The following is a 57,494-nucleotide window of genomic DNA, read 5'->3' as shown; positions in this document are numbered from 1 at the left end:
TGTAGGTGATCAGACCAACGGTACCGCCGCCGACATCGATACCCTCATAAAGCTGCTGGGCAGTGCGCATGGTGCGATCTGTCGTCATCCCGAGCTTGCGTACCGCTTCCTGTTGCAGCGTGGAGGTGGTGAACGGAGCCGCGGCACTGCGTGACTTTTTGCGTTTTTCGACGCTGCTGACCCGTGCAGTCTGCCCACTTAGACCTGCCAGAATTTCCTGTTGGCGAGCCTCGTTGGGAATATCGAACTGCTCCAGCTTGCTGCCTTGCCAGTGCGAGAGACGTGCACCGAATTTCTGCCGGCCCTTGTGGGTGTCCAGATGCAGGGTCCAGTATTCTTGGGAAACAAAGGCACGGATCTCGTTTTCACGCTCGCAGATCAAGCGCAGAGCCGGGCTTTGTACCCGGCCAGCTGACAGCCCGGTACGGACCTTGCGCCACAGCAGCGGCGACAGATTGAAGCCAACCAGATAATCCAACGCACTGCGCGCCTGTTGGGCATTCACCAAATCGCTATCGATGTCACGCGGATTGGCAACCGCGGCTTTGACGGCGGCCTCGGTAATCTCGTGAAAAACGACTCGCTTGAAGGTTTTTTCCGCACTGACCAGCTTCTTGCCGCGCAGAATTTCCATGATATGCCAGGAAATGGCCTCGCCTTCACGGTCCGGGTCAGTCGCCAGATAGACATGGCTGACTTCCTTAACTGCGGCACAGATCGCGTCAACATGTTTCTTGTTCTTCTCGATGACCTGGTATTTCATCTTGAAGTCGTTTTCAGTGTCGACCGACCCATCCTTACGCACCAGTCCGCGTACGTGACCATACGAAGCAAGAATCTGAAAATCCTTGCCGAGGTATTTCTGGAGAGTTTTCGCCTTTGAGGGCGATTCGACGATCAGTAGATTGTCGGGCATTGTTCCCGGCTCACATTAAGGTTAAGGATTGGTCGTACAGAGCCATCAGTGCAAGGTGGCATCTTCACGGCCAAACAGGATCTCTTCGACCCATAGATTAGACAGCTGATCCTGCTTGCGCCAGACCAGCATCAGTACCAGCAGCTGCATTCGTTCCAGCGATACCTCACCATCAGGCTCCCGCATGACCCGCTCCAGCAGCTGTTCGCGTTCAATAGCATCCAGAACGCCACTCTGGATCAGTGCATACAGCAGACTGACCGCCTCGACACTCATGCGCTCCAGCTCTTGCGGATGCAGCACCCGCACACCAGCCGAACGGGCCGACTCAGACCAGAGCTGATCACACCCGAGCGATTTCGACTCTTCCATCCATTGCAATGCCTCACGAATATCTTCATCGGCAAAACCGGCAACATCAAGCTTGCGTGCCAGTTGTGCTGTGTCGGGATATTCGGTGCCATACAGCTCTTCAAACAGATACGCGAGTACTTCCAGCATTCAATCTCTTCATTATTTCGGATTTCCGGCGCGCTGATAGCGCGCCCCCGGCAATAGCAGAACTGCGCCTTGCAATTCCAAGCCAAGCAGAATCTCGCACAGTTCGCCATGAGTCAAGCCCGTCCGGAGAACCAGCGTATCCAGATCGACCGGATCCCACCCCACCGCAGCTAGCACGCCCCCGTCGTCAGGTGCTCGCGGCGAGGGTGTTAAGACCCCGTCCAGGACCGGCATCATGGTGCCAGGCAATTCATCCAGCACATCATTCACATCATCAACCAGCTTGGCCCCCTGCCGGATGAGCCAATGACACCCTTTGGCCAGCGGGGAATGAATCGAGCCCGGAATGGCATAGACTTCTCTACCCACATCGGCAGCTTGCCGGGCAGTAATCAGGGAGCCGCTTCCTAGCGCAGCCTCAACCACCAGACACCCAGCGCCCTGTGCAGCAATCAAGCGGTTGCGCTGGGGAAAGTTCTCGGCACGAGGCGGCATCCCTAAAGGGAACTCGGACAACAGCAAGCCCTGCTCGGCAATCGCTTGCGCCAAGGCATGATTTGCCGCCGGATAAACCCGGTCAAGCCCCGTCCCGACAATACCGATGGTTGCCCCAGACACCTCCAGCGCACCTCGGTGTGCGGCCGCATCAATGCCGGAAGCCATGCCGCTGACAATGACCAGCCCGTGGAGAGCCAGCTCAGCGGCAAACATCCGCGCATTATCGGCCCCTTGGGGTGTCGGATTACGACTTCCCACCACAGCCAGCCCACGTCGCAACAACAACGAGGGGTCACCATGGCAGTACAACAGGACCGGTGGGTCAGGCAAATCCAGCAGCGCGCGCGGGTATCCCGGATCTGCCAGAGTCAGCAATGAACGCCCGGGCATTTGCAGCCAGGAGAGGGTCTGTTCCAGTAACGGCCAGGACGGCCCCGTGATGCATTCATGCAATTTGCCCGTCAACGACTCGCCGAGCAGGCCGGCAATACGGGCCAAGACATCCGGCTCGCGCAGCGCATCAGGCGCGCCAGCCAGCTCCAGCACCTGCAAACGACGACGCGTGGAGAGGCCTGGCGTCAACGCCAGCCGCAACCACGCGTCCTGATCAGCGAGAGGCAGCAAACCGATTATTCGGCGGTTGTAGGCTCGCCTTTGACCACATCTCCATAAGTTACGGCATCAGTACTATCCATCACCAAGCCGTAGGAAATCGTCGGGAAAACACGATAGACAAAGACGCTGCCATTACGCAGTGGCGGGGTAAGCCGATCCGCCTCATCCTTGCTTTCTTTCTTGATCAGTTTTCCGGGCTTGTAGGCAAACAATACGGTTCCCAGATCAATGCCGTCATTTTCGCCACGATTCAGTACCACAGTCGACAAGGAACCCACATAGCGCTCGCCACCGTAGGACGCCAGAACCTTGGAGTCAATCGGCTGCAACGGCAGATGAGGAACATAATTGACGAAAGGCTTTTCTGGTGCCTTGACCAGACGCGCCCCAGGGGGAATTTCACGCACGGAACGGCTGACTCGCAGCACGGTCACCTCGCCTTCCTTCGTCACTACCGCGTCGCCAAGATAATGGGTCTCGACACCGATCTTTTTCTCTTTATTGTCCGGATCCAGTACGGTGTTACGCTTAAGGAACAGCTGGAAAACCTCACCCTGCTGCGCCGTAGGCATGTCGACCGCGTAGATCATGTCGCCTTCACCGAAGATCACGCGATTATCAGGGCCAGCACCCACACGTGGAGCAGACTGGTACTCAGCCTCGGTCATCAGCAGTGGCTTGTCGAGGAAAGGATCAATGGCCGCAGCAGGAATACTGGGGATGGCCATGCCATTGAGTTGCTCGATGCGCGCCTTGGGCGAGAGCTTGGCGGTTCCAGAGGAAGCCTTCTGATTCTTCAGCAGACGCAGGCAGGGTTTGCCATCACATTTTTCCAGCAGAATCACATCGCCTGGATAGATCCAGTGCGGGTTCTTGATTTCCGCCTTGTTCATCTGCCAGATTTCCGGCCAGCGCCAAGGCTGCTTGAGAAAACGACCGGAAATATCCCAGAGAGTATCTCCTTTGACCACGACATAACGGTCAGGAGCATCCTTTGCCAGCTGCAAGGTATCGGCGTGCACAACGGCGACGGAACCAAGCGACAAAAGAAGCGATATAATCTGTTTACGCATCATCGAACATGCCCTTTTTCAGCCAGTCGTAGTCACTACCCCACAAGGTAGACCAAGCTGGCCACAATTGCGATAGCCTCACCCATTCAGCTCGCAAACAGCAACCTGAATGCAACAGCCAATTTCACTGATTCTGCATACAAACTTTTTAGCCCGCAAGAAAATATGGCCCTCTTGAACATTTTGCACTACCCGGACGAACGCCTGCATACCGTCGCCAAACCGGTCGAGGTATTCGATGACACCCTGCAACGACTAATTGATGACATGGCCGAAACAATGTACGAAGCGCCCGGCATCGGACTGGCCGCCACTCAGGTCAACGTACACCGCCGCCTGATTGTCATCGACCTTTCCGAGACCAAGGATCAATTGCAGGTTCTGATCAATCCCGAGTTTCTGGAAAAGGATGGCGAAACGACCTACGAAGAAGGCTGTCTCTCGGTTCCAGGCATCTATGAAGAAGTAAAGCGGGCCGAACGCGTCAAGGTCCGCGCACTGGACCGGCATGGCAAGCCCTATGAACTCGAAGCAGACGGCTTGCTGGCCATCTGCATCCAGCATGAAATCGACCACCTGGATGGCAAGGTATTCGTTGAAAAGCTGTCCCGCCTGAAGCTCAATCGCATCGTCCAGAAGCTGAAAAAAAACCAGCGCAAGACGCTGTAATTGGAATACATACTACCGTATCACGCCCGACACCAAAAAAGACAGACTAGACAGGCCCATACACCATGAAGGTTGTTTTTGCCGGCACGCCGGACTTTGCGGCAAGCGCACTATCCGCCATTCACACAGCCGGACACGAAATCCCGCTGGTACTCACCCAGCCGGATCGCCCCTCGGGCCGCGGCATGAAGCTCACCCCTTCGGCGGTGAAGCTGCGCGCGGAGCAGTTGGGTCTGCCGGTCTATCAGCCGGAAAAATTGCGCACCCCGGAGCAGCAGGCTCCCCTAGCCGCACTGGATTGCGACGTTATGGTGGTCGCGGCTTATGGGATAATCCTGCCGCAAACGGTGCTGGATATACCCAAGCTGGGCTGCCTGAATATCCATGCATCACTCTTGCCGCGCTGGCGGGGGGCTGCACCAATCCAGCGCGCCATTCTGGCCGGCGACCCCCAAACCGGCATCACTATCATGCAAATGGATGCGGGACTGGACACCGGTGACATGCTCTCGATCCATAGCACAACGATCAGTGCGGACGACACCGCCACCAGTCTGCATGACAAACTGGCCGAACAAGGTGCAGCCGCTATTGTTGCGGCACTCGCCAACCTGCCGAACCTACAAGCGGCACGTCAGAAGCAACCCGAGTCCGGGGTTACCTACGCCGAAAAGCTTCGCAAGGACGAAGCGACCATTGACTGGCAACGCTCCTCTTGCGAACTGGATCGGATGATCCGAGCCTTCAACCCCTTTCCATCAGCTCAGACCCGTTATGCGGACGAAGTCATCAAGATCTGGAAGGGTGAGCCACTCCCCGGATCAGGCACTCCTGGCGAGGTACTCTCGGCCGGCAAGGAGGGTATTGTTATCGCGTGCGGCGAAGGTGCCATCCGCATAACCGAACTCCAGCGCGCCGGGAGCAAGCGGGTGAATGCGGCAGCCTTTTTGTCCGGTCTCCCCCTGCAGATCGGCAGCAAACTCGGGTAATTTTGCCGCTAGTGGGTAATTGAATCTTTTCCAGCCAAACATCATCTAAAGCACTGATTCGATTACCCGCGAGGAGACACTCATGTTCAATCTGATGAAAACCGCGCTACTGATGGCCGCCATCACGGCGCTGTTTGTACTGATCGGCGGCATGGTCGGCGGTCAGGCCGGCATGCTGCTGGCGCTGCTGTTTGCCGGAGGGATGAATGTCTTTGCCTACTGGAACTCCGACAAGATGGTGCTGCGCATGTATAACGCACGCCAGATTGATGCCCACAGCGCCCCAGAGTTTTACGGCATGATCGCCGAGCTGGCGCAAAAAGCCGGCCTGCCCATGCCCAAGGTTTACATCATCGATGAAGCGCAGCCCAATGCCTTTGCCACCGGACGCAACCCGGAACATGCTGCAGTGGCTGCCACCACCGGGATTCTGCGCCTGCTCACCCCGCGGGAAATCCGCGGGGTAATGGCTCACGAATTGGCGCACGTACAACACCGTGACATCCTGATTTCCACCATCTCGGCCACGATGGCCGGCGCAATTTCGGCATTGGCCAACTTCGCCATGTTTTTCGGGGGCCGCGATGAAAATGGCCAGCCGGTGAACCCGATTGCCGGTATCGCTCTCGCCCTGCTGGCTCCAATTGCTGCCAGCCTGATCCAGATGGCCATCTCCCGCTCTCGCGAATTCGAAGCCGACGCCGGAGGAGCCCGCATCAGTGGTGACCCGCATGCACTAGCGGATGCGCTGGCGAAGATCGAGGCTTACGCCCGCGGCATCCCCATGCATACCGCCGAAGCACATCCGGAAACAGCCCAGATGATGATCATGAATCCGCTCGCCGGCGCTGGCGGCTTGGCCGACCTGTTCCGCACACACCCGCGCACCGACGAGCGAATTGCCCGCCTGCGTGCCATGGCACGCTAATCAACAGGGTATGTTGCCACGGGCGTTATTCATTAAGGCCAGAAGACACATACCCGGCAGGAAACTATGTTCCAGACCCAGAAACTGGCCAGCCAGACCCTGCTGGCCGTCCTTGACGGCCAGAACCTCACCGACGCGCTGACGCGCGTGTGGCAACACCATCCGCAGCTCACACCCCAGCAACGCGGAGCCATTCAGGATGCCTGCTATTCCACCCTGCGCGAGCTGGAATTGTGGCGCGCGGTGCTCAAGCAACTGCTGCGAGCCCCCCTGAAAGAGGTGGAAATCGAAGCTCTGCTGCTGATCGCACTGCAGCAGTTGCACGCCGCGCGGGCTGCCAGTTATGCCGTGGTCGATCACGCCGTCAAGGTGGCAGCAAAAACCGGCAAGGGGCAAGCCAAAGGCCTGGTCAACGCCGTGCTGCGCAACTTCTTGCGTCAGCAGGATGAATTGCTTGCCGCCGCGCGCCGAACCCCTGCCGGCCGTCACAACCACCCGCAATGGTGGGTTACCCAGATGCGCACGTCTTACCCGCAGGACTGGCAGGCGGTGCTCGACGCGAACAATAGCCACCCGCCGATGACCCTGCGAATCAATCTGCGTCACGCCAGCGTTGCCGACTATCAGGCACTGCTGGCCGAGCGAGGCATAGAGTCGCGAATACTGGGGCAACAAGCACTGCAACTGGACAAACCCGTCAGCGTGGACAGCCTGCCGCACTTCATGGATGGCTGGGTTTCGGTGCAGGATTTGGGCGCCCAGTACGCAGCCCTGCTACTGGATGTGCAGGATGGGCAACGCGTGCTCGATGCCTGTGCCGCACCGGGTGGCAAGACCGGTCATTTGCTGGAGCTCGCCAGGCTCGAGCTGACCGCACTGGATAACAACCCTGAGCGCCTGCAGCGGGTCGCCGATAACCTGCAGCGCCTGCAACTCTCCGCCACCCTGCGTTGTGGCGATGCAGCCAAACCGCAGCAATGGTGGGATGGCAAACCCTTCGACCGCATCCTGGCCGACGTGCCGTGCTCGGCCAGCGGCGTCACACGCCGCCACCCGGATATCAAATGGCTGCGCCGCCCCGAGGATTTCGCGCGATTTGCAGCCCAGCAGGCACAAATCCTCGACGCGCTATGGCCCTTGCTGGCTGAGGGCGGGAAACTCCTGTACGCTACGTGCTCCGTTTTTCCGGTGGAAAACGCCGACTCTGCAGCGGAATTCGCCGTGCGCCATCCCGATGCGCGCCGTCTGCCGCTCCCGGAGTGGGCTGGTACCGCCGGACAGCTTTTGCCGTCACCGGATCACGATGGGTTTTACTACGCACTGTTCAGCAAGGAGACCACGCAGGCCTAGCCTGCTGCTGGCGCTCGGGCTGCTATTGCTTGGTGCATTTGCGCTGGCGGGGGAAATTGCCCCGCAGCGCGCCGAAGTCCGGCTGGGCAATGCCCAAATTGAAATCAGTGCCCGTTTCAGTATTACCCTCCCCCCCGGTGCTGAGGCCGCGCTGCAGAACGGTACATCACTACCCTTTACCTACCAGTTCCAGCTTAAAAAGCCACGCCTGCAGGCCTGGTACCAGCAAGTAAAAAGCGGATTCGGAGTCACATCAACCACGACCTACCGCTTAAGCTATCACCCCCTCACCCGCCAGTATCGCGTCGCCAGCAATGGCATTACACGCAACTTTGCCAGCCTGCACGAAGCACTGCAGGCCATTGGCACCATCGGCGGCTGGGTTGCCCTGAAAGACACCTCGGCGGCCGACGACCCCGACAGCTTTGCCGGACGGGTACGCCTGATTCTCGATTTTGACTTATTGCCCAAACCAATGCAGATCAGCGCGCTGGGCAACAATGACTGGCGCATCGAGCCGGAATGGCAAGACCTCAAACTGGCGGTGGAGAAGGACGAATGAAGCGCCTCCTGTTTGTTTTTGCGGCACTGGGCTCCGTGCTGCTCTTCCTTCTAGCACTGGCAGCAGGCAATGCCTCGGCATTCTCCGATTACTACGATCTCGTACTGGGACTGAATGTATTGTTACTGGGCGGAATGGCTGCGCTGGTAATCGGTCATTTATGGCGACTTCGCAAGCGGGTACGCAGCAAGGTCTTTGGCTCGCGACTGATGCTGCGGCTGGTGCTCATGTTCGGCTTGGTGGCCGTGCTGCCGGGTGCTCTGGTCTACACCTTGTCTGTACAGTTCCTGAACCGCTCGATCGAGACCTGGTTTGATGTAAAAGTGGACAAGGCGCTTGATCGCGGCTGGAGCTTGGGACAAAACGCGATTGACTTCCAGCAGGGCGAACTGGCACGCAAAGCACAGGTGATCGCCTGGGACATCCACGATAACTCTGATAGCACCCTGCTGCCACGGCTCAACAAGCTGCGCGATCAGACGGGTGTTCAGGAAATTACCATCTTCGATGAGCTGGGCAATACCGGGGCCCATATCGGTAACGAAAAAGCCAGCCTTTTCCCCCAGCAACCCGACCGCGCCAGCCTGCGCCGAGCCAGTTACGAACCGGTTAGCAAGCTTGAGGAAAACGCCGAACAAGGCCTGAACATGCGGGTGCTGGTCGTCATTCCCGGCACCAGCCTTGAAGACAAGCGCCGCTACCTGCAACTGATACAGCCCGTGCCACAACAACTGGCCCAGGATGCCGAGCTGGTCACTCAGGTTCGCAGTGAATACAAACAGCTCTCCAGCTCCCGGCAGGGATTGAAGACCATTTTCAGCATCACCCTCACCATTGCACTTCTCGTCAGCCTGCTGGGTGCACTCGTACTGGCACTGTATCTGTCCAACAAACTGGCAGCCCCTTTGTCGCTGCTTGCCGCCGGAACCCGCGCAGTCGCCCAGGGAGACTTCAGCCAGCAGCAACCGGTCGTCAGCCGCGATGAACTGGGCATCCTGACGCACTCCTTCAATCGCATGACTCGGCAACTGGCGGAAACACGCGCCAAGCTGGAACAGAACCAGGCCGAACAAGCTGCGGCCAAGGCCTATGTCGAAGCCATTCTTGGCTCGATTTCCGCAGGTGTACTCTCGTTCGATGAAGATTGTCTGCTGCAATCTACTAATCTCAGCGCCTTGCGCATCCTCGGCCTCGACCCCGCCAAAGTTGAAGGCCTGCCACTTGGCCGTTGGCATGAACCCTATCCCGTGCTGACTGGTTTCTGCGCTGAAATTCTGCGCGGGGTACTCTCTGATAATGATCACTGGCAAAGCCAAGTTGAGCTCAACGGCGACAAGCGCGTGATGCTGGTGCATGGCACGCGTCTGTCGGGAATGCCGGAAGACTTCACCATCATGGGTGGATTTGTCGTGGTGTTTGACGACATTACTGAATTGCTTTCGGCACAACGCGATGCCGCCTGGGGTGAGGTTGCCCGTCGGCTGGCGCATGAAATCAAGAACCCGCTCACTCCGATTCAGCTCGCAGCCGAACGGATGGAGCTCAAATTGGCCGACAAACTGGAACCCCAGGCCGCAGAGCTCCTCAGCCGCAACACCCAGACCATCGTCAAGCAGGTCGCCGCGCTCAAGCAGATGGTGGATGCCTTCCGCGATTATGCGCGCAAACCCTCGGGAAAACGCCAGGTACTCGACTTTGCCGAATTGCTGCGCGAAGTGCTGGTCCTCTACGAAGCGGCACCGATCGAACGCCATCTGCTGACCACCGAACCGCTTCCGATCAAAGGTGATGCGACGCATTTGCGCCAGGTCATCCACAACTTGCTGCAGAACGCGCAGGATGCCATTCGGGAAAGTACTGACCCAAAAGTTTGCATTCGTTGCGAAAAAGACGAAAAATGGCTGCGCTTCAGTATTGCGGACAATGGACCTGGGTTTTCCAGCGAGCTACTGCCACGGGTTTTCGAGCCTTACGTCACAACAAAAACCAAAGGAACCGGGCTGGGACTGGCCATCGTGAAAAAAATCATTGAAGAACATCACGGACGCATCCAGGTGGGCAATCAGCCCGAAGGTGGCGCGTTTGTGCGCATTGAACTGCCGCTGTGGGAGGAAGTTTAAGTGGCTAGTCAGGACATTCTGATTGTCGATGATGAAATCGGCATCCGGGAACTGCTCTCGGAAATTCTGCAAGACGAAGGTTATAGCGTGGCAGAGGCTGAAAATGCCGAAGCCGCACGCCGTTACCGCAACCAAGCCATTCCGAAAATGGTGTTGTTGGACATCTGGATGCCCGATACTGACGGCGTCACCCTGCTGAAAGAGTGGTCACGCAATGGCCAACTCACCATGCCGGTGGTCATGATGTCCGGGCACGCTACCATTGATACGGCCGTTGAAGCGACGCGCATCGGTGCTCTGGATTTTCTGGAGAAACCAATCGGACTGCAAAAACTTCTGGCCGTCGTAAAACGTGCCATGTCGCAACAGATCGCCCCCCCAAAAGCAGCGCAGGGCCTGCAGAGTCTCGGTAACAGCGCAGCGATTGCCGCGCTCCAGGAGACACTCGATCAGGTCGGGAAGCAGCCTCTGCCCATCCTGTTGACCGGCGAACCTGGTGCCGGTTATGAACTGTGCGCGCGCTACCTTACCCCCAGCGCCGGGCCGTTCATTGCCCCGAATGCCAATGACGATCTCGCCAGCGCCCCGCAGGATCTGGTCGCCCGAGCCGCAGGTGGCACACTGTTCCTGCGCGACATTGCCTGGCTGGAACGCAAGGCCCAGCAGGCACTACTGGCGATGCTGCCCAAACTGGAAAAGCAGAAAACACGTTTGGTATGCGTCAGCAGCCGTACGCTGGATCAACTGGTTCCGGTTTTTGACCCGGAGCTGCTGCGCCAGCTCACCCAAATCATCGTTCCTGTTCCTGCCCTGCGCGAACATGCGGAAGATATCCCGCAACTGGCCAGCCAGCTGCTTGCCCAGCTCCCCAGCCAGTGCGGGGAACGCCACTTCTCGAGGGCCGCTCTACAACTGCTGCAGCAGCAGAGCTGGCCGGGCAATCTGGATCAACTGGCCAATGTGGTCAAAAGCCTGGCGCTGACCTGCCGTACCCCGGAAATCGACGTGTTGCCTGCCAGTCGATTGCTGGCACAGATCGGACCGGCTCAGGGCTGCGATGCGGCGCCCGCGCCTGCGGCGACCATGCCGCTGCCGCAGCTTGATCTGGATCTACCGCTGCGCGAAGCGCGTGACCAGTTCGAGAAATTCTATCTTGAACGCCAAATCGAGCTGGCTCGCGGCAACATGAGCCGGGTTGCCGAAAAAATCGGCCTCGAGCGCACCCATCTGTACCGCAAGCTGAAACAGCTGGGTATCCAGATGCAGAAGAAAAATCGCAACCACGAAGAGGAATAACCTCATCCGGGTATATACCTCTAATGCCTGATTCACGAGATCTGCAAGAGCATACCCCACCAATAACACGACCGCAGCCGGATCGGCTTGCGGTCGTTTTTGCAGGATGAACCGATGTCGCGGATTCTTATTCTCGGAGCCGGCAGGGTCGGCTCCTCGGTCGCCGAACAACTGGTCCAGGAAAAATACGACGTCACCATCGTCGACAGCAATCCGGCGCTACTCAAACCACTGGCCGATCGCCTCGACCTGCGCACCATTGTCGGCGAGGCCGGTTCCCCGCTGACACTGCGCGAAGCGGGCGCGGCGGATTGCGACCTGATGCTGGCAGTCACGCCCAGCGACGAAGTCAACATGGTTGCCTGCAAGATTGCGCACGAACTGTTCAATGTGCCAACGCGGCTCGGGCGTATTCGCCAGAGCGATTACCTGCAGCAGCCACAGCTGTTCAGCGAAGCAAATTTCGCCATTGATCACGTCATCACCCCGGCCCAGATTGTCACCGACTATCTCGTCAGCCTGATCGAAACACCCGAAGCGCTACAGGTACTCGATTTCGGTGCCGGACGCGCCCTGATGGTCGCGGTGCGCATCCAGACCGGTGCGCCCATGGATGGCAAGGCCATCAGTGATCTGCAACAGGCATTGGGGAGCGCAGAATGCCGAGTGGTTTCGATCTATCGCAAAAACCAGCGCATTCGTCCCAACGGCGACAGCGTACTGCACGTCGGCGATGAAGTGTTCATCGTCGCGGCGCAGCGGTACATCCGTAAAGTCATCCGTGAATTCAGTGCGGGGGAAAAACCCATTCGTCGCGTCACCATCGCCGGCGGAGGCAATGTCGGCTTCAGGCTGGCGCATGCCATCCAGGGCGACTACCAGGTCAAGTTGGTCGAATGTGACCGCAGGCGTGCGCAATGGCTGGCCGAAGCACTACCTGCAACGCTGGTGCTGCACGGCGAAGCCACCAACGAGGATCTGCTCGAAACCGAGCAGATCGAACGCTGCGATCTCTTCCTGGCACTCACCAGCGATGATGAAGACAACATCATGTCATCGCTGCTGGCCAAGCAGATGGGCGCAGGTAAAACCATTGCGATCATCAACCGCAGCAGTTATGTCGATCTGCTGCAAGGTGGACGCATCGACGTCGCACTTTCGCCGGCACAAGCCACCATTGGGTCGCTGCTGGCCCACGTCCGCCGCGGCGACATTGTCGCCGTACACAGCTTGCGACGAGGCGCCGCCGAAGCGATCGAACTCATCATTCACGGCACCCAAGACACCTCGCGGGTCATCGGCCGGCGCATCGAGGAAATCAAGCTTCCCTCGGGCGTGGATCTTGCAGCCATCATCCGCGGCGATGCCGTCATCATGGCGCACCATGATACGGTGCTGGAAAGCAACGACCATCTGATTCTGTTCATCGACAACAAGACCCACATCCGCGAAGTGGAAAAGCTCTTCTCGGTCAAGCTGGGTTTCTTCTGAGCGACGCCATGGCTCTCTCCCGCCGGATTCTTCCCGTTGCCAATGTGCTGGCCCGTGTTGCCGGCATTTTCTCGCTTTCCCTGATCGCCCCTATCGCGCTGGCCTGGTATCACGATGAACGCGCACTGTGGCCCTTCATCGACGCACTGATTGGTCTGCAGCTTGCCTGCGCGCTGATCTTTCTTTTCACCCGCCGCTTCAAGCGTGAAATGCAGGCTCGTGACGGCTTCGTGCTGGTAGTCGGCTTATGGACGGTCCTGCCTGCCGTCGCCGCAGTGCCGCTCATGCTGTACAACCCGCAGTGGAATTTCACAGATACCTATTTCGAGGCCATGTCAGGGTTAACCACCACCGGGGCCACAGCATTCGCCGGACTTGACCAGCTGCCAGCCTCGATCAATCTCTGGCGTCATCTGCTGAACTGGCTCGGCGGCATGGGAATCATCGTATTGGCCGTCGCCATCATGCCGCTGCTCGGTGTCGGCGGGATGCAACTGTTCAAGGCGGAAACCCCCGGCCCGATGAAAGACGCCAAGCTCACTCCGCGCATCCATGAAACTGCACGCAATCTCTGGCTGGTCTATGCCGGCCTCACCCTGGCATGCACCCTCCTACTGAAATACGCCGGCCAGATGAGCTGGCTGGATGCGGTCTGCCATGCCTTTGCCGCGTTGTCGCTGGGCGGGTTTTCCACGCATGATGCCAGTGTCGGGTATTTCAATTCACCCGTGGTCGAAGGCATTCTGATTGTCTTCATGCTGCTGGCAGCAACCAACTTTGCAACGCACTATCTCGCACTCACCGGTCGCCGCCTGTCCATCTACTGGCGGGATAGCGAATTCAAATCAATGCTGCTGCTGGTAATCGCCAGCACTCTGCTGCTTGCAGTCTATCTGTTCTGGCACGGCACCTATCCTGCTTACCTCACATCGTTACGCCATGTTGCATTCAATCTGGTTTCAATTGCCACCGACAGCGGCTTTGCCAGCCAAGATTTCGGCCAGTGGCCCATTCTGGTGCCACTGTGCATGCTAATGCTGTCCTGCATCACCGCCTGCGCAGGCTCGACCGGCGGCGGGATCAAGATGGTTCGCACGCTGGTACTGTGGCGTGAATCGGGACGGCAGCTAACCAGCCTGGTTCATCCGCAGTCAGTACTCCCTGTTCGGGTAAACGGCAACGTCATTCCCGGTCAGGTGATTTTTGCTGTAATGGGATTCGTGTTTCTCTACATCGGCAGCATTATCATCATGACGCTGGCACTGCTGCTCACAGGACTGGACTTCATCTCGGCCTTCAGCGCCGTACTGGCCTGTATTAACAATGCCGGTCCCGGACTTGGTGTGGTCGGCCCAGCCAACAATTACGGAGCACTTAGCGACATCCAGATCTGGATCTGCAGCTTCACCATGCTGCTGGGACGGCTGGAAATCTTCTCGGTGCTGGTGCTGCTCACCCCCACCTTCTGGCGTAACTAAACAACAAAGCCGGAGAACTCCGGCTTTGTTTTGATCAATATGCCAATTCCCGTATTACACCGCAGGTGACGAATCCCAGCGACCGCCAAGAGAGAGCAGCAGGGAAATTCGCTGGTTTAATTGTGCGGTCTGTAGCTGGATCAAGCCCATCTCGGCAGCAAGAACACTTTGCTCACGCTGCAGTACACTGCGCGGATCCCGCGACCCTACCTTGACCCGTACCTGCTCTCTGGCGAGCAGTTGCCGCTGATCGGCCAGCTGAGTCTGCAGATAGCCGGCACGGCGCTTCATTGATTCCTCGGCCCGTAAACCGGACTCTACCTCCTGTAGTGCATCCAGTGCCTTGCTGCCATAGGCAAGTGCAGCCTCTTGCTGTACGGCTGAGTAGTAATCGGCTTGCCCCTGCAGCTGTCCACCGGTAAACAAAGGCGCAAGGAAGCTGGCGCTGATACCCTTGATTGGGTTATTGGCCTGATTAAGCAGAAACACATCACTGCTGATATCGGTAATGGCCGCAGATATCGATAGCTTGGGCAACCGCGCGGCTTCGGCGGATTGCTGCATATCAAAAGCAGCGGCGACCCTGCGCTCCGCAGCCACGAGGTCGGGGCGACGCTCCAGCAAATTGGCTGGCAAACCCGCCGGAGGTGCTGCAGGCAACTCGGGCAGGGCCGCCGAAGCAGTCAGCTCACCGGCCGGATAGCGTCCAAGCAGCACTTCCAGAGCCTGCGCGGCCTGCACCCGGGCCAATTGCAACTGTCCCAGCTTGTCGCGCTGCTGCTGCAGGGCGCTACTGACTTCCAGTAGCTCGCTTTCCGCACTGATACCGGTATGTACACGCTGGGTAGTAATTGTCAGCAAGGACTCTTGGCTAGCCACTAGCGCTTGCTGCCGCAGCTCCAGCTGCTGGTACTGCACCAGTGCCAGCCAAGCCCTGGCCGTAGCAGCTGCAATCAGCTGCTCGGCCCACTGACGGTCTGCATCACTGGCGGCCAGTGCATTTTCGGCAGAGCGCGCCTGCGCACGGACTCGCCCCCACAAGTCAATTTCCCAGCTCGCAGAGAGCGACAGGACTTCGGTATCACTTTTGCCAACGACTCCCGCAACACCAACTGCCGGATAAAGAGTTCCGCCGTTGACCGAAACCATCGCTCTCGCTTGTTCGACACGAACCGCCGCGAGTTTGAGATCCCGGTTATTGGCAACGGCCTCGGCGACCAGTGCGTGCAGTTGCGGATCGGCAAAATCAGCCAACCAGTTGCCCGCGACCTGCCCCGCCGTCGCTGATGCCGACCATGTGCTGCTGGCTTGCAGCGCAGGCAACTGCTGCTCACGCAAAGCTCTGGCATCCGGAGCAGGCTGCAAGGCGCAGCCGGCAAGCCCGGCCACCAGCATCAGCACCAGCAAACACCTGTTCTGAGGAGAATGATCCATGATTTCTCCTTAGTGCAGCTTGAGCACGAGATAATTCAGCTTGCTGTTCACGCGCATGATGACCTTGCGCAGGATGTGAATGGCCGCGACATGCTCGGTATAGATGGCTCCTGCCCCCATGGCGCCAGTGGGCAAGGACAAGGTCTTGGATGGGCCATCCAGCTTGAGCTTGACCGCGAAGCGATTGGGCGGCGGCGCATAAGGCCCGGTGTTAGGGACAGTTCCTCCAGTACCTGTCGCCGACATGCCAGCCTGCGGGACAACCCCCTGGGATTGTGCCCAGATCACCGAATCCACCCGGGCCTTGATGATTTCACCCGGATGCGTCTCCAGCGCCACCTCCGCCTCGTTACCGGGCGCCACACCATATAGCTCGTTCTGATGGTAAAAGGCGATCAGCTCCTGTTCGTCTTCAACAAAACTGAAAGCCGGCGCCATGGGCATCGGCACCAGCATCGTTCCGACGCGCACCTGCAGATTGATCACGCGGCCATTCGCTGGTGCGCGGTAAACCGTCTGATCCAGCTCCCATTGTGCATTGGCCAGCTGGCTTTCAGTCGCAGCGCGCTGAGCACGGGCAGCAGCGATCGCAACATACTCTCCCTCGCTGCGCGCGGACAGCTGTTCTTTGGCTTGGGTTTCAGCAGACTGGGCACTCACCAGCTCACCCTCCAGTTCGCGCACGCGTGTTTGTGCGTCTTCCAGGGCAAACTTGTCTCCCGCACCAGCGGCAACCAGCTCCTGATGCTCCTGTAGCCGCCTGCGAGCCAGATCAAGCTTTGCCTGGGCCGCCGACACCTTGCCCGCTGCGCCCTTGACCGATGCACTCAACTGGCGAGCTGCGGCCTCGGCATTGGCCACATTGGCATCATCGGCCTTGAGCTTTGCCTTGAGCTGCTTGACTGCGAATTCGTAATTGGTAGGATCAATGCGCAGTAGCACATCCCCCTTGCGGTAACTGCGGTTTCCCTCAACCGCCAGCTCGATCACCCGTCCTTTAACCTGCGGTACGACCTGCAATACCTTGTTCATGACGCGGACATCCGCAGACGACGGTGCGACCACGTTGAGTGTCAAAATCAGCGCGGCCATCCCCACGACTGGAATGGTGATCACGATAACCATGGAGACCTTGTTCCACGGCAGCCATTTGAATTTGAAAAAGATCAGCCAGACAAAGAATGCATAAATACCGAGCAGTATCGCTTCCATTTAAGCCTCTCCCTCATTGCGCTTGGTTGAGGCCAGTGCGGCCTTCAGTTCGGCAATCTCGGCACGCAGAGCAGCCAGCTCGCTGGCCTCCCCTGCAAGCTGCTGATCCAGCTTGGCCAGATGCGCTTCATCTTCCTGCAGTTTGTGTTCGTGCTCGTCGACGACCTTGTCGGTACCGTAGGCCAGCTTGTACATCACGGGTTTGGTGTAGGCCCAGAGCCAAGCCAGCGGCCACAGCAGCCCACCGAACACCAGTGACAACATGCACAATGTCTGGATCGCGTCTTTTTGCGGATGATGGCGCTTGTGAGCGATTTTCTCGGGCAGGATATGCACCATCCAGAACAGATAGATTCCTCCCACCGGCATGGCGATCAAGATGATCCAGGCCAGTGCATTCGCAAAGGCATCCAGCGTTTCGCCATGCATGAATGACGCATGCGCGGACTGGGCCAGCAGCAGCAAGGCCATGGCCGGCAAAGCAAAAAAGCGCTTCATATTTCCCCCGAAGTACCGCAGTAAATAGCTGAATCAGCCTGTTTGCGAGTAGGCACCTAGGGTATATCCCTGATGCAATCAGGGCAATTGCAACGCCCGTCGGCATACCGAAAGTACAACGTCCGCAGGAACCTTCGCCTGCGGGCGCAGTCAAGCGGGGCGTTACTTTCTTGCGAGTCACACCATGTCTTCAGCCAGTTTTGTTCTGTTTTCCCTGGGCATCGCCGGCCTGATCGTGATCAGCCAGTTCCTGCATGCGCGCCATGACAAGACGGACATTCGGATCATGGCGGTCTTCACCGCAGTCTGCCTCGGCGCCGCCGCTCTGCTTAGCCTGCCGGCACTGGAAACCCATGCGGCAGGCTAGCTCAATCACATCGCACGATAATTCGGTCCGCTGCCGCCTTCCGGCGTAACCCAGACAATATTCTGCGTAGGATCCTTGATGTCACAGGTTTTGCAATGCACGCAGTTCTGCGCATTGATCTGCAACGTGGCTGCACCGCTCTTATCGACGATCTCATACACGCCAGCGGGGCAGTAGCGCGTTTCCGGCGCGGCATACTGCGCCAGATTGATGGCAATCGGCACGGCCGAATCTTTGAGCGTCAGGTGATCGGGCTGGCGGTGATCGTGGCTCAGATTGGCCAGCACCAGCGAGCTCATGCGGTCAAAGCTCAGCACACCATCGGGCTTCGGATAGGCGATCGGCGCGTAATCGGCCGCCAGCCCGGTCGCGGCATGATCGGTTTTTCGGTGGCGCAGCGTCCATGGCAGACGCACGCCCAGCGTGGAGAGCCACAACTCCCCCCCCGCCAGCAGGGTTCCGCCCAGCGTACCGAAGCGTGACAGCATGGGCTTGATATTGCGTACCGACTCCAGCTCGCGACCAGTAGCTGATGTGCGCAGCGCCGCTTCGTAGTCCGCTAGGCAAGCACCACGCGCACCGCGTACCAGTGCGGCAGCAACGCTTTCTGCGGCCAGATGCCCCGAACGGATCGCATTGTGGATCCCCTTGATGCGCGGCACATTGACCATGCCGGCAGCACAGCCCAGCAGCAGCCCCCCCGCAAACGCCAGTTGCGGCAACGACTGCCAGCCGCCTTCACTAATCGCTCGCGCACCGTATTCCAACCGCTCTCCGTCCTTGAGCATGGCCTTGATACGGGTATGCGTCTTGAACCGTTGGAATTCCTCGAACGGCGACAGATACGGGTTAGCGTAATCCAGATGCACGACAAAGCCGATCGCTACCAGATTCTCGCCATAGTGATACACAAAACTGCCGCCGCCGGTATCGTTAGCCAGCGGCCACCCCAGCGTGTGCTGTACCAGTCCCGGCTGATGCTGGCTGGCCGGCACCCGCCAGACTTCCTTGATGCCGATGCCGTATTTCTGATGACCACAGGCTTTGCGCAAATCCAGTTGCGCTTCCAGCTCGCCGGTTAGCGAGCCACGTGTACCCTCGGCGACCAGCGTATAAGCCGCATGGATTTCCATGCCCGGTGCAAAGCTGGCGGTTTCATTGCCCTGTTTGTCACGTCCCATGTCACCGGTAATGACACCCAGCAGGCGCTTCTCGCCATCGAGAATCGGCGCCGCGGCACTAAACCCCGGATAGATTTCCACCCCCAGCGCTTCGGCCTCGCTCGCCAGCCAGCGGCACAACTCGCCGAGGCTGAGAATCACATTTCCCTCGTTATGCAGAACAGGCGGCTGACTCCAGTTCGGCAATTGCCAGCCACTATCCTCATCGAGCACCAGAAAGCGATCCTCGCTAACCGGCGTAAAATTCAAACCACTGCGAGCACGCCAGTTGGGCAGCAGCGCATCCAGTGCCGAAGGGTCAAGTACCGCGCCCGACAGGCTATGCGCACCGACTTCGGCCCCCTTTTCCAGCACGCAGACACTGGTATCGGGTGAGAGCTGTTTCAGACGGATTGCCGCGGCCAAGCCGGCTGGCCCTGCGCCGACAATCAGTACATCGTAATCCATCCGGTCGCGCTGCATGGCGGCTCCTTATTCACAAAATAGAATATTAAAATCAATTTAATCTGCTTTACAAATATTCTACGCCGGCGATATAGTGATTGCAACGTATCGAAAGGACTTGGCATGAAAGCACTCGTCGCCATCAAACGTGTACTGGATTACAGCATCCAGGTGCGCGTCAAACCCGACCAGACCGACGTTGATCTGGCCGGCAGCAAAATGAGCATCAACCCCTTTGACGAAGTCGCCATCGAAGAAGCGCTGCGCCTGAAAGAAGCCGGCATCGTCAGCGAAATTGTCACTGTTACCATCGGGGCCAGCGTCGCTCAAGATGTGCTGCGCCACGCACTGGCGATGGGCGTTGACCGCGTGACCCTGCTGGAAACCGACACCGCTCCCGATTCACTCGGCGTGGCCAAGCTGCTGGCCGCACTCGTCAAGGACGAGCAGCCGGGGCTGATTCTGCTGGGCAAGCAGGCGATCGACGATGATGCGGCACAAGCCGGGGCGATGTTGTCGGCGCTGCTGGGCTGGCCGCAGGCAAGTGCCGCATCGAAGATTGTGATTGCCGACGGCAAGGCGCTCGTCACCCGCGAAATCGATGGTGGTACGCAGACGGTGCAACTGACTCTGCCCGCCGTGATAAGCGCCGACCTGCGCCTGAATGACCCGCGCTTTGTGAAGCTGCCCAACCTGATGATGGCGAAGAAAAAGCCGATCAACACGGTCACCGCCAACAGCCTTGGCGTCCCCTTTGCCGCACGCCAGCAACAAGTACGTGTTTCCGAACCAGCCCAGCGCCCGGCCGGCGTGCTGGTGAAGTCTGTAGCGGAACTGGTCGCAGCACTAAAGGCGAAAGGAGCCCTGCAATGAGCACACTACTGCTGGCCGATCATGACGGCCACCAACTAAAAAAAGCCACCCTGCAAGCCATCACCGCCGCGCAGGCCTTTAACACTCCGGTTGACGTGCTGGTGCTCGGTTCTGATACTGCGGCCGTTGCCGCACAGGCCGCCAGCATCGCTGGTGTTGCCCGGGTGATTGCCGTATCGGCCCCGCATCTGGCACATCTACTGCCCGAAGATGCCGCCGCCATCATTCTCGGTCAACTCAATGCTGGGTATACGACGGTAATCGCTGCACATACTACGCTGGGCAAGGATACCCTTCCCCGTGTTGCCGCCCTGCGCGATGTCGGCATGGCCTCCGACGTGATTCGCATCCACGCCCGTGGCCAGTACGAGCGGCCGATTTACGCGGGCAATGCGATCGCCACCATCCATAGCGATGAGGCCATGCAGGTACTGACCATCCGCGCCACCAGCTACGCCGCAGCAGCAGCGGGCAACAGCGCCGAGATCATCAGCCGCAGCGCCCCGGCCGCACAGGCCGGCAGCCAGTGGCTGGCAGATGACCATAAAATTTCTGATCGCCCCGAATTGGCCACTGCACCGGTGGTGGTCTCCGGCGGGCGGTGCCTCGGCGAGCGTTTTGACGAAGTACTGGCGCCACTGGCCGCCAGGCTCGGTGCGGCACTGGGCGCCACCCGTGCCGCCGTCGATGCCGGCCTGGCGCCGAATGAAATCCAGGTCGGCCAGACCGGGACGATTGTCGCCCCCGAGCTGTATATCGCGGCCGGCATTTCCGGCGCGGCGCAGCATCTGGGCGGCATGAAGGACAGCAAGGTTATCGTCGCGATCAATACCGACCCGGACGCGCCGATTTTCAAGGTAGCCGACATCGGCATCGTCGCCGACCTGTTCGACGTGGTACCCGAACTGACCCGTCAACTCGGATAAAGCAGGTATACGGCCATAGCCCAATAATTAATTCGGCCGCATAGCAATACATATAAAGGTATAAAAATGAGCGCCTACAACATTCAGAAAGTGCTGTCCGTTCACCACTGGAACGACACGCTGTTCAGCTTCAAGGTGACGCGCGACCCGGGCCTGCGCTTCGAAAATGGCCAGTTCGTCATGATAGGGCTGATGGTCGATGGCAAGCCGCTGATGCGTGCCTACTCGGTCGCCAGCGCCAATTACGAGGAGGAGCTGGAGTTCTTCTCGATCAAGGTGCCCAACGGCCCGCTGACCTCGCGCCTGCAGAAAATCCAGGTTGGCGACGATCTGCTGGTGAGCAAGAAGCCGACTGGCACGCTGGTGCTCTCCGACCTGCTGCCCGGCCACAATCTCTATTACCTCAGCACCGGCACCGGGTTGGCGCCGTTCATGAGCCTGATCAAGGACCCGGAAGCCTACGAGCGTTTCGACAAGATCGTGCTGGTACACGGCGTGCGCTCGGTGAGCGAACTCGCTTACGCCGACTACATCGAAAACATACTGCCGAACGACGAATTCCTCGGCGAGATGGTCCGCGAGAAGCTGATCTACTACCCGACCGTGACGCGCGAACCCTTCCGCAATCAGGGCCGGCTCACCGATCTGATCACCTCGGGCAAGCTGTTCGACGATATCGGTCTGCCGCCGCTTGATCCGGCCACTGACCGCGCGATGCTGTGCGGCAGCCCCGCCATGCTGCACGACACCGCCGCGCTGCTGAACAAGCTGGGCTTCGAAGTCTCGCCGCGCACCGGAACGCCGGGTGATTATGTGATCGAACGGGCGTTTGTCGAGAAATAAGCGTTAGCACTTGTCAGAAATCCAGCCCATACTGAAAGCCCGCTACGTTTGCGCGGGCTTTTTCTTGGCAGGACACATGGATTTACTGCAACTCGATGGCCAGAACGACATCAGCACCCGGCCACTGGTGCTGATCATCGACGACAGCCAGCTCAATCAGCGCATTCTGCAGGCGCTGCTGGCTGACCTTGCCGATACCCTGTGCGCCGGTGACGGGGAAAGTGGGCTGCAACTCGCCCGCAGCAAGCGTCCCGATCTGATCCTGCTGGATGTGGAAATGCCAGGCATGGATGGCTACGCCGTCTGCCGCGCGCTCAAGGACAGCGAATTGACCGCTGAAAGCTCGGTGATTTTTGTCACCTCGCACAATGACACCGAACATGAACTGGCGGCGCTGTCTGCTGGTGCGGTCGATTTTGTCAGCAAGCCCTTCAATCAGGCCGTGGTGCGTGCCCGCGTGCAGACCCACCTGACCCTGCAGCGGCAAACCCAGTTCCTGCGGGGGCTGGCCAGCCGGGATGGCCTGACAGGCACCTACAACCGCCGCTACTTCGACCAGCAATGGCAAACCGAATACCGCCGCCATTACCGCCAAGGCGAATCACTGGGGCTGGCACTGATCGACATCGATTACTTCAAGCTGGTCAACGACACACAAGGCCACGCTGCCGGCGATGATGTACTGCGACTGGTGGCGCGCTGCCTGATCCAGTCACTGCGCCGGCCAGCAGAATTCATCGCCCGCTATGGTGGCGAAGAATTTGCCGCCGTGCTGCCCTGCTGTACCGCAGAGGAGGTGCTGGCTACCGGCGACTGGCTGCGCCAGCAGGTGCAATCGCTGCAATTGCCACACCAGAGCCCGACCGGGCTGGGCGTGGTGAGCATCAGCGTCGGTGTGTTTGCCGCCAAGCCTAGTGATGCCTTGCCTGCAGGAGCATACCTCCAGGCCGCCGATCATGCCCTGTATGAAGCCAAGCAACAGGGACGCAACCGGGTTATTGCCGGCGCCTCGCTGACCGGCTGATCAGTTGCTCACCGCTTGCAGCTTGGCATAGGCCACGGCCAGCCACTTGCTGCCGTGTTCAGCAAAATTGACCTGCACATTGCCGTTGGCGCCGCCTTCGTAATCCGTCACGACGCCAACGCCGAAGCGGTGATGCTGCACCGTCATGCCGATCGCCAGACCATGCTCGGGCGCAGCCTTGGGAGTTGAGGGGGTATGGGTCTCTTGCTTGCTGATATAGGCGGTTTGCGGAGCATACCCTCGGTTCAGATAGCGCAACACCTCGGGCGGAATTTCACCCAAGAAGCGGCTGCCCGGCGCATAGCGGGTCTGGCCGTGCAGCATGCGGCTTTGTGCCAGCGACAGATACAGCCGGCGGCGTGCGCGCGTAATAGCGACATACATCAGCCGGCGTTCTTCTTCGAGCGCCTTCGGGTCGCTCATGCTGTTTTCGTGCGGGAAGAGCCCCTCTTCCAGCCCGGTCAGGAACACCGAATGAAACTCCAGCCCCTTGGCGGCATGCACGGTCATTAGCTGGATTGCATCCTGCTGCGCATTGGCCTGATGATCTCCCGCTTCCAGGCTGGCGTGCGACAGAAAGGCGACGATGGTGTTCTCGTCCTCGGCAATAAAAGCCGCAGCCGCCGTCACCAGTTCCCCCAGGTTTTCCAGCCGGTCTTCGCCATCCTTGTCGGCGCGGTAATGAGCCGTCAACCCGGAGAGCTCCAGCATGATCGCCACAACTTCCGGCAGGGGCAGGCCTTGCGTTTGCGTGCGCATCACCTCAACCAGCTGCACGAACTTGCCGACCGCGGCACCACTGCGCCCCAGCCCGCCCGAGCACGCGACCTGCCACAGCGAGGTGCCGGCCAGTCGCGCGTTTTCCTGCAGCGTATCGACCGTGCGCGCTCCGATACCACGCGTGGGGAAATTGATCACGCGCAGCAGCGCATTGTCATCTTCCGGGCTGGCAATCAGACGCAGGTAGGCCAGTGCGTGCTTGATTTCCTGGCGCTCGAAAAAGCGCAGCCCGCCATACACGCGATAGGGCACACCGGCGGTAAAGAGCCCGTGCTCCAGCACGCGGGATTGCGCATTGCTGCGATACAGAATGGCAATGTCATTGGCTGGCACACCATCACGAATCAGTGCCTGCACTTCGCCAACAACAAATTCGCATTCGTCGAAATCACTCAGGCCTTCGAATACGCGCAGCAGTTCGCCGTCTTCGGAATCGGTCCACAATTGCTTGCCCAGCCGGTTGCGGTTGCAACTGATCACGGCATTGGCCGCCGTGAGAATATTGCTGTGCGAGCGGTAATTCTGCTCCAGCCGGATCACATGCTTCACCGCAAAGTCGCGCTGGAAGTCGTGCATATTGCCGACATTCGCGCCACGGAAAGCATAAATCGACTGATCATCATCCCCTACGGCAAACATCGCACTCTCAGGACCGACCAGCAGTTTCAGCCAGGCATATTGCAGGGTATTGGTATCCTGGAATTCATCGACAAGCACATGGCGGAAACGCTGCTGATAATGTGCGCGCAGACTGGCATTGCCATTGAGCAATTCATAACAGCGCAGCAGCAACTCAGCAAAATCGACCACGCCCTCACGCTGGCATTGCCGCTCGTATTCCTCATACACCGCCTTCATCACCCGGCTGTGCTCATCCCAGATCTGCAAGGCCGCAGAACGGATACCCGCTTCCTTGTTGCCGTTGATGAAATGCTGGCAGGATTTGGCCGGATAACGCTCATCGTCGATATTGAGCAGCTTCAAGACCCGCTTGATGGCGGACAACTGGTCCTGGCTATCGAGAATGGCGAATTGTTCCGGCAGGCCCGCATCACGGTGGTGCAAGCGGAGCATCCGGTTGCACAAGCCGTGAAAGGTGCCGATCCACAAGCCGCGCGGATTGAGCGGCAGCATGGCCGTCATGCGCGCCAGCATTTCCTTGGCGGCCTTGTTGGTAAAGGTGACGGCGAGAATGCCGGCCGGGCTGACCTGCCCCGTCGACAGCAACCACGCCATGCGGGTAGTGAGCACGCGGGTCTTGCCGGAGCCGGCGCCAGCCAGAATCAGCGCGTGCTCCGCTGGCAATTCGACCGCGGCGGCCTGTTGCGGATTAAGGTTGGCAGTCAGCGAGGCATTCATGGCGTGATGGTTCAGGCAAAACGCCATTTTACAGGAGCAATCCGCCCAGCGCTAAACCACGCCAGCCGGAAAAGCAAAACGGGATGGCATGCCATCCCGTTTTGCAATTGCAGTGCGAGTCCGGTCAGGCAATGCGCAGTGCTTCGATATCACCGCCATTGCCGAGGAAATCGATAACCCATTGCGGCTTGCGACCACGGCCAGTCCAGGTTTGCTCCGGATTGGCGGGATTGGCAAACTGGGCGACGCCGGCAGTCTTCTTGCCTGCAGCCGCCTTTTTACCGCCAGCGGCCAGCGCCAGCAATTCAGCCAGGGTATAGCCACTTTCGCTGGCCCGGGCTTCGATATCTTGCAGCAGTTGACGCTTTTCCTGATCCTTGCGGCGAACCAGTTCGACGTCCAGACGCTTGCGCAGTTCAACCAGTTCATTGTAATTCAGGCCGGACAGATCCATCAGGTGCACTCCGAATAATTAACAGTCAAATTGTGCTGGCATTATGGAACGCATAAACACGAAATGGCAAGAAATGATTATTGTGTATTTGCACTTTCAATCAGCCAGCCATTCACTTTCTGCAATACCGACTCATCCAGCGCACCCGTGGCTGCCGCCAGCTGTAATCCCGCATAAAGATAGGTGTATTTGGCGACCACCAACTGATAGCGGGTTTCGTAATAGCGCTGATTGGCATTGAGTACATCCACCATCGTGGATACACCGACCTCATAACCCAATTTGGTTGACTCCAGCAGCGACTGGCTGGAAACCAGCGATTGCTGCAACGCGCGTATTTGCGCGGCACCGGCAGTCACCCCGAGGAATGACTGGGTCGTGGCCTGTTCGACATCCCGGCGCGTGGCCTCCAGCCTGTCCGCCTGCTGGTCGCGATTAGCGACGCTTTCGCGGTATTGCGAGGACATGCGTCCGCCAGTAAACAACGGGATCGACAGCTGCACGCCGACCAGCGCCTGGCCACTGCGATCGGTACCACCATTGCGCGAAAGGTCCTCACGCTGGTAGTTATTGCCATAGCTGGCGACAAGATCGAGTGTCGGTGAATATTCCGTGCGGTAACGGTCAATTTCACGACCGGCAATGGCCAGATTCAATTGCTGCGCCTGCAATTCCAGGCTGCCTTTCCCCGAACGGCTCAACCATTCATCCAGCACATTGGGCTGGGGCGGCAGTGGTTCACGATCAGCAATGGTCGCCAGGCGAGCGTTAGCTTCCCCGGTAATCAGGCGCAGGGCATTCTGCTTGACCGCCAGTTCGTTGCGGGCAACGATTTCCGCGGCAGTGGTCGCGTCATAGCGCGCTTTAGCCTCATTGACGTCGGTAATGGTCGCCACGCCCACCTCGAAGGATTTCTGCGCCTGGGCCAGCTGCTGGGAGAAAGCCTCGAGCTGCGCCACGGCCAGGGTCACCTTTTCCTGCGCGGCCAGCACTTCGAAGTAGGCCAGCGACAGTTTCAGCATCAACTGCTGCTCGGTCAGGCGAAACTGCACCTCGGATAGATCACTCTGCTTGCCCAGCTGGTCGGCCGCCACAAACGCATCCATGCGGAACAGCGGCTGCGTCAGCGAGAGCGCATAGCGATACGTGTCGCCACTGGTGTTGGCACGAGGATTGGTGAGGGTTGGCACACCGGGATCATTCTCCTGGCGGACGTGGCTGGCTCCAGCGGCTAGCTCGACCTGTGGCAGCAGTAGTGCCCGCCCCTGCACCGCCTTTTCCTTGCCGGCAAGCAGGGCCTGCCGGGCCGCCGAGTAGGATGGATCGTGCTGCTTGGCCGCCTGCCAGGCACCGACCAGATCCAGAGCACTGGCTGGTAACGCCAGTAAGGTTGCAAAAGCGAGGAATAGCGGTTTGAGCTTCATTGGATTATCCACAGCAGCAGGCCGGCCCATGCCGGCCCAGTTTCAATGCGAGTGTGCCATTTCGGGCAAGTTGTCGTCTGTACCATTCTTGCGCAGTGCCGCAGGGGTATCCGGCCGGATGCGGAACCAGGCAGCATACAGCGCCGGCAAGAACAGCAGGGTTAGAACCGTTGCCACCAGCAGCCCCCCCATGATGGCCACAGCCATCGGCCCCCAGAAGGTTTCGCGCGACAGCGGAATCATCGCCAGAATGGCTGCCGCCGCAGTCAGCATGATCGGCCGGAAACGGCGTACCGCAGATTCAACGATCGCATCCCAGGGCCGTTGACCCGAGCCGATATCCTGCTCGATCTGATCCATCAGGATGACCGAATTGCGCATGATCATGCCCATCAGCGCAATCACGCCCAATTGCGCCACAAAGCCGAAGGGCGCCTGGAAAACCAGCAGTGACAGCGTCACCCCGATCAGCCCCAGCGGCGCGGTCAACAACACCATGATCATGCGCTGGATCGACTGCAACTGCAGCATCAGCAGCGTCATCACCACGATCAGCATCAGCGGCATCACGACAAAAATCGAGCGCTCGCTCTTTTGCGAGGACTCCAGCGTTCCCCCGGTTTCGATGTGGTAGCCCACCGGCAAACTGGCTTGCAGCGCGCGGATTTTTGGTTGCAAGGCAGTGCTCACATCCGGGGCCTGGGCGCCCATCACGTCGGCACGAACGCTGATGGTCGGCACCCGGTTGTAACGCCAGACGATGCTCTCCTCATTCTCCAGTGACAGCGTGGCCACCTGCGACAGTGGTACCGAACGCCCGTCGGGCAATTGCACTGGCAAACTCTGCAGGAAATCCAGCCGCGAGCGTTCTCCCTCGACCAGCCGCGCTACCACCGCAATGCTGTCGTTACCTTCCCGCAGCTGGGTTGCGGTCACGCCGGATATCGCCATCTGGAGCATTCCGGCAAGCTGCTGCGAATTCAGACCCAGCTGGCGCAGACGATCCTGATCAACCGTCAGTCGCACGGTTTTGACTTTCTCCCCCCAGTCGGTGTGTACCTGCCGGGTATACGGACTGTGCTTCATGATTTCCATAACCTGCGCAGCAATACGGCGCAATGTATCCTGATCGGGCCCGGAAATACGGAACTGCACGGGATAGCCAACCGGCGGACCGTTCTCCAGACGCGTCACCCTGCCACGGACCTGAGGAAAATCGCGGGCAAACAGCTCGGTAATGCGCCGGTAGACCTTGTCGCGGACAAACTCGTCCTTGGTCATCACGGTGAGCTGGCCAAAGTTTACATTGGGCATCTGTTCGTCCAGCGGCATGTAGTAACGGGGCGAGCCGGCGCCGACATAACTGGTGATGTGCGCAACATCCGGGTCCTTCAGCAGGATCGCTTCAAGTTGTTTCACTTCACGCTCGGTCGCAGCAAACGACGCGGCGTAGGGTAGCCAGAGATCAACCATCAGTTCCGGACGACTGGAGGCGGGGAAGAACTGTTTCGGGATAAACAGCGCAAACACGGCCAGCGCCAGCACGAATGCTGCCCCCGTCAGAGCCATAGTGGTTTTGCGCCAGGTCACGCACCAGATCACGGTCCTGCGGAATGCCTGATAGAAGCGTCCCTGATAGACATCGTGATCCTCGTGCACCGGCTTTTCCGGCAGCAGCAGATACCCCAGATACGGCGTGAAAATCACGGCCACAAGCCACGATACAATCAGCGAGATGCCGACAACGGCGAAAATCGAAAACGTATATTCACCTGCATCAGACTTGGCAAGGCCTACAGGTAGAAACCCTGCCACCGTAATCAGCGTACCGGTCAGCATCGGAAACGCGGTCGAGGTATAGGCAAACGTGGCAGCCCGGAAACGGTTCCAACCCTGCTCGAGCTTGAGCGCCATCATCTCCACCGCGATGATCGCATCATCAACCAGCAGGCCAAGCGAAATCACCAGTGCCCCCAATGAAATGCGCTGCAACTCGATATTGAATAACTTCATCAGCAGGAAGGTGATCGCCAGCACCAGCGGGATCGACAGCGCCACCACTACGCCAGTACGCCAGCCCAGGCTAAGAAAGCTGACCGCTAGCACGATAACTACGGCCTCCAGCAGCGATTTCATGAAAATATGGATCGCGTTCTGTACCACCGCAGGCTGATCGGAAACCGTATGAAACTCGACGCCGACCGGCAACGCCGTCTTGAGCCGCGCCAGCGTACCGTCGATTTCCCGCCCCATGGCGATCACATCGCCCCCGCCGCGCATCGAGATGCCCAGCGCCAGAGCCGGCTGTCCCTGATGGCGAATCGTCGTTTCCGGCGGGTTGACCGTCGCCCGGTACACCGTCGCCACGTCCTCCAGCCGGAAAGTGCGGCCGTTTACCGTAATTGGGGTGCGCTTGATCGTGCTGACCGCATCAAAACCACCGGTCACGCGCAGAAAAATGCGTTCGTCCAGTCCCTCGACCACCCCGGCGGGGGTCACGGTATTGGTCGCCGCGAGCACCTGGTTGATCTGGAAAGGGCTGACCCCGACGCTGGCCAGTTTGGCGGTGCTGTATTCGACGTAGATTTTTTCGTCCTGTACTCCCAGCAGCGTCACCTTGTTCACATCATGGATGCGCAGCAACTCGTTACGCGCCATCTCGGCCCAGTGCTTGAGCTCGGGCAGCGAAAAACCATCGCCGGTGATCGCGTAGAGATTGCCGTAGGTATCACCGAATTCGTCATTGAAGAATGGCCCGACCACACCCGATGGCAGATTGCCCTGTGCATCCCCGATGCGCTTGCGGACCTGGTACCAGGCGTCGGGCACCTCCTTGCGCACGCTTTCGCGCAAGACAATCGTGATCAGCGACTCGCCGGCACGAGAGTAGCTCTTGGTGTAATCGATATACGCGATGCCCTGCAGTGCCTCCTCCAGCCGGTCGGTGACCTGCTCTTCGACTTCGCTTGCCGATGCGCCCGGCCAGAAAGCACGCACAACCATCGCCTTGAAGGTAAATTCGGGATCTTCTTTCTGTCCGAGCTGGGCATAGGCCAGAATACCCGCCAGCGAAAGCACGGCCATCAGATAGAGCACCAGTGAGCGGTGCTTCAGTGCCCAGGCCGAGAGATTCACGTTACTGAACATGGCTGGCCACTCCACTCGCCGAGGCCCCGAGCACGCTGACTTTCTGCCCTTCCTGCAGCAGGTGCACGCCAGCCGTGACTACCTGTTCACCCGCCTTGACCCCGCGGACCAGCACCAGATTATCCCGATAGGCCAGCACGGCCACTGCGCGACTTGCCACTCGACCGTCCTTGCCCAGCAACCAGATGCGTTGTTCCCCCCCTCGCCCGAACAGCGCGGTCAGCGGCAATGCCACTCCATTGACAGCCAGCGGCTTAGCATCATTAACAAACACGGATGCCGACATGCCAAGTGCCGGTGCTTGCGGCCCGACCGGCAAAGCCACTTTGACCTGATAGGTGCGCGCCACCGGATCGGCGGCAGGCGACACTTCGCGCACGGTAGCGGGGAGGCGAGCCTCCGTGGCCCAGAGCTCGACCTGCACCAGGGCCCCCGGCTTGAACTGCTGCTGACGGCCTTCCGGAACATCAAAGACCACATCCCGTGCCCCGTTCTGCGCCAGAATAACCACAGGCTGCCCCGCACCGACTACTGCCCCTGGCTCGGTTTCGATGCGCGTGACAACCCCTGCGACATCGGTGGTGAGCTGCGCATAACCGGATTGGTTGCTGGCCATCTGCGCCTGCGAACGTGCCTGCTCAAGCTGCTTTTTCAGCGCATTGACCTGGGTCGCCCGACGATCCACCTCAGCCTGACTGACAAACTTGCGTGCCAGTAAATCTTCGCTGCGCTTGAGGTCCAGCTCGGCCTGGCTAAGTTGTACCTGCGCGGCATCCACTTGCGCTGCAGCCGCCTGAGCCTGCAGTGCCACATCCCGCCCATCAAGCAGCGCAATAACCTGCCCCGGCTGCACGGAATTACCGACCTCGACCTTGCGACTGACCAGCTTTCCACCAATCCGGAAGGATAGCGGCACTTCCTGCCTAGCTCGCACCACCCCGGAATACATCATTTCCCCCGGTGTACTGGCCTCCGCCACCGTCAGCAACCTGACCGGGCGAACCTCCTCGACAACCTGCGGTGTCCGTTCGCCACATCCGGCAAGTAAGACAGCCAGAATTGCACTCGCGCCAATCAGGGCAGAACTAAAGGGTTTCATGCTTTCTCCCGGGCACGCAGCCCTTGCAGCAAGAGGTCACAGAGAGTCTGGATATAACGCCGCCCGTCGAACTCCGCCGGCAGACAACAGGTCAGCGAATGGCGCATCACCATGGCCATGACCACTGGCGCACAGATGGCGGTCAAGGCGTATTCGACGTCGAGCGGGCGAAATTCGCCGCTGGCGATCCCTTTCTGCAGCAAGGCACGGATCATGGCATCACCGGGCTCGATGAATTCCTTCTGGTACATCTCGGCCACCTCGGAGAAGTTGCCTGCTTCGGCAATCATCAGCTTGGGCAAGGCCGCCAGCGGGGTTTCGCCCTGCAACTGCCACCACATCTGCAGCAAGGCACACAGTTGTTCGCCAGCACTCAGATGGGCCATTGCCAGCAGGCGGGCTTCGCCCTCCTGCAACTTGGGTAGCAGCATGTCACGCAACATGGCTTTGAAGAGTTCTTCCTTATTGGTGAAATACAGATAGGGCGTTCCCCGGCTAACACCCGCAGCACGCGCGATGTCTTCCATCTTGGTCGCTGCATAGCCTTTTTCCGCAAACAGGGCAAAGGCGGCGCTGATGATTTCACTGGGGCGGGCTTCCTTGCGGCGCCCGCGCGGAGACGGCATCTCAGGCATGACGGACAACTAATGAATGAACGTTCATTTACTATACGCCTGCCATGTACATTTCCGCCATCGTGCCCCACGTAACCGTATGTCCATGCGCGCAAACGGGTCGAAATCCCGCTGCGATGCCGTACTGCTGGTGTACAATCGCGGCGATTTTTCCTGTTCCAGCAAAGGCCAGCCATGACCACGATCACCGCAGCCGACAAGGCCAATATCCTTTCCGAAGCCCTGCCCTATATCCAGCGCTTCACCGACAAGACTATCGTCATCAAGTACGGCGGCAACGCCATGATCGACGAGGAGCTCAAGGAAGGCTTCGCGCAGGACGTGGTACTACTGAAGCTGGTCGGCATGAATCCGGTTGTCGTGCACGGTGGCGGCCCGCAGATCAATGAACTGCTGGATCGCATCGGCAAGAAAGGCGAATTCATCCAGGGCATGCGTGTGACCGATGCGGAAACCATGGACGTGGTCGAGATGGTGCTGGGTGGCCATGTGAACAAGGAAATCGTGTCGCTGATCAACAAGCACGGCGGCAAGGCAGTTGGCCTGACCGGTCAGGACGGCCACTTCATCCGTGCGCGCAAGATGTTCCTTAAGGGCGCATCCAGCGACGAACTGGTCGATATCGGCCAGGTGGGTGAAATCGAAAAAATCGATCCGTCCATCGTGTCGCACCTCGATGCAGCCGACTTCATCCCGGTTATCGCGCCGATCGGCGTCGATGCCAGCGGCGAGAGCTATAACATCAATGCCGATCTCGTTGCCGGCAAGCTCGCCGAAGTACTGAAGGCCGAAAAACTGATCCTGATGACCAATATCCCGGGCGTGATGGACAAGGACGGCAATCTGCTGACCAAGCTGACGGCTCGCCGCATTGATGAGCTGTTTGCCGACGGCACCATCTCGGGCGGCATGCTGCCGAAAATTTCTTCGGCACTTGACGCAGCCAAATCCGGCGTCAATTCTGTTCACATCATCGACGGACGTGTGAAGCACGCCCTGCTACTGGAAGTGCTGACCGAAGCGGGTGTAGGTACGATGATTCGCGCGCGCTAAGCCTAATGAACCCCGACAACGCCGGCTTTATTGCCGGCGTTGTCATTTTGTCGGGTCAATCGGCTTGCATGCCGTGCGCGGATGTCTACATTGGTAATACCCCTGCGCCACTGGAGACCCACAATGCAAACCGCTAGCCAGCTACTTAAACAGAAAGCCAGCCAGTCCATTCTCTCTGTTGCGCCACATTCCACGGTTTATCAGGCACTGCAATTGCTCGCCGAGCACAATGTCGGGGCTGTACTGGTATTGGATGAGGGCAAACTGGTCGGGATTTTTTCCGAGCGCGATTACGCTCGCAAAGTCGTTCTCGCGGGCAAAACCTCCGCGGTAACCCCGGTAGCCGAAATCATGACCAGCCGCGTACTGTGTGTCCCCCCCTCTGCGACTGCCAGTGAATGCATGGCACTGATGAGCGAGAAGCGCATCCGCCACTTGCCCGTCATGGACGGTGACAAGGTGCTGGGCGTGCTCTCAATCGGCGACCTGGTCAGCGCCAAAATTGCTGAACAGCAATTCACCATCGAGCAGCTCGAGCAGTACATCTACAAATAATATCCATGTAGTGCACTGCTCACCTTTTTGAAAACGTCTGCAACAGCAGGCCCAACAAAGTCGTCGTATAGCGAGTACAACGCTACCCAAGCTGAAACAACGGGGCTACCATCGCCCCGTTGCTTTTTTCGGGGCTCGCCATGCCCAACCCAGTCTGGCTCTTCGATCTCGATAACACACTGCACCATGCCAGCCGTCATGCATTTCCGGTGATCGACGCGGCGATGACCAGCTTCCTGATGCGGGAACTGCAGCTCGATCATGCCAGCGCCAACCATCTCCGAGTGCATTACTGGCAGCGTTACGGCGCCACACTGCTCGGTTTACGGCGCCACCACCCTCACATTGACCCGCGGCACTTTCTGGCAGTCTGTCACCCGCTGGATGAGCTACTGCGCGAAGTCCATCCGATGCCGGGATTGCACCGTACACTGGCTCGCCTCCCGGGCCGCAAGATCCTTTTCACCAACGGGCCACTGAGCTACGCCCGCGCCATGCTTGATGCCCTGCGCATCAGCCATGAATTCGACGGCATTGCAGCGATCGACACGCTTGGCCTCATTCCCAAGCCATTTCCGCAAGCCTACCGTCGCGTGTTACGCCATTTCGGACTGCGCGCAGCACAATGCACCTTGGTCGAAGACAGTACCGATAATCTGCTGACCGCCAAACGTCTTGGTATGCGCACCGTCTGGCTCAGCCGCCTGAGACGGAACCATCCGGCAGCCGACCTGCACCTGCGACAACTGGCGGAGCTGCCGCTGCGACTGCGCTGACAGGCCTTGCGCGTGCAGAGTATCCTTGGGGTTTTGTCGGTTGCTCCAACATGTACCTTAGCCACCTGCACCATCCCCAGCCCCCACTCCCCGCCATCATTGAGCAGGCACTGGCCTATCTGCGCGACACCGATTTCAGCAGCATGGCAGCCGGACGCTATCCGCTGCAGGAGGACCAGTTGATCGCCATCGTGCAGGAGCCCCTGAGCCAACCTTGGGAAACCGGACTACCCGAGTTTCATGCGCGCTACATTGACATCCAGTACCTGCTCAGCGGCACCGAAGTAATCGGTTTTCTACCGGAAAATGCCACGCTGCCACGTTTGACGGATCAGCTTGCCGAGCGTGACATCGCCTTTGTCGCCGCCCAGCCACTGGAATCACGGCTGGTGCTCACCGCTGGCATGTTTGCGATTTTTTATCCCGGCGAACTGCATAAACCCTGCCGGGCACTGGAACAGGCGGAACCGCTGCGCAAGGTCGTCATCAAGATTGATAGTTCCCTGCTGGCAAGATGAATGCCAAAACCAGCTTTGCCCCGGTACTAGCACCGCACTGCCATATCCTGGTGCTGGGCAGCCTGCCCGGCGATGCCTCGCTGGCCGCAGGCCACTATTACGCCCACCCGCGCAATGCCTTCTGGCCCATCATGAGCACGCTGACCGGCACAGACCTGCCGGCACTGGACTGGCCACAGCGCTATCATGCGCTGCTGCACGCCGGCATTGCACTCTGGGATACCATTGATACAGCCACGCGGCGCGGCAGCCTCGATACTGCGCTGCGCGACATCACCGCGAATCCCTTGCATGACTGCCTCGGGCAACTGCCGCAGTTGCGCCTGATCGCCTGCAACGGCCAGACTGCCGGGCGGCTGGCCGGCCGGCAATTGCCCGGAGATTCACGGCTATGCATTCTGCCGTCGACCAGTCCGGCACTCACCCTGCCGCTGACCACAAAACTCCTGCAGTGGCAGGCCGCCCTTGCCCCGCACCTTGAAACTTCCAATGCCTGACGAAACCCTTGCCCACCTGATTCTCGACAGCTACCAGCGTCTGCTGGGACACTCACTACTCCCGAGCGTTCTTCCGGCCAGCGCCGCGAGTCACTGGCTCTGCCACGAGGCGCCCTTCTGCCTGTTGGCGCATGATGGCAACAGCGACCCGCGCTTTATTTATGCCAACCGGTGCACTCAGGAATGCTTCGAATACACGGCCAGCGAATTGATTGGACTGCCGTCCCGGCTATCGGCCCCCGCGCCTGACCGAGCCGAACGTCAGCAGTTGCTTGAATCGGTTAGCCGGCAAGGCTACGCCACCGGCTACCGGGGGCTGCGCATCGCCAAGTCCGGCCGACATTTCTGGATCGAAAATGTGACAGTATGGAACCTGCTGGACGAGCAGGGGCAGTGTCACGGCCAGGCGGCAACGTATCGGCAATGGCGTGATGCACCATAGGCCGCAGCGTATAACCCCCAAAGCCTTTATCAACGAAAGCCAGGTGGCTATACCCAGCTAACCGCGAAACATGAAAAACACCGCCCCGACCATGCACAGCGCAGCCCAGATGTAATTCCAGTTAAACGGCTCGCGCATGTAGAACACGGCAAAGGGAATGAATACCGAGAGCGCAATTACTTCCTGCAGGATTTTCAGCTGCGCCAGACTGAATACCTGATAGCCGATGCGATTGGCTGGCACCATGAGCAGGTATTCAAACAAGGCAATGCCCCAGCTCATGAACACCATCAGCAACCATGGCTTCGTCTGACCATGCTTGAGGTGGGCGTACCAGGCAAAACTCATGAATAGGTTAGAGCAGACCAGAAGCAGAATGGTCGATAGCGCGGGCGGCATGCGGGAAGTTCCTCAGCAAAACACGGATTGTACTGTGGGGCGGAAGCACAGCGGGAACGCGACAGTCTGTGTGGATTAGCCGATAAATACTGGCACGCATCGAAAGCAGATAATAAGCTTGTAATTTGCAAATAACGCCGGAGAACGTCATGCCCACCAAGCAACGCCGCAAGATTGCCATTGCCTGCCAGGGCGGAGGCAGCCAGACCGCGTTCACCGCCGGCGCATTGGAAGCGTTATTCGAACACCACGTACAGGATGACTTCCAGATTGTGAGCCTGTCGGGCACATCTGGCGGCGCTCTCTGCGCAACCTTGCTGTGGTATGCACTGATGAAGGGTGATGCCAATCCGACCGGCAGACTGATGGCCTTCTGGCGCGACAATATGGCGCAAACGCCGGCCGAGCAGCAATTCAATCATCAGATCATCGAATCCCTGCGCGCCACCAGCAAGGGGCATCTGCCACATTTCAACATCAGCCCATCCGATCCGCTGGCGCAGTGGCTGATGAGCCTGTCCACTAGCGCACTGCGACCCGAATTCACCGACTTCCCGCTGCTGCTGCGCAAGCATTTCGACTTCGACGAACTGCTGCGCTGGGGCGCACAGCCAGATGCCCCCGCACTGCTGCTGGGAGCCGCCGAAGTCCTGTCTGGCAAGCTGCGCAAATTCAATTCACGCGATGAACCGATCCGCATCGAGCACCTGCTTTCTTCCTGTGCGGTGCCAAACATTTTTCCGGCCGTGGAGTTCGAGGGCTTTGCGTACTGGGACGGGCTCTTTTCCGACAACCCTCCCGTCAACGAACTGGTACGACCGAAATTTGTCGGCGACAAGAACGTGCCCGACGAACTGTGGATCATCAAGATCAATCCGACCGGCTGCGATGAAATCCCGCAATCGGCCGAAGCCATCTCCGACCGCCGTAATGAAATGGTCGGCAACGTTTCGCTCTTCCAGCAACTGGACACCTTGGCCTGGCTCAACGATCTGATCCTGCACGACGCCTTCCGCCCCGAAGTGCTGGCGAAGTTCGACATCCGCCAGCCGGTGCTGATCCCGAAATGTTATGTTGATCAGCCCGACGCCCCTTACACCATTCCCTTCATCGAAATGAGCGCCGAACTGACCCATACGCTGGATTACGAGAGCAAGCTGGATCGCAGCCCCGAGAATCTCGGGAAGCTCATGGCCGACGGCCGCAAGCAGGCCAGTGCCTTCCTCACTCAGCGCCGCAAGGCGGTTCACGCCAAATAGCCGACTCCAGTCACTTCACCGTACACCTTGCCATGACCCATACCTGCAGCTGCGGCCACCTGAATCCGCTGGAAGCCCTGTTTTGTACCGGCTGCGGCACACGACTGGCGCCAGCGCTGCCCGACAACCCGTATGCCGCACCACAAAGCGACCTGAGCGAGGAGCCTGGCAATGCGGCCGACGCCTTGGCGGCCCGTTTTGTCGGCAAGCGCTTCAACGATTACTACGGCCCGCGCTGGGGGCGCAGCAATCCGGGCTGGAACTGGGCCGCGTTTCTCCTGGGGTCGGTGTGGATGGCTTATCGCAAGATGTACGGTTACTGCATGATTTTTCTCGGGCTGGTGATCGCCGAGACCGTTCTCGAGATCGTGCTCAACGTACCTGACTCCATCGGGCGCATGATCAGCATCGCCATTGGCGTTGCTTTCGGCATTACCGGCACCCGGCTTTACCAGCACCATGTGCAAACCCGCTGCGCCCACATCGCCGAACTGCCGCAAGCCGAGCAGGAAGCGGCCATTCGGCGCTCAGGGGGAACCAGCTGGCCAGGTGCGATCGGAATGCTGGTACTGATGCTCGCACTCGTTTTCGGGATTTTTACCGTGGCCGAAATTGTCCTGAGTGCAGGCAACCTGAACTAACCGCATCCAACCACACATCAGTAAAATCAACACCTTCACGAACATACCATTCACGGCATAAGCCAAAGCGCTGCAGTTGCGAGCCGTATCCATGCCTTCACCGCCACAACCGTCAACCCTCTGCTAAGATGGCGGGCACCGGATAACAAGCGGCTCAAGCCGCAGGCGCACCGCGCCATGATGGAGGATGATATGAAACACCCAACGATATTGAGTGCCTTGACACTGGCTTTGCTGTTGGCCGCCTGTGGCGACAACACGGCAACAGCTCCGCAGGCTTCCGCAGTGACCACCACAAGCACCGCCACGGTTCCGGCGGCCAACCCGCCGCAAGCAGGCTGGTCACGCTATCAGAACGCCCAAAGCCAGCTTCAGGTCGATTACCCGGGCGAGCTGGTCGCCGAGGCAGGCAGCGCCAGCGGCAACCGTTTCAAGAGCGCGGACGGCAGTGTGATCATGAGCATCGAAGCCATTCCAGGGGAAGGCAAATCGCTAGGAGACTTTGCCAAACTGCGCCAGGCTGCACAGGTCAAAAGCAAGGCCAGTGTGAAGGAAAGCCATGAGGGCGGCAGCTGGTACATGCTCGTCAGCGGCAAAGGCAAAGACATCGTGTACGAACACGGCTTTCTGCGCGATGGCGTCTTCTCAGTGCTGAACGTCACCTACCCGGCCGAAGCCACCGCAACCTGGCAGCCGAAAATTGCCGACATCCTGAAAACCATCGTGCCGGGCACAGCTGCGCATTAACTGGCTACTCGCGACGGTGGATCAGTCACCGGGCCCTGCCCGGTGCACGCCCACCAGCCACAACGCGAGCTCGCCTCCGCGGGCGGAAATCCCGGCCTCCTCGAAGATTTGGCAAGGATAACAATTTCTCAAGGGCAATCGGACAATACAACCAGACGTCCTCCTCCAGTGCATCTGCTAGGATAATGACATCTCTGTCCGATGCGCCGAGCCACTCCTTGTCCACGCCCCCATCCGAACTGCTGACCTCCGGCACCTGGTTCCGGCTACTGGATGCCATCCCCCTGCCGGTGACGCTGACCCGCCTGCTCGATGGCGCCTTCTTGTACGCCAATCAGGCCGCCATTGCTCGCTCGGGACTCACTCTGGAGCAATTGCGTGCGCACTTCCGCGCCGATGACTTCTACAGCATGCCACTGGGGCGTACGGCATTGCAGCTGCAATTGCGCAATCCCGACAGCGTGGCGCAGCTCGATATCGCCCTGCGCGACCCGCAGGGGCCGGTTGTTCCGGTGCGGGCTACTGTCCGCCGGCTGCGCGTGGAAGACGAAGAATGTGTACTCACCCTGTATGACGAGCAGGCGTATGCGCTGCGGCACCAACTGAGCCTGAACCGCCAGCAGCTGGATGCACTACTGGCCAATATGCCCGGCATGGCGTATCGCTGCACCCCGGCTGGCAGTTGGGAGTTTGATTATGTCAGCCAAGGCACACTCTATGTCACCGGCTACCCTGCAACCGACTGGCCGGGGCAGGCACCTGACTTTGCCAGCCTGATTCATCCCGAACACCGTGAAGCGCATGCCATAGCCCTGGCCTCCGGCGAAGGATATGGCATCGAATATCGCCTGCTTCATCGGGATGGCATCGCCCGCTGGGTGCATGAACAAGCCTGGCTGGTCGAAGATGCCGAGGGGCGGGTAGTAGCACGAGAGGGGGTCATCAGCGACATCTCGGCCCGCAAGGCCGAAGAAGCCGCCCGCGAAGCCGACGCGGAGCAGTATCGCGAACTCGTGCAATCAGCTCGGAGCATCATTCTGCGGCTCGACCCGCAAGGGCGCATCAGTTTTGTAAACCAGTATGCCGAAAGCTATTTCGGCTATGACCCGGACGAACTGATCGGGCAGCCACTGCTCGGCACTCTGTTGCCCGAAACAGAAAGTACGCAGCGCAATCTGGCTGGCGTACTGGAAGCGCTGCTCACCCAACCCGAAGATTTTCCGGTGCACGTCAACGAAAATCTGTGTCGCGACGGACGACGCGTATGGGTACTCTGGACCAATCAGCCGGTGCGCAATGCTCAGGGCCAGCTCACCGAAATCCTCAGCATCGGCAATGACATTACCGAACAGCGGCAGATCCAGCTCGAATTGCGCCGCGCACACGAACAACTGCAGGTGCAGTACCAGCGTATTGCCGCACTGCAAAATCAACTGCGCGAGCAGGCCATCCGCGACAGTCTGACCGGGCTGTTCAATCGTCGCTATCTGGAAGAAACGCTGGAGCGCGAACTGGCACGGGCACAACGCGAACAGGGCGCACTCAGCGTGATCATGCTCGATGTGGATCACTTCAAGCAGGTCAACGACCGCTTCGGCCACAAGGCTGGCGATGAAGTCCTGCGCGCACTGGGTGCCTATCTGCGTGCCCGCAGCCGCAGCGAGGACGTGGCTTGCCGCTACGGTGGCGAGGAATTTGCCATCGTGCTGCCCGGCGCCCAGCTCGGCGATGCCGTGCGCCGCGCCGAGAGCTGGCGCGAAGGATTTGCCGCCTCAGCACTGGAGGTGGACGGACATGTACTGCAGGTCACCCTGTCACTGGGCGTAGCCAGCTTCCCCTCGCACGCCAGCGATGCCGAAACGCTACTCAACCGGGCCGACAGCGCCCTGTATGCCGCCAAGGGGCACGGGCGCAACCGGGTGGAAACCGCATGTGCTCACGTGGATGACTCAGTCTGATACGCAACCAGGTATCAGCCTAAATGCTTTTCCATTACAAAGCACCCCATCAATACCCATCGATATTCAATTGCAAGATCACGACAGGGCCAAAAAAACGGGCCCCGCAGGGCCCGTTCTTGCTGAAGCTGCAGCCGCTTACTTCACCAGCGCCTTGGCACGTGCCACGACGTTTTCAACAGTAAAGCCGTAGAGCTTGAACAGTGTGCCCGCCGGAGCAGACTCACCGAAGGTATCGATGCCGATGACATCGCCCTCAAGACCAACGTACTTGCGCCAGAAATCGCTGGTCGCTGCTTCGACCGCCAGGCGCGGTACGCCAGCCGGCAGAACGGATGCCTTGTACGCAGCATCCTGCTTGTCGAACACATTGGTCGACGGCATGGATACGACGCGCGCAGCGATACCCTCGGCAGCCAGGGCGTCAAAGGCCTTAACTGCCAGCTCGACTTCAGAGCCGGTGGCAATCAGCACAACCTTGGCATCGGCCGCATCACGCAGGACATAACCGCCCTTCTTGATGTCGGCAATCTGCGCTTCGGTACGGCTCATGAAGGCCAGATTCTGACGGCTGAAGATCAGCGAGGACGGAGTCTGACGCTGCTCAATCGCATCAGCCCAGGCCACAACCGATTCCACGGTATCGGCAGTACGCCATACATTCATATTTGGAATGCAACGCAGGGTTTGCAGCTGTTCTACCGGCTGGTGAGTCGGACCGTCTTCGCCCAGACCGATGGAATCGTGGGTGTAAACGAAGATGTTGTTGGTCTTCATCAGCGCGGCCATGCGCAGCGCGTTCAGGGCGTATTCGCAGAACATCAGGAAGGTGCCGCCATACGGGCGGAAGCCGCCGTGCAGAACGATACCGTTCATGATCGCGCTCATACCGAATTCGCGTACACCGTAGCTGATGTGACGGCCGGAAATCTTGCCATCAACCACCTTGAGGCTTTCCGCGCCCTTCCAGGCAGTCAGGTTGGAACCGGTCAGGTCAGCAGAGCCGCCCAGCAGCTCCGGGACGTTCGGTGCAAAGGCCTGGATGGCGTTCTGGCTGGCCTTGCGGGTCGCGATGGTTTCAGCCTTGGCGTTGGCTTCAGCTACCGCGTTCTTCACCAGTTCCTGCCAGTTGGTCGGCAGTTCGCCCTTCATGCGGCGGGTAAATTCGGCCGCTTCAGCCGGGAATTGTGCGGCGTACTTGGTGAACAGTGCGTTCCACTCGCCTTCCCACTTGGCGCCAGCTTCCTTCTTGTCCCAGCCAGCGTACACGTCGGCAGGAATCACGAACGGCTCGTGGGTCCAGCCAATCGCGGCGCGGGTGGCGGCGATTTCGTCGTTACCCAGCGGTGCGCCGTGGCAATCGTGGCTGGCGGCCTTGTTCGGGCTGCCCTTGCCGATAATGGTCTTGGCACAGATCAGCGTCGGCTTGTTGGGTTCGGCCTTGGCGGCAGCGATGGCGGCTTCCAGCGCATCAACATCGTGGCCGTCAACGGCGCGGATCACTTGCCAACCGTAGGATTCGAAGCGCTGCGGAATGTCTTCGTTGAACCAGCCTTCAACATGGCCGTCGATGGAAATGCCGTTGTCGTCCCAGAAGGCGATCAGCTTGCCCAGTTGCCACACGCCAGCCAGTGCGCAGGCTTCGTGCGATACACCTTCCATCAGGCAACCGTCACCCAGGAATACCCAGGTGTTGTGGTCGACGATTTCGAGACCCGGCTTGTTGAATTCGTTGGCCAGCAGCTTTTCAGCCAGCGCCATGCCCACTGCGTTGGTAATGCCCTGACCCAGCGGGCCGGTGGTGGTTTCCACGCCCGGGGTATAGTGGACTTCCGGGTGGCCCGGGGTCTTGGAGTGCAGTTGACGGAAGTTCTTCACGTCATCAATGGAAACATCGTAACCGGTCAGGTGCAGCATCGCGTATTGCAGCATCGAACCGTGGCCGTTGGACAGCACGAAACGGTCGCGGTTAGCCCATTGCGGATTCTGCGGGTTGTGGCGGTAGTTGCCGTTGCCCCACAGCGCCAGACCGATTTCAGCCATGCCCATCGGCATGCCCGGGTGACCGGAGTTGGCTTTCTGAACAGCATCCATCGCCAGGGCGCGGATGGCATTGGCGAGATCGGTACGCGTTGCCATTGATAGTCCTCTACACAGTTGAAAGGGATTCGAGCAGCCGCATTATCCTTGAGCGCGGCAGCACGGAAAACCGGATTGGTTCAGCACAGCGGCATTTGTAACACGTCTGGGCGCGCTGTGGCGTTGCGCTGGCGCAAAAAAAAGTCCGCACAGCACAAGGTGCGGACTGGCATCGGCAAGGCCGGCCTATTCGAGTACGTAGGTCCCCGGCGCGGCGCCCTGCTTCGGATGGCTGCGATTGCTGTCCTTGGGCTTGACCTGAGCTCCCGACTGCGGGCGCAACCACTCAACCCAGTTCGGCCACCAGGAGCCTGCCACCTTTTCCTGCGCGGCCTGCCAGGCTAGCGGATCGGTCCCACGGCCCGGCACCCCTTGCCAGTAGCTGCGCTTGGAATTCGGTGCTGGCGGATTGATCACGCCCAGGATGTGCCCGGAGGTGGACAGGGTGAAGGTCACCGGAGCCGCAACCCGGTCAATCAGCTTCCAGGTTTGCAACCATGGCGCAATGTGATCCTCTTCGGTGCTGACCATGTAGAGCGGCTGGCTGATGCACCCGAGGTCGATCTTCTCGCCGGCGACGGTGAGTGCATCCGCCTGCACCAGCTTGTTGTGCCAGTACAGTTCACGCAGATAGAACCGGTGCATGGCTTCAGGCATGCGCGTGGTGTCCATGTTCCAGTACAGAACGTCAAACGCCATGGGCGTATTACCCATCAGGTAATTGTCGACCCAGTAGTTCCAGATCAGGCTATTGGCGCGCAGCATGCGGAAGCTCGATGCCATTTCCTTGCCGTCGAGATAGCCCTTGCGCTCCATCTGCTTCTCGATGAACGCCAGCCCTTCTTCGTCGATGAATACTTCGATGTCCCCAGGGCGTTCGAAATCGGTCAGCGTCGTCAGCAACGTCGCCGAATTCACTGGCACCTTGCCTGGCATCCTGCGGTTGGCCCAGGCTAGATAGGTCGAAACCAGCGTACCGCCAATACAGTAGCCGACCAGATTGACTGTATCGCTGCCGGAAATGCTGCGAGCGACATCGATGATTTGGGACACGCCATCCTGCAGATAATCGTCGAAGGTGAGCTCGCGATGCTCGCCATTCGGATTTTTCCAGCTGGTGACAAAAACCGAAAAACCCTGATCAACCAGAAATTTGATCAGCGATTTTTTTTCATTGAGATCAAGGATGTAGTACTTGTTGATCCAGGGTGACACGATGACCAGCGGCACGGCATGCACCGTCGGGGTCGTCGCCTCGTAGTGCAGCACTTCCAGCAGGCGCCCGCGATACACCACGGCACCCGGCGTGGTGGCGAGGTTCTCGCCGACCTTGAACGCATCCAGATCAGTCATACTGATATCGCCGCGCAGCGCATCACGAGCAAAATTCTGCAGTCCCCTTGTCAGGCTATCCCCTCCGGTCGCCAGCGCATTGGCCATCGCTACGGGGTTAGTCAGCAAAAAATTGGTGGGTGCGACGGCATTGAGCCATTGCCGCAACCAGAAAGCGGTACGACTCTGTTCTTGCGGACACATTCCCGGCGTGGCGTACAAGGTGTCCTGCAGCCAGCGGGTGTTCATCAGATACCATTCTTTGATGCCATCCCAGAAGGGTGAGTCACGCCAGATGGCATCGGCAAAACGGGTGTCTTCAGGATTGGGCGGAAAGGTGTCAGAATCTTCTTCGCCCAGCCAGCGCCCAGCCGTGAAACGACTCCAGCGAATTGCGTCGTTGGCATAGATCCCAAGCACGTTTTGCAAAGCCTCGGGATGCGTCAGCCAGGCCTGCTGGGCCTTGAGGGTCGTCTCGATCAGGCCGAAGGGATCAAAGGCCTGCCGCAACTGCTGCTGCAGGGTCAGTGTGCGTTCGGTCTGTTCCCGAACATAATTCTGCAAGGGCATGGCGTACTCCGCGTCACGGAAGAACCAGCTGTCATTCTAGTTGCGGTGCAACAAAAAACAATAACTGTCCACCGAGCGGAGCTACACAAATCAACTGGCCAGCGCACCATTACGTACGAGCAGATCAGCTTCCTGCAACCGTTCAGGTGTACCAACATCCAGCCAAACCCCGGTGTGACACTCCCCGGTGACCAAACCCTTTGCCATGGCGGCCAGCAACCAGGGCAACAGTGGTGCAGGCTGACTCACAGGGACATTGGCAAAGAACGCGGGGTGATAGGCCGCGACGCCACAGAATGTGTAAGGAACATCACCATCTTCGCAGGGCTGCACCTTACCATCTGGACGCAAGGTCAGATCACGACCGGTCTTGTAACCTGCCTTGGGCACCAGCAGCAGGTGGGCTCCACCGGCGGGCAAAGCTGTGGCCCGCTGTTGCAGGCTAGCAAAGTCGGCATCGCAGAGCACGTCACCGTTAACCACAACAAAGGGGGCATTCCCCAGCAGTGGCAGTGCACGGGCAATACCCGCCGCGGTTTCCAGTGCCACACCCTCTGCCGAGTACTGCAGCGATACCCCATAGCTGCAGCCGTCACCCAGACTGGCCTCGATCTGCTCGCCAAGCCAGGCATGATTGACCACCACCTCGTTCAGGCCGGCAGCACTCAGCCGGCGCAAATGCCAGCCGATCAGGTGCTCACCGCCAGCCTTCAGTAGGGGTTTAGGAGTGTGGTCGGTCAGAGGGCGCATGCGTTCGCCACGACCAGCGGCCAGAATCATGACTTTCATGGGGTATACACCTTGGGGCACTCTAATCAAAAAACTACAAAGCAATACATCAGAATGTATAACCAACCTGTGCGGCCTGCTGCGGATGCAGCTGACGCAGCAGGCGGGTCAGCGCCCCCAGTTCGACATAGCGCTCGGAGACTTTCATCACATAATTCAGCACCCGCGGAATGTCAGCCTGATAACGCTCCTTACCATCCCGGTACTTGAGCCGTGCGAACAAGCCAAGGATTTTTAGATGCCGCTGCAGCCCCTGCCACTCGAAAGCTCGGTAGAAATCGGCAAAATCGGCGTCGACTGGCAAGCCTGCCGCTCGTGCTTTCTCCCAGTAGCGGATGGCCAGATCAAGAACGAAGGCCTCATCCCAGTCCAGATAGGCATCACGCAACAGGGACACCAAGTCATAGCTGAGCGGGCCTGCCACCGCATCCTGAAAATCGATCAGGCGCAAACGTTCGCCTTGTACCATCAGATTGCGCGCATGGAAATCACGATGCATGAACACCTGCGGCTGCTGGCAATTGCGAGCAACAATCAGCGCACAGCTGCGCTGCCAGGCAGCGAGCGCCTCGTCATTCAGCTCGACAGCAAGCTGTTTGGAAAAATACCACTCGCGGCAGATTTCCATCTCGCGTTGCTGGAATGCAGCATCGAAAACCGGTAATTGCCCATGGGGCAACGTTGTCTGCATCTGCACCAGCAAATCAATTGCCTGCCGGTACCAGCCCTGGGCATTACCCGCATTGATCACCCCTGCCAGCTCTTGATCCCCGAGATCCTCCAGCAACACCAGGCCCGAAGTGGTGTCACTCCCCAGGATGGCCGGTACCGGCAAACTCGCCGCAGCTAGCTCAGCCTGGCGCGCCAAGAAGGGTTGTACATCGAACTGTGCCGGTTCGGCATGCATCGCGATGATGCTGCGACCATCAGAAAGCTGCACGCGCCAGTACTCTCGCACGCTGGCATCGGCAGCAGCAGGGGCGACTGAGCTGGCACTCACGCCAAGGAGTTCATCAATCAAGGCAAACAATTGTTGTTGCAGGGCTGGTGTCATCATTGCGGACTATCCGGTAAATGCTGCTAGAATCCGCTGATTCTATCATTGCTTGAATGGCTCACATGCGTGTGCCCCACACTCCTCCTTCTTCGCTAACCCTGATCGCCTGTGCGCTGATCTCAATACCTTCTGTGCATGCAGCTGATGCTGCGACCGAGCAGGAGGCTCTCCCCATCCATCTTGTTGCCGATCAGGCTGAGGTGAAACAGGGTCAGTACGCCTATGCCGAAGGTAATGTTGACATGACCCAAGGCACGTTGCGCGCTGAAAGCGACTGGGTGAAATACAACTTGGTCAGTGGTCAGCTTCATGCCGGCAATCGCGTAAAGATCACCCAGAATGGCGACGTGCTGATCGGCAAACGTGTCGATCTGGCCGTGGACGACCAAGTTGGCGAGATGGAGTCACCCGAATACACCATGTCAATGGGGGTAGCACGCGGCACCGGTGAAACCCTGTATTTCGAAGGCAAAGATCGTTACCGGATCAAGCAGGGTAACTTCACCACCTGTCCGGCCAACAATAACGACTGGTACGTCCATGCTCGTGAGCTGAATCTGGACTATGTGGAAGGAGTCGGTGATGCCTGGCACGGCTGGTTTGAATTCCAGGGGGTGCCGGTATTCTACTATCCATGGCTCGACTTCCCGCTGGATGACAACCGCAAGACCGGCCTGCTTTTCCCGACCTTCGGGTACAGCTCGAACAATGGCTTCGAGTATTCCCAATCGTTCTACTGGGATATTGCCCCCAATTATGACGCGACTATCACTCCTAGCTGGCGAGGCAAGCGTGGCCTGATGCTTGGCGGGGAGTTCCGTTACCTGGAAGGTAATTATGCCGGCAAGATCCGCGCAGAAGGTATTGAGGACAAAGACCGGGAAACTGAGCGCAACCGCTATAGCCTGTTATTCCAGCATCAACAGCGCCTGACCGAACGTCTGTGGCTGGGTATCGACTACCAGCAGGTCTCGGATGACAATTACTTTGATGATTTCGGCAATTCGCTCGAGGCCAGCTCGCGCACGACACTCCCCCGTGAGGCCGTGCTTGCTTACACCGGTGACTGGTGGAACTCCAGCCTGCGCTGGAAAACATTCCAGACACTGCAAAGTACCGGCAATCCGGTCACCCCACCGTATGACCTGGCGCCTCAGTTAAGCTTCAATGCAGCCAAGGATATCGGCTCAATCGCCAAAGCCAATCTGGCGGCAGACGCCAGCAACTTCCAGCAGGACAACGCGGTATCCGGCTGGCGAAGCTGGGCCCGCCCCAGCATCAGCATTCCTTATCGCAATGCATACAGCTTCATCACCCCGCAATTGTCAGTCGATGCTACCCGCTATCAACTTGGAAAACTGAACACGACTGAAGAACAGACCATCGACCGAGTACTACCGGTGGCCAGCCTCGACAGCGGCCTGTTTTTCGAGCGTGAAGCCCGTTTTGCGGGGCAGGACTATATCCAAACCCTTGAACCGCGGATCTACTACCTTTACACCCCCTATAAAGATCAGAGTGCAATCCCCTTGTTTGACACGGCTGAGGCCGATCTGAGCTGGTCGCGCCTGTTCATGGAAAACCGCTTCAGTGGCCATGACCGCATCAACGACGCCAACGACCTGACGATCGCACTGACCACCCGCTTCATCGACAGCGCAGAAGGACTGGAACTGTTGCAACTCGGCGTCGGGCAACGTATCTATCTGTCTGAACCCAAAGTCACACTCACCGGCAACAGCACCAGTGAAACCAGTGCGGACACCCTGTTTACACTGAGCAGCAATATCGGATCTTTCCGGGGTAGCTATGATTTGCAGTACAACTTCCAGAATTCGCTCACTCAGCGCGCCAGCGTGAATGTGGCCTGGACCCCGGAAACCTATAAGGTGCTGAACCTGCGCTATCTGCGCCAGCGCAGCAACGATGAGGAGCAGATCACCCTGTCCGGCCAGTGGCCGATCTGGAACAACTGGTACGCTGTTGGCATGAGCAGCTACTCGCTGCAGGATCATAGCGGGCTGGAATCCCTGGCTGGTCTGGAATACAACGCGGGGTGCTGGGGGTTGCGGCTGGCGGCACAGCGCTACCCGACGGACAAGGGCGATTACAACGTCAATTTCTTTGCGGTACTGGAATTCAGCGGACTTGGCGGTGTGGGCTCCAACCCGCTATCGCAAATCCAGCGCTCCATTCCGAATTACGCGGATACCATCCGCCCGTCTCCACTGCGTACGAGGTAAGTACATGAAGCCGTTTACCCCACTGTTGCTGGCCGCAGTGCTGTGCAGTCCTTTCAGCCAGGCTGCCATCGCCACCGTGGATCGTGTTGTCGCTGTTGTGAACCGCAACGCCATCACCCAGCAGGAGCTGGATCAGCGCATCGACGAAATCCGCGCCAGCCTGAAGCAGAAGAATGCAGAACTGCCTCCAGCTGCCATGCTTCAAGAGCGGGTACTGGAAAACCTGATTCTGGAGCAGGTGCAACTGCAGCGGGCCCAGACTATCGGCCTGCGCATCGATGACGCGTTTCTGGAAAATGGCCTGAACCGGCTTGCGGCACAAAACAATGCCTCGCTTGCCGAATTCCGCAGCCGGGTTGAAGCCAGCGGTCTGGACTGGAAACAGTTCCGTGAGTCCGTGCGCCAGCAAATGCTACTGGGGCGACTGCGTGAAAAGGAAGTCGATAGCCAGGTTCAGGTGTCTGATGCCGAACTGGATGACTACCTGAAGCTCGCAGCGGACAAAGCGCCGGTCGAATTCAATCTCTCGCAGATCTACGTCCCGGTTCCCGATAATGCCAGCCCGGAACAAATTCAAGCTGCACGGGTAAAAATCAACGATGCCCGCAAAGACCTGCTGGCAGGCCGAGACTTTGCAACGGTCGCTGCAACCTACAGCGCCAGCGGCGAAATGGCCAAGGCCGGTAATCTGGGCTGGCGCTCTTCTGCCTCGTTGCCTGCTCCGTTCGTCAACCTGCTAAACCAGACAGAAAGCGGTGGCATCACCGATGTGGTGCGTACACCGGGCGGCTTTCACGTTTTCAAGCTCAATGAAAAGCGCACTCAGAGTGAAAAGGTGGTCGTCAAGCAGACCCATGTGCGCCATATTCTGATTCGACCGAATGAGCTGGTGTCGGAAAACGATGCCCTGCGCAAACTGACCCAGCTGCGTACCCGCATCCAGCAGGGCGAAAAGTTTACCGAGCTCGCCAAGATCTATTCGGAAGACGGCAGCGCAAGCAAGGGGGGTGATCTTGGCTGGATCAGCCCAGGTGAAACCGTTCCGCAGTTCGAAGAAGCAATGAATGCGCTCGCCATCGGTGAACTTAGCAAGCCGGTGCGCTCGCCATTCGGCCTGCATCTGATTCTGGTCGAAGAGCGCCGCGACCAGGACATCACCAAGGATCGTGAGCGCGCCAAACTTCGCATGGAAATCCGCCAGCGCAAGGCCGAGGAACAGTACGAAGACTGGCTGCGCCAGCTGCGTGACCGCGCCTACGTGGTATACAAACTGAAAGACGAATGATGCCAAACCGCCCGGCTCCGCTGGCCATTACTACCGGCGAGCCGGCAGGTATCGGCCCCGAAATCAGCATTCAGCTGGCTCACAGCAAGATTCATCATGAGCATCCGCTGGTGCTGATCGGCTCCCGCGCATTGCTTGCAGAGCGTGCAGCAGCCATTGGCTTGAGTGCGGAGTTCCCGGATTACGCACCAGGGACCTCGGCACCGGTGAGCCTGCTCGATCTTCCTCTGGGTGCCACAGTCGCACCGGGCATACTCTCCACTGCGAACGCCGGCTATGTACTGGCGACGCTGGATGTCGCGATCCACGGCTGCCTGAAAGGTGACTTTGCCGCAATGGTCACCGCCCCCATCCAGAAAAGCGTGATCAACGAGGCAAACCCGACCACCTATTTCAGCGGGCATACCGAATACCTTGCCGAGCAGAGCAATACCCCTGAAGTGGTCATGATGCTCGCCGGTGACATGAGCAATGGCATGTCCTTGCGTGTGGCGCTGGCAACGACCCACCTGCCCCTTAAAGAGGTACCGGCCGCCATCACTGCGGCGCAACTTACCCGCACGCTGGAGATCCTGCATGCCGATTTGCGCACCAAGTTCGGCATCGCTGAGCCTCGCATTCTCGTCGCCGGTCTAAATCCTCATGCCGGCGAATCCGGCCATATGGGACACGAAGAAATTGAGGTGATCATTCCTGTGCTCGAACAGTTGCGAGCCCAAGGCATGAACCTGATCGGACCGCTACCGGCCGATACGCTGTTCAACCCGCCGGTCCTCGCGCGCGGCGATGCCGTACTGGCGATGTACCATGACCAGGGCCTGCCGGTGCTCAAACATGCCACCTTCGGCCAGGGGGTGAATATCACACTGGGACTGCCCTTCATCCGCACCTCGGTCGACCACGGTACGGCGCTGGACTTGGCCGGTCGCGGCCTAGCCGATCCAGGCAGCCTCTATACCGCGACACGCCTTGCCGCCCGTCTGGCGCGCAACAAGCAAGCCCGCCTCAACCATTAAGCTGTTTCCATGAGCCATATACCCCGCAAGCGCTTCGGCCAGAACTTCCTTCAGGACCAGGGCGTCATCGCCGACATCATCAATGCCACCGACCCACAAAGTGGTGACGTCATCATCGAAATCGGCCCAGGTCTTGCTGCGCTGACCGAGCCGCTGCTGGCACGTGTGCCGCAACTGCACGTGGTCGAAATTGACCGCGATATTGTCAGCCATTTGCAGCAGCGCTTCCCGGCAGACCGCCTGGTCATTCACAATGCCGATGCTCTGGAATTCGATTTCGGCACCCTTGCACGCCAGCTCAAGCCTGGTGGCAAGGTCAAGCTGGTTGGTAACCTGCCATATAACATCTCGACGCCGCTGCTTTTCCATCTGGCCAGCTTTGGCGATGTAATCCACGACATGCACTTCATGCTGCAAAAAGAGGTGGTCGATCGCATGGTCGCACCACCATCGACCAGCGATTACGGCCGGCTTTCAATCATGCTGCAGTACCGCTACCTGATGGATCACATCATCGATGTTCCACCGGAATCGTTTTACCCGCCGCCCAAGGTCGACTCAGCCGTTGTCCGCATGGTGCCGTGGGAAACCCTGCCGCATCCAGCTCACGACTATGGGCTTTTCGAGGAGCTGGTGATCGCTGCCTTTGCCCAGCGCCGCAAAACCCTGCGCAATAATCTGAAAGGTATTGCCACAGCCGAAGAACTTGAAGCCTTAGGCCTGAATCCAGGGGACCGGCCGGAAAACCTCGGCGTGGCCGAGTACGTATCGCTTGCCAACTGGCTGGCGGACCAGCATCCGAATCGGCTAACTGCTCGAGGCAGCTAGGGATAACCCTGAGTCTGGGCCGCCGATTTTCCCTTTACAATCCGGATCCTATATGAATACCGATGCCAGCCCGATGATCCGCTTCGTCAACGTCAACAAATGGTATGGCCGTGATCATCACGTGCTCAAGAACATCAATCTGGAAGTGCGTCAGGGCGAGGTTGTCGTCGTCTGTGGCCCGTCCGGCTCCGGCAAATCAACCCTGATCCGCACTATCAACCAGCTTGAACCCATTAATAACGGCGAAATCTGGGTTGACGGAATCCGAGCCAATGATCCGCGCACCAATATCAACAAACTGCGCGAAGAAGTCGGCTTCGTTTTCCAGCATTTCAACCTCTACCCGCACCTCTCGGTACTGGACAACATCACGCTGGCGCCGATCCAGGTCAAGAAGATCCCCAAAGATCTGGCCGAACGCACCGCAATGGAGTTGCTTGAACGCGTCGGCCTCGCCAACAAGAAAGATGCCTACCCGGCCAATCTGTCGGGCGGTCAGCAGCAGCGCGTGGCCATTGCACGCGGACTGGCCATGAATCCGCAAGTGATGCTGTTTGACGAGCCAACCTCGGCGCTTGATCCGGAAATGATCGGCGAAGTACTGGCCGTCATGAAGCAACTGGCGGAATCTGGCATGACCATGATGGTGGTCACCCATGAAATGGGGTTTGCGCGGGAAGTGGCCGACCGCGTGGTGTTCCTGGATCAGGGCGTTATTCTGGAAGACGCCAAACCAGAGCAGTTCTTCACCGATCCGCAGACTGATCGCGCCAAGCAGTTCCTGCGCCAGATTCTGGCTCCCATGCACCAGTAGCAGGTATTAAGCTGAACACCCCAGTAATCAAAAGCCGCAGGGCAATACCCTGCGGCTTTTTCATGCAACACCGCTGGATCTGTGCTGACTACGGCATTTCCCCAAAGGCGACCACGGCCTCGCTTGTCTATACTCATGGGCGTATCGACCGACCTGTACGGAGACGCAACACCATGAAGAAACTGCTCCCCCTTGCGATGGCCATTGCGCTGAGCGCCGGCGCCCAGGCCGAAGAGCTAACTGGCACCCTGAAAAAAGTGAAAGATACTGGCCGCATCGTCGTCGGGGTACGTGATGCCTCACAACCCTTCTCCTACTTGCTCGGCAACAAGCAGTACGTCGGCTATTCCGTGGACCTGTGCAACAAGATCGTTGATCAGGTACAAAAAGAACTGAAGCTGAAGACCCTGGACGTGGTCTACCAGCCGGTAACCTCGCAGACGCGAATTCCGCTGATGCAGAACGGCACCATTGATCTGGAATGTGGCTCGACGACCAACAGCATGGAGCGGCAGAAACAGGTTGCCTTTGGGGTAAACATGTTCTGGGTGAATGTACGGATGGCAGTAAAAGCCAATTCGGGCATCAAGAGTGTTGCCGACCTGAATGGCAAACCAGTGGTTACGACCACCGGCACCACCTCGGATCGCTATATCAAGATGCACGAAAAAGGCAAAAGCATTGACGTGAAGAATCTGTACGGCAAAGACCACGATGAGTCCTTCCTGATGCTGGAAACGGATCGCGCAGCGGCCTTTGTCATGGATGACACTCTACTCGCGGCCAAGATTGCCGCCAGCAAGAACCCGAAAGACTTCATGATTGCCGGTGAAGTACTCTCGGGGGAACCCTACGGCATCATGCTGCGCAAGGATGATCCGCAATTCAAGAAGCTGGTCGACAGCACCCTGACCGCAGTCTACAAATCCCCGGAAATGGAAAAGATTTACGCCAAGTGGTTTATGTCGCCGATCCAACCCAAGGGCGTTAACTTGAACATGCCGATGTCCGACAAGATGAAAGAACTGCTGAAGAACCCCAGCGACAAGGGCATCTGAAGCAAGGCAGCAACACACCTGATTACGGGGGGGATACCCCCGTAATCATATGAGGCACGCATGACGTTGAATCTGAACTGGGGCATCTTGCTGGAAGAATCTGCGACCGGCGACGGGCCTTACTGGACTCTGCTGGCAACCGGTCTGCAGTGGACGCTTGCCACTGCACTAACCGGCTGGGTAATTGCTCTGCTGGTTGGCAGCATAGTAGGGGTGCTGCGCACCCTGCCCTACCGGCCATTGGCGCTGCTAGGCGACATTTATGTCGAGGTCTTCCGCAATATCCCGCTACTGGTTCAGTTGTTTTTCTGGTTCTTCGTCTGGCCGGAGGTAGTACCTCAGGAAATCGGCCGCTGGATGAAACAGGACATGCCGTATCCGGAGTTCATTACCGCGGCGCTAGGCCTTGGCTGGTTCACCGCGGCCCGTGTGGCGGAGCAGGTTAAGTCAGGGATTTTGTCGCTGCCGCGTGGACAGAAAAATGCCGCACTGGCACTGGGGTTTTCCCTGCCACAAACCTATCGACTGGTCATCCTGCCGCAGGCCTTCCGGGTCGTCATTCCGCCGCTGACCAGCGAATTCATGAACATTTTCAAAAATTCTGCAGCAGCTCTTGCAATCGGTCTGACAGAACTGACCTTTCAAATGAAGCAAATGGTCGAATACTCGAATGAAGTAATTGTCAGCATCGCTGCAGTAACGACCATATACATGACACTTGCCTTCGCGGTGAACCGCGGGATGGCCTGGCTGGAAAAGAAAGCCCGCGTTCCCGGCATGATCGGAGGAGGCCGCTAAATGATCGACTGGCAACTTATTGCGGACAACCGCGAGCTGCTCGTCGAGGGCATGCTCTATTCGCTGAAATTAACCGGTACAGCCATGCTGGGTGGCATTGTCATCGGCTGCCTGCTGGCACTGGCACGGCTTTCTTCATTCAAACCTCTATCCCTGTTTGCCGCCTTCTACGTGAACTTGTTCCGGTCGGTGCCGCTGGTACTGGTGATCTTCTGGTTCTACTTCCTGATCCCCTATTTCGGCTTTCAGATCGGTCCGGATAAGTCGGTTTTCATTACTTTTACCCTATTCGAGGCTGCGTATTACAGCGAAATCATCCGTGCCGGCATCCAGTCGATCTCCCGAGGACAGGTGTCCGCTGCCTACGCCCTGGGGCTTACCTATCCGCAGACCATGCGCTACATTTTGCTGCCGCAGGCTTTCCGCAACATGCTGCCGGTACTGCTGACGCAGACCGTGGTGCTGTTCCAGGACACCTCGCTAGTCACCATCATCGGCATCAAGGATTTCATGGGTAGCAATGTCGTCGTGGCCAGCAATAATAGTGCGATGACCGAAATGTATACCTTTGCAGCACTGGCCTATTTCTGTGTCTGCTTCCCCGTTTCACTGATGCTCAAGCGCCTGCACAAGCGCATCGCGGTCATCCGCTGATTTCAAGGACTCTCCCGCATGATTGATATCAACAACGTCAGCAAATGGTATGGCCAGTTCCAAGTGCTTACCGATTGCAGCACCCGGATCAACAAGGGTGAAGTCGTGGTGGTTTGTGGCCCGTCCGGCTCGGGCAAATCGACCCTGATCAAATGTGTAAACGGACTGGAGCCCTTCCAGTCCGGAACGATTCTTGTCGACGGCACTTCGGTGGGAGCCCCGAAAACCAATCTGCCGAAACTTCGCTCGCGTGTCGGGATGGTATTCCAGCATTTTGAACTCTTTCCTCACCTTTCGATCACCGAAAATCTCTGTCTCGCCCAAATGAAAGTGCTAGGGCGTAATCACGAGGAAGCTCACAACAAGGGCTTGCAACTGCTCGACCGCGTCGGTCTGAAGGCCCACGCTGAGAAATTTCCGGGGCAATTATCAGGTGGGCAACAACAACGGGTTGCCATCGCACGGGCATTGGCAATGGATCCGATTGCCATGCTGTTTGACGAGCCGACTTCGGCGCTAGATCCGGAAATGATTAACGAAGTGCTCGATGTAATGACGCAATTGGCTGCCGAGGGTATGACCATGATGTGCGTGACGCACGAGATGGGATTCGCCCGCCGCGTAGCACACCGGGTTATTTTCATGGATCACGGCCAGATCGTGGAAGATGCCGCCAAGGATGAGTTCTTCGGTTCTCCACGTTCCGAACGGGCGCAGCAATTTCTTTCCAAAATACTGCAACACTGAACATGCCTGCGAGGATCAGATGCCTAGTCTGATCCCGCATTCAGCTAGTCGCGCAAACTTCGCCATAAACCACGCTTCATCGTACCAGCCGCGATTCAGGCTGTGCTTCACGTCATCCCAAATCGAAAAAAACCAACGTCGCTGCGCAAAGCCATCACGCAGAAGGTAGGCATCTGCGTAGCACTCCAACAGCCCCCACTCCGGGCGCACATCCGCAAAATGAAACAGATCCTGCTCCCGATGCCGGTAAGCCACATCACAAGGGTCAAGCATCGCAACTGGCTGACAGGTATCAGGAGCAAACAGGAAATTGCCGGCGTGTGGATCATCGTGCACCAGCGATGAAGGGTCACTATCAATAGGCGCCAATATTTCATCGCGTTTGTCCCACAGCAGGCGCAGTGCCGTACGTAGGGCCGGACTGAATGGGGAATTTTCCGACTGCGAATAGCAGTACAGACGGATATTCCAGGACGTAAACGCTGTAACCAGCGACGAACTGAATGCCCCATCTGGCAGCTCATAGCCATCGGGATGACTGTGTCCATGCAAGTTCAGCATGCATGCCGTGAATGTGCCGGCCAAAGCCTTAACCTGCTCTTCATCAGGCTGGATATCCCACGGAGCACAGCCGGGAAGAAAACTCAGAGCCAGCATCTCCATCTCTTCCTTTCCCAGCACAAGTGCATCTGTAGCCAGAGCCTTTGGCAACGGTAGCAAACTGAATGGGCGAAGACGATCCAGTGCGCGCACTTCCCTTGCCACTCGGCCTTTCTGGAATGCAAACTTAACCGCGCAAGAAGCGTCCGCGGCCTGGATCAGAACCACATGACCATAGTAGCCGGCAATTTCTTTCAGGTCTGTGATGTCGCGGGCACTGAATTCAGCAAACCAGCTACGTGCTGCGAGCGCGTATGCACTCTCTTCCATGGAAATACTCCATTAGGATAATCAGTGCATTTTCTACATATTGGAACAGACTAACTTTGCCGCCGTTGTGATTCACAAAGCAAAAGCCCCGACCATTGCTGATCGGGGCTTTCTCTTTGGGGAGTCTGGCGATGTCCTACTTTCACACAGGCAATCTGCACTATCATCGGCGCTGAGGCGTTTCACCGTCCTGTTCGGGATGG

The 57,494-nt window shown here is 58.6% G+C and carries 53 protein-coding genes (1 of these 53 running past the window's edge); 33 read left to right on the top strand and 20 right to left on the bottom strand.

Annotated features, from left to right (window positions below; translation table 11 throughout):
• The 4 genes in view from topA to INR99_RS14865 are tightly spaced (at most 45 nt apart) and all read right to left on the bottom strand, a layout consistent with a single transcriptional unit that may run on beyond the window.
• Positions 1-916: the start of a type I DNA topoisomerase gene (gene topA, locus INR99_RS14880; RefSeq protein WP_194117164.1), read on the bottom strand. It extends 1,367 nt beyond the left edge of the window; 916 of the gene's 2,283 nt are visible here — the first part of the coding sequence; its start codon is at positions 914-916; the stop codon falls past the left edge of the window.
• Between the two features lie 45 nt (positions 917-961).
• On the bottom strand, positions 962-1,417 hold the full coding sequence (locus INR99_RS14875; protein WP_194117163.1) for a DUF494 family protein: 456 nt from the start codon (positions 1,415-1,417) through the stop codon (positions 962-964).
• Positions 1,418-1,429: 12 nt separating this feature from the next.
• Positions 1,430-2,539 (bottom strand): DNA-processing protein DprA, encoded by a 1,110-nt coding sequence (dprA, locus tag INR99_RS14870; protein WP_228098349.1) that lies wholly within the window; start codon positions 2,537-2,539, stop codon positions 1,430-1,432.
• Between the two features lie 5 nt (positions 2,540-2,544).
• On the bottom strand, positions 2,545-3,603 hold the full coding sequence (locus tag INR99_RS14865; protein WP_194117162.1) for a LysM peptidoglycan-binding domain-containing protein: 1,059 nt from the start codon (positions 3,601-3,603) through the stop codon (positions 2,545-2,547).
• A 165-nt stretch (positions 3,604-3,768) separates the two neighbouring features.
• Here INR99_RS14865 and def point away from each other — a divergent pair, with 165 nt between their 5' ends.
• From def to INR99_RS14820, 9 genes are all read left to right on the top strand, one after another.
• Positions 3,769-4,272, top strand: coding sequence for a peptide deformylase (gene def / locus INR99_RS14860; RefSeq protein WP_194117161.1), 504 nt, complete (start codon positions 3,769-3,771; stop codon positions 4,270-4,272).
• Positions 4,273-4,337: 65 nt separating this feature from the next.
• The gene (gene fmt / locus INR99_RS14855; RefSeq protein ID WP_194117160.1) at positions 4,338-5,261 is read left to right on the top strand and encodes a methionyl-tRNA formyltransferase; all 924 of its coding nucleotides are present in this window, start codon (positions 4,338-4,340) and stop codon (positions 5,259-5,261) included.
• An 82-nt stretch (positions 5,262-5,343) separates the two neighbouring features.
• Positions 5,344-6,189 (top strand): zinc metalloprotease HtpX, encoded by an 846-nt coding sequence (gene htpX / locus INR99_RS14850; RefSeq protein ID WP_194117159.1) that lies wholly within the window; start codon positions 5,344-5,346, stop codon positions 6,187-6,189.
• Positions 6,190-6,255: 66 nt separating this feature from the next.
• Entirely contained in the window at positions 6,256-7,539 is a 1,284-nt protein-coding gene (gene rsmB / locus INR99_RS14845; protein WP_194117158.1) for a 16S rRNA (cytosine(967)-C(5))-methyltransferase RsmB, read from the top strand.
• Entirely contained in the window at positions 7,493-8,101 is a 609-nt protein-coding gene (locus INR99_RS14840; RefSeq protein ID WP_194117157.1) for a DUF4390 domain-containing protein, read from the top strand. Before rsmB ends, INR99_RS14840 begins: the two co-directional genes overlap by 47 nt.
• A complete protein-coding gene (locus INR99_RS14835; RefSeq protein WP_194117156.1) occupies positions 8,098-10,221 on the top strand; it encodes a sensor histidine kinase in 2,124 nt (707 codons plus the stop codon). The genes INR99_RS14840 and INR99_RS14835 overlap by 4 nt, the downstream gene beginning before the upstream one ends.
• The gene (locus INR99_RS14830) at positions 10,222-11,517 is read left to right on the top strand and encodes a sigma-54-dependent transcriptional regulator (protein ID WP_194117155.1); all 1,296 of its coding nucleotides are present in this window, start codon (positions 10,222-10,224) and stop codon (positions 11,515-11,517) included.
• Positions 11,518-11,631: 114 nt separating this feature from the next.
• On the top strand, positions 11,632-13,008 hold the full coding sequence (trkA, locus tag INR99_RS14825; RefSeq protein WP_194117154.1) for a Trk system potassium transporter TrkA: 1,377 nt from the start codon (positions 11,632-11,634) through the stop codon (positions 13,006-13,008).
• 8 nt (positions 13,009-13,016) lie between these two features.
• Entirely contained in the window at positions 13,017-14,486 is a 1,470-nt protein-coding gene (locus INR99_RS14820; RefSeq protein ID WP_194117153.1) for a TrkH family potassium uptake protein, read from the top strand.
• 54 nt (positions 14,487-14,540) lie between these two features.
• Here the strand turns inward: INR99_RS14820 and INR99_RS14815 are convergent, their stop codons facing one another.
• Genes INR99_RS14815 through INR99_RS14805 form a run of 3 tightly spaced genes read right to left on the bottom strand, consistent with a single transcriptional unit; the run spans position 14,541 to position 17,630 of the window.
• A complete protein-coding gene (locus tag INR99_RS14815) occupies positions 14,541-15,920 on the bottom strand; it encodes an efflux transporter outer membrane subunit (protein WP_194117152.1) in 1,380 nt (459 codons plus the stop codon).
• Between the two features lie 9 nt (positions 15,921-15,929).
• Complete coding sequence (locus tag INR99_RS14810; RefSeq protein WP_194117151.1) at positions 15,930-17,132, bottom strand: HlyD family secretion protein; 1,203 nt, start codon at positions 17,130-17,132, stop codon at positions 15,930-15,932.
• Positions 17,133-17,630: a DUF3302 domain-containing protein gene (locus INR99_RS14805; protein WP_194117150.1), complete on the bottom strand. Its 498-nt coding sequence runs from the start codon at positions 17,628-17,630 to the stop codon at positions 17,133-17,135.
• A gap of 184 nt (positions 17,631-17,814) precedes the next feature.
• On the opposite strand from INR99_RS14805, the gene INR99_RS14800 reads away from it, so the two are divergent.
• Positions 17,815-17,997 carry a hypothetical protein gene (locus INR99_RS14800; RefSeq protein ID WP_194117149.1) on the top strand — a complete coding sequence of 61 codons (183 nt, stop codon included), beginning with the start codon at positions 17,815-17,817 and terminating at the stop codon, positions 17,995-17,997.
• Positions 17,998-18,002: 5 nt separating this feature from the next.
• On the opposite strand, the gene INR99_RS14795 is transcribed toward INR99_RS14800, so the two are convergent.
• On the bottom strand, positions 18,003-19,640 hold the full coding sequence (locus INR99_RS14795) for an electron transfer flavoprotein-ubiquinone oxidoreductase (protein ID WP_194117148.1): 1,638 nt from the start codon (positions 19,638-19,640) through the stop codon (positions 18,003-18,005).
• A 105-nt stretch (positions 19,641-19,745) separates the two neighbouring features.
• Here INR99_RS14795 and INR99_RS14790 point away from each other — a divergent pair, with 105 nt between their 5' ends.
• The 4 genes from INR99_RS14790 (at position 19,746) to INR99_RS14775 (ending at position 23,288) form a co-directional block, all read left to right on the top strand.
• Complete coding sequence (locus INR99_RS14790) at positions 19,746-20,495, top strand: electron transfer flavoprotein subunit beta/FixA family protein (RefSeq protein WP_194117147.1); 750 nt, start codon at positions 19,746-19,748, stop codon at positions 20,493-20,495.
• Positions 20,492-21,421, top strand: a complete 930-nt coding sequence (locus INR99_RS14785; protein ID WP_194117146.1) for an electron transfer flavoprotein subunit alpha/FixB family protein — start codon at positions 20,492-20,494, stop codon at positions 21,419-21,421. The genes INR99_RS14790 and INR99_RS14785 overlap by 4 nt, the downstream gene beginning before the upstream one ends.
• 66 nt (positions 21,422-21,487) lie before the next feature.
• Entirely contained in the window at positions 21,488-22,264 is a 777-nt protein-coding gene (locus tag INR99_RS14780; protein WP_028452834.1) for a ferredoxin--NADP reductase, read from the top strand.
• A gap of 76 nt (positions 22,265-22,340) precedes the next feature.
• Positions 22,341-23,288 (top strand): diguanylate cyclase, encoded by a 948-nt coding sequence (locus INR99_RS14775; protein WP_194117145.1) that lies wholly within the window; start codon positions 22,341-22,343, stop codon positions 23,286-23,288.
• On the opposite strand, the gene INR99_RS14770 is transcribed toward INR99_RS14775, so the two are convergent.
• From INR99_RS14770 to INR99_RS14745, 6 genes are all read right to left on the bottom strand, one after another.
• A complete protein-coding gene (locus tag INR99_RS14770; protein WP_194117144.1) occupies positions 23,289-25,427 on the bottom strand; it encodes a UvrD-helicase domain-containing protein in 2,139 nt (712 codons plus the stop codon).
• 124 nt (positions 25,428-25,551) lie between these two features.
• Positions 25,552-25,881 carry an H-NS histone family protein gene (locus INR99_RS14765; protein WP_194117143.1) on the bottom strand — a complete coding sequence of 110 codons (330 nt, stop codon included), beginning with the start codon at positions 25,879-25,881 and terminating at the stop codon, positions 25,552-25,554.
• A 77-nt stretch (positions 25,882-25,958) separates the two neighbouring features.
• Positions 25,959-27,305, bottom strand: coding sequence for a TolC family outer membrane protein (locus INR99_RS14760; protein ID WP_194117142.1), 1,347 nt, complete (start codon positions 27,303-27,305; stop codon positions 25,959-25,961).
• Between the two features lie 42 nt (positions 27,306-27,347).
• Positions 27,348-30,452 (bottom strand): efflux RND transporter permease subunit, encoded by a 3,105-nt coding sequence (locus tag INR99_RS14755; RefSeq protein ID WP_194117141.1) that lies wholly within the window; start codon positions 30,450-30,452, stop codon positions 27,348-27,350.
• Positions 30,442-31,551, bottom strand: coding sequence for an efflux RND transporter periplasmic adaptor subunit (locus INR99_RS14750; protein ID WP_194117140.1), 1,110 nt, complete (start codon positions 31,549-31,551; stop codon positions 30,442-30,444). The genes INR99_RS14755 and INR99_RS14750 overlap by 11 nt, the downstream gene beginning before the upstream one ends.
• Positions 31,548-32,186 carry a TetR/AcrR family transcriptional regulator gene (locus INR99_RS14745; protein ID WP_194117139.1) on the bottom strand — a complete coding sequence of 213 codons (639 nt, stop codon included), beginning with the start codon at positions 32,184-32,186 and terminating at the stop codon, positions 31,548-31,550. The genes INR99_RS14750 and INR99_RS14745 overlap by 4 nt, the downstream gene beginning before the upstream one ends.
• Positions 32,187-32,360: 174 nt before the next feature.
• On the opposite strand from INR99_RS14745, the gene argB reads away from it, so the two are divergent.
• From argB to INR99_RS14715, 6 genes are all read left to right on the top strand, one after another.
• On the top strand, positions 32,361-33,239 hold the full coding sequence (gene argB / locus INR99_RS14740; RefSeq protein WP_194117138.1) for an acetylglutamate kinase: 879 nt from the start codon (positions 32,361-32,363) through the stop codon (positions 33,237-33,239).
• Between the two features lie 123 nt (positions 33,240-33,362).
• Complete coding sequence (locus INR99_RS14735; RefSeq protein ID WP_194117137.1) at positions 33,363-33,794, top strand: CBS domain-containing protein; 432 nt, start codon at positions 33,363-33,365, stop codon at positions 33,792-33,794.
• A gap of 140 nt (positions 33,795-33,934) precedes the next feature.
• Entirely contained in the window at positions 33,935-34,570 is a 636-nt protein-coding gene (locus tag INR99_RS14730; protein WP_194117136.1) for a pyrimidine 5'-nucleotidase, read from the top strand.
• A gap of 50 nt (positions 34,571-34,620) precedes the next feature.
• Positions 34,621-35,088: a NanQ anomerase/TabA/YiaL family protein gene (locus INR99_RS14725; RefSeq protein WP_194117135.1), complete on the top strand. Its 468-nt coding sequence runs from the start codon at positions 34,621-34,623 to the stop codon at positions 35,086-35,088.
• Positions 35,085-35,585 (top strand): DNA-deoxyinosine glycosylase, encoded by a 501-nt coding sequence (locus INR99_RS14720; protein WP_194117134.1) that lies wholly within the window; start codon positions 35,085-35,087, stop codon positions 35,583-35,585. The genes INR99_RS14725 and INR99_RS14720 overlap by 4 nt, the downstream gene beginning before the upstream one ends.
• Entirely contained in the window at positions 35,578-36,027 is a 450-nt protein-coding gene (locus INR99_RS14715) for an MEKHLA domain-containing protein (protein WP_194117133.1), read from the top strand. Before INR99_RS14720 ends, INR99_RS14715 begins: the two co-directional genes overlap by 8 nt.
• Before the next feature lie 57 nt (positions 36,028-36,084).
• Here the strand turns inward: INR99_RS14715 and INR99_RS14710 are convergent, their stop codons facing one another.
• Positions 36,085-36,426, bottom strand: a complete 342-nt coding sequence (locus tag INR99_RS14710; protein WP_194117132.1) for a DMT family protein — start codon at positions 36,424-36,426, stop codon at positions 36,085-36,087.
• 149 nt (positions 36,427-36,575) lie between these two features.
• Here INR99_RS14710 and INR99_RS14705 point away from each other — a divergent pair, with 149 nt between their 5' ends.
• The 4 genes from INR99_RS14705 to INR99_RS14690 all read left to right on the top strand — a co-directional run bounded on the left by INR99_RS14705 (position 36,576) and on the right by INR99_RS14690 (position 41,031).
• The gene (locus INR99_RS14705) at positions 36,576-37,685 is read left to right on the top strand and encodes a patatin-like phospholipase family protein (protein ID WP_194117131.1); all 1,110 of its coding nucleotides are present in this window, start codon (positions 36,576-36,578) and stop codon (positions 37,683-37,685) included.
• Positions 37,686-37,717: 32 nt separating this feature from the next.
• Positions 37,718-38,326 (top strand): DUF2628 domain-containing protein, encoded by a 609-nt coding sequence (locus INR99_RS14700; RefSeq protein WP_194117130.1) that lies wholly within the window; start codon positions 37,718-37,720, stop codon positions 38,324-38,326.
• 192 nt (positions 38,327-38,518) lie between these two features.
• Positions 38,519-39,073 carry a hypothetical protein gene (locus INR99_RS14695; protein ID WP_194117129.1) on the top strand — a complete coding sequence of 185 codons (555 nt, stop codon included), beginning with the start codon at positions 38,519-38,521 and terminating at the stop codon, positions 39,071-39,073.
• Positions 39,074-39,291: 218 nt separating this feature from the next.
• Entirely contained in the window at positions 39,292-41,031 is a 1,740-nt protein-coding gene (locus tag INR99_RS14690) for a sensor domain-containing diguanylate cyclase (RefSeq protein WP_194117128.1), read from the top strand.
• A gap of 138 nt (positions 41,032-41,169) precedes the next feature.
• Here INR99_RS14690 and tkt read toward each other — a convergent pair whose 3' ends face one another.
• The 4 genes from tkt to INR99_RS14670 form a co-directional block, all read right to left on the bottom strand.
• Positions 41,170-43,170: a transketolase gene (tkt, locus tag INR99_RS14685; RefSeq protein ID WP_194117127.1), complete on the bottom strand. Its 2,001-nt coding sequence runs from the start codon at positions 43,168-43,170 to the stop codon at positions 41,170-41,172.
• A 186-nt stretch (positions 43,171-43,356) separates the two neighbouring features.
• The gene (locus INR99_RS14680; RefSeq protein ID WP_194117126.1) at positions 43,357-45,072 is read right to left on the bottom strand and encodes a PHA/PHB synthase family protein; all 1,716 of its coding nucleotides are present in this window, start codon (positions 45,070-45,072) and stop codon (positions 43,357-43,359) included.
• A 90-nt stretch (positions 45,073-45,162) separates the two neighbouring features.
• Positions 45,163-45,861 carry an N-acetylmuramate alpha-1-phosphate uridylyltransferase MurU gene (gene murU / locus INR99_RS14675; RefSeq protein ID WP_194117125.1) on the bottom strand — a complete coding sequence of 233 codons (699 nt, stop codon included), beginning with the start codon at positions 45,859-45,861 and terminating at the stop codon, positions 45,163-45,165.
• 49 nt (positions 45,862-45,910) lie between these two features.
• Positions 45,911-46,918 (bottom strand): aminoglycoside phosphotransferase family protein, encoded by a 1,008-nt coding sequence (locus INR99_RS14670; protein ID WP_194117124.1) that lies wholly within the window; start codon positions 46,916-46,918, stop codon positions 45,911-45,913.
• A gap of 62 nt (positions 46,919-46,980) precedes the next feature.
• Here INR99_RS14670 and INR99_RS14665 point away from each other — a divergent pair, with 62 nt between their 5' ends.
• The 9 genes from INR99_RS14665 to INR99_RS14625 all read left to right on the top strand — a co-directional run bounded on the left by INR99_RS14665 (position 46,981) and on the right by INR99_RS14625 (position 56,361).
• A complete protein-coding gene (locus INR99_RS14665; RefSeq protein WP_194117123.1) occupies positions 46,981-49,161 on the top strand; it encodes an LPS-assembly protein LptD in 2,181 nt (726 codons plus the stop codon).
• Positions 49,162-49,165: 4 nt separating this feature from the next.
• Positions 49,166-50,446: a peptidylprolyl isomerase gene (locus tag INR99_RS14660; RefSeq protein ID WP_194117122.1), complete on the top strand. Its 1,281-nt coding sequence runs from the start codon at positions 49,166-49,168 to the stop codon at positions 50,444-50,446.
• A complete protein-coding gene (gene pdxA / locus INR99_RS14655; protein WP_194117121.1) occupies positions 50,446-51,462 on the top strand; it encodes a 4-hydroxythreonine-4-phosphate dehydrogenase PdxA in 1,017 nt (338 codons plus the stop codon). The genes INR99_RS14660 and pdxA overlap by 1 nt, the downstream gene beginning before the upstream one ends.
• A 9-nt stretch (positions 51,463-51,471) precedes the next feature.
• Positions 51,472-52,290, top strand: coding sequence for a 16S rRNA (adenine(1518)-N(6)/adenine(1519)-N(6))-dimethyltransferase RsmA (gene rsmA / locus INR99_RS14650; RefSeq protein WP_194117120.1), 819 nt, complete (start codon positions 51,472-51,474; stop codon positions 52,288-52,290).
• Between the two features lie 52 nt (positions 52,291-52,342).
• Positions 52,343-53,104 carry an amino acid ABC transporter ATP-binding protein gene (locus tag INR99_RS14645; RefSeq protein WP_373308298.1) on the top strand — a complete coding sequence of 254 codons (762 nt, stop codon included), beginning with the start codon at positions 52,343-52,345 and terminating at the stop codon, positions 53,102-53,104.
• Positions 53,105-53,277: 173 nt separating this feature from the next.
• The gene (locus INR99_RS14640) at positions 53,278-54,162 is read left to right on the top strand and encodes a transporter substrate-binding domain-containing protein (RefSeq protein WP_194117119.1); all 885 of its coding nucleotides are present in this window, start codon (positions 53,278-53,280) and stop codon (positions 54,160-54,162) included.
• A gap of 60 nt (positions 54,163-54,222) precedes the next feature.
• On the top strand, positions 54,223-54,960 hold the full coding sequence (locus INR99_RS14635) for an amino acid ABC transporter permease (protein WP_194117118.1): 738 nt from the start codon (positions 54,223-54,225) through the stop codon (positions 54,958-54,960).
• Positions 54,961-55,614 carry an amino acid ABC transporter permease gene (locus tag INR99_RS14630; RefSeq protein ID WP_194117117.1) on the top strand — a complete coding sequence of 218 codons (654 nt, stop codon included), beginning with the start codon at positions 54,961-54,963 and terminating at the stop codon, positions 55,612-55,614.
• Between the two features lie 18 nt (positions 55,615-55,632).
• The gene (locus INR99_RS14625) at positions 55,633-56,361 is read left to right on the top strand and encodes an amino acid ABC transporter ATP-binding protein (protein WP_194117116.1); all 729 of its coding nucleotides are present in this window, start codon (positions 55,633-55,635) and stop codon (positions 56,359-56,361) included.
• 15 nt (positions 56,362-56,376) lie between these two features.
• Here the strand turns inward: INR99_RS14625 and INR99_RS14620 are convergent, their stop codons facing one another.
• Positions 56,377-57,291: a phosphotransferase gene (locus INR99_RS14620; RefSeq protein WP_194117115.1), complete on the bottom strand. Its 915-nt coding sequence runs from the start codon at positions 57,289-57,291 to the stop codon at positions 56,377-56,379.
• Positions 57,292-57,494 lie beyond the last annotated feature (203 nt).

Origin of the sequence: Chitinilyticum piscinae (assembly GCF_015223195.1) — a bacterium.
GTDB classification, from domain to species: domain Bacteria; phylum Pseudomonadota; class Gammaproteobacteria; order Burkholderiales; family Chitinibacteraceae; genus Chitinilyticum; species Chitinilyticum piscinae.
Note: the sequence above shows the minus strand (reverse complement) of the source record. Positions and strands in the feature narration are given on the sequence as shown.

What these genes read in the sequence shown, in the direction of transcription:
- INR99_RS14875 (WP_194117163.1), bottom strand. Translation starts at nt 1,417, where the DNA reads ATGCTGGAAGTACTCGCGTATCTGTTTGAAGAGCTGTATGGCACCGAA.
- INR99_RS14865 (WP_194117162.1), bottom strand. Translation starts at nt 3,603, where the DNA reads ATGCGTAAACAGATTATATCGCTTCTTTTGTCGCTTGGTTCCGTCGCC.
- def (WP_194117161.1), top strand. Translation starts at nt 3,769, where the DNA reads ATGGCCCTCTTGAACATTTTGCACTACCCGGACGAACGCCTGCATACC.
- fmt (WP_194117160.1), top strand. Translation starts at nt 4,338, where the DNA reads ATGAAGGTTGTTTTTGCCGGCACGCCGGACTTTGCGGCAAGCGCACTA.
- htpX (WP_194117159.1), top strand. Translation starts at nt 5,344, where the DNA reads ATGTTCAATCTGATGAAAACCGCGCTACTGATGGCCGCCATCACGGCG.
- rsmB (WP_194117158.1), top strand. Translation starts at nt 6,256, where the DNA reads ATGTTCCAGACCCAGAAACTGGCCAGCCAGACCCTGCTGGCCGTCCTT.
- INR99_RS14840 (WP_194117157.1), top strand. Translation starts at nt 7,493, where the DNA reads ATGGGTTTTACTACGCACTGTTCAGCAAGGAGACCACGCAGGCCTAGC.
- INR99_RS14835 (WP_194117156.1), top strand. Translation starts at nt 8,098, where the DNA reads ATGAAGCGCCTCCTGTTTGTTTTTGCGGCACTGGGCTCCGTGCTGCTC.
- trkA (WP_194117154.1), top strand. Translation starts at nt 11,632, where the DNA reads ATGTCGCGGATTCTTATTCTCGGAGCCGGCAGGGTCGGCTCCTCGGTC.
- INR99_RS14820 (WP_194117153.1), top strand. Translation starts at nt 13,017, where the DNA reads ATGGCTCTCTCCCGCCGGATTCTTCCCGTTGCCAATGTGCTGGCCCGT.
- INR99_RS14815 (WP_194117152.1), bottom strand. Translation starts at nt 15,920, where the DNA reads ATGGATCATTCTCCTCAGAACAGGTGTTTGCTGGTGCTGATGCTGGTG.
- INR99_RS14810 (WP_194117151.1), bottom strand. Translation starts at nt 17,132, where the DNA reads ATGGAAGCGATACTGCTCGGTATTTATGCATTCTTTGTCTGGCTGATC.
- INR99_RS14805 (WP_194117150.1), bottom strand. Translation starts at nt 17,630, where the DNA reads ATGAAGCGCTTTTTTGCTTTGCCGGCCATGGCCTTGCTGCTGCTGGCC.
- INR99_RS14800 (WP_194117149.1), top strand. Translation starts at nt 17,815, where the DNA reads ATGTCTTCAGCCAGTTTTGTTCTGTTTTCCCTGGGCATCGCCGGCCTG.
- INR99_RS14795 (WP_194117148.1), bottom strand. Translation starts at nt 19,640, where the DNA reads ATGCAGCGCGACCGGATGGATTACGATGTACTGATTGTCGGCGCAGGG.
- INR99_RS14790 (WP_194117147.1), top strand. Translation starts at nt 19,746, where the DNA reads ATGAAAGCACTCGTCGCCATCAAACGTGTACTGGATTACAGCATCCAG.
- INR99_RS14785 (WP_194117146.1), top strand. Translation starts at nt 20,492, where the DNA reads ATGAGCACACTACTGCTGGCCGATCATGACGGCCACCAACTAAAAAAA.
- INR99_RS14780 (WP_028452834.1), top strand. Translation starts at nt 21,488, where the DNA reads ATGAGCGCCTACAACATTCAGAAAGTGCTGTCCGTTCACCACTGGAAC.
- INR99_RS14775 (WP_194117145.1), top strand. Translation starts at nt 22,341, where the DNA reads ATGGATTTACTGCAACTCGATGGCCAGAACGACATCAGCACCCGGCCA.
- INR99_RS14770 (WP_194117144.1), bottom strand. Translation starts at nt 25,427, where the DNA reads ATGAATGCCTCGCTGACTGCCAACCTTAATCCGCAACAGGCCGCCGCG.
- INR99_RS14765 (WP_194117143.1), bottom strand. Translation starts at nt 25,881, where the DNA reads ATGGATCTGTCCGGCCTGAATTACAATGAACTGGTTGAACTGCGCAAG.
- INR99_RS14760 (WP_194117142.1), bottom strand. Translation starts at nt 27,305, where the DNA reads ATGAAGCTCAAACCGCTATTCCTCGCTTTTGCAACCTTACTGGCGTTA.
- INR99_RS14755 (WP_194117141.1), bottom strand. Translation starts at nt 30,452, where the DNA reads ATGTTCAGTAACGTGAATCTCTCGGCCTGGGCACTGAAGCACCGCTCA.
- INR99_RS14750 (WP_194117140.1), bottom strand. Translation starts at nt 31,551, where the DNA reads ATGAAACCCTTTAGTTCTGCCCTGATTGGCGCGAGTGCAATTCTGGCT.
- INR99_RS14745 (WP_194117139.1), bottom strand. Translation starts at nt 32,186, where the DNA reads ATGCCTGAGATGCCGTCTCCGCGCGGGCGCCGCAAGGAAGCCCGCCCC.
- argB (WP_194117138.1), top strand. Translation starts at nt 32,361, where the DNA reads ATGACCACGATCACCGCAGCCGACAAGGCCAATATCCTTTCCGAAGCC.
- INR99_RS14735 (WP_194117137.1), top strand. Translation starts at nt 33,363, where the DNA reads ATGCAAACCGCTAGCCAGCTACTTAAACAGAAAGCCAGCCAGTCCATT.
- INR99_RS14730 (WP_194117136.1), top strand. Translation starts at nt 33,935, where the DNA reads ATGCCCAACCCAGTCTGGCTCTTCGATCTCGATAACACACTGCACCAT.
- INR99_RS14725 (WP_194117135.1), top strand. Translation starts at nt 34,621, where the DNA reads ATGTACCTTAGCCACCTGCACCATCCCCAGCCCCCACTCCCCGCCATC.
- INR99_RS14720 (WP_194117134.1), top strand. Translation starts at nt 35,085, where the DNA reads ATGAATGCCAAAACCAGCTTTGCCCCGGTACTAGCACCGCACTGCCAT.
- INR99_RS14715 (WP_194117133.1), top strand. Translation starts at nt 35,578, where the DNA reads ATGCCTGACGAAACCCTTGCCCACCTGATTCTCGACAGCTACCAGCGT.
- INR99_RS14710 (WP_194117132.1), bottom strand. Translation starts at nt 36,426, where the DNA reads ATGCCGCCCGCGCTATCGACCATTCTGCTTCTGGTCTGCTCTAACCTA.
- INR99_RS14705 (WP_194117131.1), top strand. Translation starts at nt 36,576, where the DNA reads ATGCCCACCAAGCAACGCCGCAAGATTGCCATTGCCTGCCAGGGCGGA.
- INR99_RS14700 (WP_194117130.1), top strand. Translation starts at nt 37,718, where the DNA reads ATGACCCATACCTGCAGCTGCGGCCACCTGAATCCGCTGGAAGCCCTG.
- INR99_RS14695 (WP_194117129.1), top strand. Translation starts at nt 38,519, where the DNA reads ATGAAACACCCAACGATATTGAGTGCCTTGACACTGGCTTTGCTGTTG.
- tkt (WP_194117127.1), bottom strand. Translation starts at nt 43,170, where the DNA reads ATGGCAACGCGTACCGATCTCGCCAATGCCATCCGCGCCCTGGCGATG.
- INR99_RS14680 (WP_194117126.1), bottom strand. Translation starts at nt 45,072, where the DNA reads ATGCCCTTGCAGAATTATGTTCGGGAACAGACCGAACGCACACTGACC.
- murU (WP_194117125.1), bottom strand. Translation starts at nt 45,861, where the DNA reads ATGAAAGTCATGATTCTGGCCGCTGGTCGTGGCGAACGCATGCGCCCT.
- INR99_RS14670 (WP_194117124.1), bottom strand. Translation starts at nt 46,918, where the DNA reads ATGATGACACCAGCCCTGCAACAACAATTGTTTGCCTTGATTGATGAA.
- INR99_RS14665 (WP_194117123.1), top strand. Translation starts at nt 46,981, where the DNA reads ATGCGTGTGCCCCACACTCCTCCTTCTTCGCTAACCCTGATCGCCTGT.
- INR99_RS14660 (WP_194117122.1), top strand. Translation starts at nt 49,166, where the DNA reads ATGAAGCCGTTTACCCCACTGTTGCTGGCCGCAGTGCTGTGCAGTCCT.
- pdxA (WP_194117121.1), top strand. Translation starts at nt 50,446, where the DNA reads ATGCCAAACCGCCCGGCTCCGCTGGCCATTACTACCGGCGAGCCGGCA.
- rsmA (WP_194117120.1), top strand. Translation starts at nt 51,472, where the DNA reads ATGAGCCATATACCCCGCAAGCGCTTCGGCCAGAACTTCCTTCAGGAC.
- INR99_RS14645 (WP_373308298.1), top strand. Translation starts at nt 52,343, where the DNA reads ATGAATACCGATGCCAGCCCGATGATCCGCTTCGTCAACGTCAACAAA.
- INR99_RS14640 (WP_194117119.1), top strand. Translation starts at nt 53,278, where the DNA reads ATGAAGAAACTGCTCCCCCTTGCGATGGCCATTGCGCTGAGCGCCGGC.
- INR99_RS14635 (WP_194117118.1), top strand. Translation starts at nt 54,223, where the DNA reads ATGACGTTGAATCTGAACTGGGGCATCTTGCTGGAAGAATCTGCGACC.
- INR99_RS14630 (WP_194117117.1), top strand. Translation starts at nt 54,961, where the DNA reads ATGATCGACTGGCAACTTATTGCGGACAACCGCGAGCTGCTCGTCGAG.
- INR99_RS14625 (WP_194117116.1), top strand. Translation starts at nt 55,633, where the DNA reads ATGATTGATATCAACAACGTCAGCAAATGGTATGGCCAGTTCCAAGTG.
- INR99_RS14620 (WP_194117115.1), bottom strand. Translation starts at nt 57,291, where the DNA reads ATGGAAGAGAGTGCATACGCGCTCGCAGCACGTAGCTGGTTTGCTGAA.